The organism is Ideonella sp. P3_A4, assembly GCF_056403075.1.
This window is the reverse complement of record NZ_JBFUGE010000010.1, coordinates 1-47,923: the sequence shown is the minus strand read 5'-3', so window position 1 is coordinate 47,923 and position 47,923 is coordinate 1. Positions and strand designations below refer to the sequence as shown.

44 protein-coding genes are annotated in these 47,923 nt (G+C 67.7%); 22 read left to right on the top strand and 22 right to left on the bottom strand.

All coding sequences use genetic code 11. From position 1 onward, the window contains the following. Positions 1-262: 262 nt before the first annotated feature. Positions 263-469 carry a hypothetical protein gene (locus AC1DYI_RS03070; protein ID WP_477202595.1) on the bottom strand — a complete coding sequence of 69 codons (207 nt, stop codon included), beginning with the start codon at positions 467-469 and terminating at the stop codon, positions 263-265. Positions 470-505: 36 nt separating this feature from the next. Between AC1DYI_RS03070 and AC1DYI_RS03065 the strand changes: the two genes are divergently transcribed. The 7 genes from AC1DYI_RS03065 (at position 506) to AC1DYI_RS03035 (ending at position 6,744) form a co-directional block, all read left to right on the top strand. Next, positions 506-814, top strand: a complete 309-nt coding sequence (locus tag AC1DYI_RS03065; protein WP_477202594.1) for a hypothetical protein — start codon at positions 506-508, stop codon at positions 812-814. A 141-nt stretch (positions 815-955) separates the two neighbouring features. Further along, positions 956-1,405: a DUF2846 domain-containing protein gene (locus AC1DYI_RS03060; protein WP_477202593.1), complete on the top strand. Its 450-nt coding sequence runs from the start codon at positions 956-958 to the stop codon at positions 1,403-1,405. Between the two features lie 132 nt (positions 1,406-1,537). Further along, on the top strand, positions 1,538-1,978 hold the full coding sequence (locus AC1DYI_RS03055; RefSeq protein WP_477202592.1) for a DUF3224 domain-containing protein: 441 nt from the start codon (positions 1,538-1,540) through the stop codon (positions 1,976-1,978). Positions 1,979-2,056: 78 nt separating this feature from the next. Further along, on the top strand, positions 2,057-2,899 hold the full coding sequence (locus AC1DYI_RS03050) for a helix-turn-helix transcriptional regulator (RefSeq protein ID WP_477202591.1): 843 nt from the start codon (positions 2,057-2,059) through the stop codon (positions 2,897-2,899). Between the two features lie 100 nt (positions 2,900-2,999). After that, complete coding sequence (locus AC1DYI_RS03045) at positions 3,000-4,844, top strand: aspartyl protease family protein (RefSeq protein ID WP_477202590.1); 1,845 nt, start codon at positions 3,000-3,002, stop codon at positions 4,842-4,844. A 168-nt stretch (positions 4,845-5,012) separates the two neighbouring features. Beyond that, complete coding sequence (locus tag AC1DYI_RS03040) at positions 5,013-5,654, top strand: hypothetical protein (protein WP_477202589.1); 642 nt, start codon at positions 5,013-5,015, stop codon at positions 5,652-5,654. A 313-nt stretch (positions 5,655-5,967) separates the two neighbouring features. Continuing rightward, positions 5,968-6,744, top strand: a complete 777-nt coding sequence (locus AC1DYI_RS03035) for a putative signal transducing protein (protein ID WP_477202588.1) — start codon at positions 5,968-5,970, stop codon at positions 6,742-6,744. 65 nt (positions 6,745-6,809) lie between these two features. On the opposite strand, the gene AC1DYI_RS03030 is transcribed toward AC1DYI_RS03035, so the two are convergent. The 16 genes from AC1DYI_RS03030 to AC1DYI_RS02955 all read right to left on the bottom strand — a co-directional run bounded on the left by AC1DYI_RS03030 (position 6,810) and on the right by AC1DYI_RS02955 (position 24,116). Next, a complete protein-coding gene (locus AC1DYI_RS03030) occupies positions 6,810-7,901 on the bottom strand; it encodes a TonB family protein (RefSeq protein WP_477202587.1) in 1,092 nt (363 codons plus the stop codon). 61 nt (positions 7,902-7,962) lie between these two features. After that, complete coding sequence (locus AC1DYI_RS03025; protein ID WP_477202586.1) at positions 7,963-8,457, bottom strand: ExbD/TolR family protein; 495 nt, start codon at positions 8,455-8,457, stop codon at positions 7,963-7,965. A gap of 28 nt (positions 8,458-8,485) precedes the next feature. Then, positions 8,486-8,989 carry a biopolymer transporter ExbD gene (locus tag AC1DYI_RS03020; RefSeq protein ID WP_477202585.1) on the bottom strand — a complete coding sequence of 168 codons (504 nt, stop codon included), beginning with the start codon at positions 8,987-8,989 and terminating at the stop codon, positions 8,486-8,488. Between the two features lie 29 nt (positions 8,990-9,018). Further along, a complete protein-coding gene (locus AC1DYI_RS03015) occupies positions 9,019-9,669 on the bottom strand; it encodes a MotA/TolQ/ExbB proton channel family protein (protein ID WP_477202584.1) in 651 nt (216 codons plus the stop codon). Between the two features lie 55 nt (positions 9,670-9,724). Further along, a complete protein-coding gene (locus tag AC1DYI_RS03010; RefSeq protein WP_477202583.1) occupies positions 9,725-10,018 on the bottom strand; it encodes a hypothetical protein in 294 nt (97 codons plus the stop codon). Beyond that, the gene (locus AC1DYI_RS03005) at positions 10,015-13,257 is read right to left on the bottom strand and encodes a tetratricopeptide repeat protein (protein ID WP_477202582.1); all 3,243 of its coding nucleotides are present in this window, start codon (positions 13,255-13,257) and stop codon (positions 10,015-10,017) included. The genes AC1DYI_RS03010 and AC1DYI_RS03005 overlap by 4 nt, the downstream gene beginning before the upstream one ends. Before the next feature lies 1 nt (position 13,258). Further along, a complete protein-coding gene (locus AC1DYI_RS03000; RefSeq protein WP_477202581.1) occupies positions 13,259-15,310 on the bottom strand; it encodes a tetratricopeptide repeat protein in 2,052 nt (683 codons plus the stop codon). 89 nt (positions 15,311-15,399) lie between these two features. Beyond that, the gene (locus AC1DYI_RS02995) at positions 15,400-16,011 is read right to left on the bottom strand and encodes an AraC family transcriptional regulator (RefSeq protein ID WP_477202580.1); all 612 of its coding nucleotides are present in this window, start codon (positions 16,009-16,011) and stop codon (positions 15,400-15,402) included. Positions 16,012-16,026: 15 nt separating this feature from the next. After that, a complete protein-coding gene (locus tag AC1DYI_RS02990) occupies positions 16,027-17,262 on the bottom strand; it encodes a DUF3570 domain-containing protein (protein ID WP_477202579.1) in 1,236 nt (411 codons plus the stop codon). Then, positions 17,249-17,506, bottom strand: a complete 258-nt coding sequence (locus tag AC1DYI_RS02985) for a DUF4266 domain-containing protein (protein ID WP_477202578.1) — start codon at positions 17,504-17,506, stop codon at positions 17,249-17,251. The genes AC1DYI_RS02990 and AC1DYI_RS02985 overlap by 14 nt, the downstream gene beginning before the upstream one ends. Further along, on the bottom strand, positions 17,503-18,036 hold the full coding sequence (locus tag AC1DYI_RS02980; RefSeq protein WP_477202577.1) for a TlpA family protein disulfide reductase: 534 nt from the start codon (positions 18,034-18,036) through the stop codon (positions 17,503-17,505). The genes AC1DYI_RS02985 and AC1DYI_RS02980 overlap by 4 nt, the downstream gene beginning before the upstream one ends. 11 nt (positions 18,037-18,047) lie before the next feature. Then, a complete protein-coding gene (locus tag AC1DYI_RS02975) occupies positions 18,048-18,683 on the bottom strand; it encodes an outer membrane beta-barrel domain-containing protein (protein ID WP_477202576.1) in 636 nt (211 codons plus the stop codon). A gap of 19 nt (positions 18,684-18,702) precedes the next feature. Next, complete coding sequence (locus AC1DYI_RS02970; protein WP_477202575.1) at positions 18,703-19,488, bottom strand: SH3 domain-containing protein; 786 nt, start codon at positions 19,486-19,488, stop codon at positions 18,703-18,705. A 47-nt stretch (positions 19,489-19,535) separates the two neighbouring features. Beyond that, positions 19,536-20,150, bottom strand: coding sequence for a hypothetical protein (locus AC1DYI_RS02965; protein ID WP_477202574.1), 615 nt, complete (start codon positions 20,148-20,150; stop codon positions 19,536-19,538). 2 nt (positions 20,151-20,152) lie between these two features. Continuing rightward, complete coding sequence (locus AC1DYI_RS02960) at positions 20,153-23,134, bottom strand: HzsA-related protein (RefSeq protein ID WP_477202573.1); 2,982 nt, start codon at positions 23,132-23,134, stop codon at positions 20,153-20,155. A 31-nt stretch (positions 23,135-23,165) separates the two neighbouring features. Next, positions 23,166-24,116, bottom strand: a complete 951-nt coding sequence (locus AC1DYI_RS02955; protein WP_477202572.1) for an FAD:protein FMN transferase — start codon at positions 24,114-24,116, stop codon at positions 23,166-23,168. Positions 24,117-24,521: 405 nt separating this feature from the next. On the opposite strand from AC1DYI_RS02955, the gene AC1DYI_RS02950 reads away from it, so the two are divergent. Both AC1DYI_RS02950 and AC1DYI_RS02945 read left to right on the top strand, forming a co-directional pair. Next, positions 24,522-24,890: a VOC family protein gene (locus AC1DYI_RS02950; protein WP_477202571.1), complete on the top strand. Its 369-nt coding sequence runs from the start codon at positions 24,522-24,524 to the stop codon at positions 24,888-24,890. Positions 24,891-25,079: 189 nt separating this feature from the next. Further along, positions 25,080-26,075, top strand: coding sequence for an AAA family ATPase (locus tag AC1DYI_RS02945; RefSeq protein ID WP_477202570.1), 996 nt, complete (start codon positions 25,080-25,082; stop codon positions 26,073-26,075). Between the two features lie 25 nt (positions 26,076-26,100). Here AC1DYI_RS02945 and AC1DYI_RS02940 read toward each other — a convergent pair whose 3' ends face one another. Together AC1DYI_RS02940 and AC1DYI_RS02935 are read right to left on the bottom strand one after the other, a co-directional pair. Then, a complete protein-coding gene (locus tag AC1DYI_RS02940) occupies positions 26,101-26,793 on the bottom strand; it encodes a Crp/Fnr family transcriptional regulator (RefSeq protein WP_477202569.1) in 693 nt (230 codons plus the stop codon). 33 nt (positions 26,794-26,826) lie between these two features. Continuing rightward, positions 26,827-28,005, bottom strand: coding sequence for an ABC transporter substrate-binding protein (locus AC1DYI_RS02935; RefSeq protein WP_477202568.1), 1,179 nt, complete (start codon positions 28,003-28,005; stop codon positions 26,827-26,829). 161 nt (positions 28,006-28,166) lie between these two features. Between AC1DYI_RS02935 and AC1DYI_RS02930 the strand changes: the two genes are divergently transcribed. The 4 genes from AC1DYI_RS02930 to AC1DYI_RS02915 all read left to right on the top strand — a co-directional run bounded on the left by AC1DYI_RS02930 (position 28,167) and on the right by AC1DYI_RS02915 (position 32,682). Next, complete coding sequence (locus AC1DYI_RS02930; protein WP_477202567.1) at positions 28,167-29,102, top strand: 5'-nucleotidase; 936 nt, start codon at positions 28,167-28,169, stop codon at positions 29,100-29,102. Further along, positions 29,099-30,586, top strand: a complete 1,488-nt coding sequence (locus AC1DYI_RS02925) for a peptide MFS transporter (protein WP_477202566.1) — start codon at positions 29,099-29,101, stop codon at positions 30,584-30,586. The genes AC1DYI_RS02930 and AC1DYI_RS02925 overlap by 4 nt, the downstream gene beginning before the upstream one ends. Before the next feature lie 13 nt (positions 30,587-30,599). Continuing rightward, positions 30,600-31,640 (top strand): NAD(P)H-dependent flavin oxidoreductase, encoded by a 1,041-nt coding sequence (locus AC1DYI_RS02920; protein ID WP_477202565.1) that lies wholly within the window; start codon positions 30,600-30,602, stop codon positions 31,638-31,640. 181 nt (positions 31,641-31,821) lie between these two features. Beyond that, positions 31,822-32,682 carry a sensor histidine kinase gene (locus AC1DYI_RS02915; protein WP_477202564.1) on the top strand — a complete coding sequence of 287 codons (861 nt, stop codon included), beginning with the start codon at positions 31,822-31,824 and terminating at the stop codon, positions 32,680-32,682. Between the two features lie 40 nt (positions 32,683-32,722). Here AC1DYI_RS02915 and AC1DYI_RS02910 read toward each other — a convergent pair whose 3' ends face one another. From AC1DYI_RS02910 to AC1DYI_RS02900, 3 genes are all read right to left on the bottom strand, one after another. Beyond that, positions 32,723-34,057 carry an outer membrane protein assembly factor BamB family protein gene (locus AC1DYI_RS02910; protein ID WP_477202563.1) on the bottom strand — a complete coding sequence of 445 codons (1,335 nt, stop codon included), beginning with the start codon at positions 34,055-34,057 and terminating at the stop codon, positions 32,723-32,725. Positions 34,058-34,127: 70 nt separating this feature from the next. Next, positions 34,128-35,837, bottom strand: coding sequence for a cation:proton antiporter domain-containing protein (locus AC1DYI_RS02905; protein ID WP_477202562.1), 1,710 nt, complete (start codon positions 35,835-35,837; stop codon positions 34,128-34,130). Between the two features lie 230 nt (positions 35,838-36,067). Next, positions 36,068-36,790 (bottom strand): Crp/Fnr family transcriptional regulator, encoded by a 723-nt coding sequence (locus AC1DYI_RS02900; protein ID WP_477202561.1) that lies wholly within the window; start codon positions 36,788-36,790, stop codon positions 36,068-36,070. A 144-nt stretch (positions 36,791-36,934) separates the two neighbouring features. On the opposite strand from AC1DYI_RS02900, the gene AC1DYI_RS02895 reads away from it, so the two are divergent. From AC1DYI_RS02895 to AC1DYI_RS02855, 9 genes are all read left to right on the top strand, one after another. Continuing rightward, complete coding sequence (locus AC1DYI_RS02895) at positions 36,935-39,091, top strand: diguanylate cyclase domain-containing protein (RefSeq protein ID WP_477202560.1); 2,157 nt, start codon at positions 36,935-36,937, stop codon at positions 39,089-39,091. Between the two features lie 221 nt (positions 39,092-39,312). Next, entirely contained in the window at positions 39,313-41,259 is a 1,947-nt protein-coding gene (locus AC1DYI_RS02890; RefSeq protein ID WP_477202559.1) for an AMP-dependent synthetase/ligase, read from the top strand. Next, positions 41,259-42,047 carry an ABC transporter ATP-binding protein gene (locus AC1DYI_RS02885; protein WP_477202558.1) on the top strand — a complete coding sequence of 263 codons (789 nt, stop codon included), beginning with the start codon at positions 41,259-41,261 and terminating at the stop codon, positions 42,045-42,047. The genes AC1DYI_RS02890 and AC1DYI_RS02885 overlap by 1 nt, the downstream gene beginning before the upstream one ends. Before the next feature lie 13 nt (positions 42,048-42,060). After that, a complete protein-coding gene (locus tag AC1DYI_RS02880) occupies positions 42,061-42,990 on the top strand; it encodes a branched-chain amino acid ABC transporter permease (RefSeq protein ID WP_477202557.1) in 930 nt (309 codons plus the stop codon). A gap of 108 nt (positions 42,991-43,098) precedes the next feature. Continuing rightward, positions 43,099-44,163: a branched-chain amino acid ABC transporter permease gene (locus tag AC1DYI_RS02875; protein ID WP_477202556.1), complete on the top strand. Its 1,065-nt coding sequence runs from the start codon at positions 43,099-43,101 to the stop codon at positions 44,161-44,163. 76 nt (positions 44,164-44,239) lie between these two features. Next, complete coding sequence (locus AC1DYI_RS02870; protein ID WP_477202596.1) at positions 44,240-45,568, top strand: ABC transporter substrate-binding protein; 1,329 nt, start codon at positions 44,240-44,242, stop codon at positions 45,566-45,568. Between the two features lie 181 nt (positions 45,569-45,749). Continuing rightward, on the top strand, positions 45,750-46,556 hold the full coding sequence (locus AC1DYI_RS02865) for an ABC transporter ATP-binding protein (protein WP_477202555.1): 807 nt from the start codon (positions 45,750-45,752) through the stop codon (positions 46,554-46,556). A 23-nt stretch (positions 46,557-46,579) separates the two neighbouring features. Beyond that, a complete protein-coding gene (locus AC1DYI_RS02860; protein WP_477202554.1) occupies positions 46,580-46,885 on the top strand; it encodes a hypothetical protein in 306 nt (101 codons plus the stop codon). Next, positions 46,882-47,923: phenylacetate--CoA ligase family protein (locus tag AC1DYI_RS02855; RefSeq protein WP_477202553.1), on the top strand; the 1,042-nt coding region annotated here is incomplete at its 3' end. The genes AC1DYI_RS02860 and AC1DYI_RS02855, both read left to right, overlap by 4 nt.

Sequence of the window (47,923 nt, the reverse complement as noted above, 5' to 3'; positions counted from 1 at the left end):
CACGAACAGTCCTCAGGACTGTTCATGTCCGAGCGAAGCCCCCCCGAGGGGGCTCGCGCAGCGGACCGGCCAAGCCGGATCCGCACACGCCACTTGAAGATGGGCGGCGCTTCGCGCGCCCATGGAAGACAAGGCCAAGAGGCGCGCAGTGGGGCACGCGCGCCTGAAATCCGCTTTACGGTCGGGTGAAGTAAGTCACGTAGGCAGTGGCCAGTCCCCTCCTCGATCTGGGTGGCGTCCATCTATCCTCCGGGGTCACACATCAGGGCGCGATCAGACGCCCTTCTTTTTTCGGAGGGAAATACCCATGGCCGCTTGCGCCTTTTGCAACACGACCATCTTGTTCGGAGGACGCCGGCAAGGCAATCAACGCTTCTGCAACGCCGAGTGCGAACAGCGCGGTGTGGTCGCACAGACCGCCAACCAACTGCCGGCAGCGGATGTTGCCCGCTACCTCGGCGAGGTGCATCGCGGCGCCTGCCCCCGCTGCCAAGGGCCCGGCCCGGTGGACGTGCACACGTCCTACCGTGTCTGGTCGGCGCTGCTGATGACTTCGTGGTCCAGCCGGCCCACCGTGTCGTGCCAACCTTGCGGCACCAAGCGCAAGCTGGGCGATGCGTTGTTCTCGCTGGTGCTGGGCTGGTGGGGCTTCCCTTGGGGCTTGGTGATGACGCCGGTGCAGGTCGGGCGCAACCTGTTCGGGCTGACCCAGCGGCCCAATCCTGCGGTGCCATCGGCGACGCTCGAACGAATCCTGCGGCTGCAGTTGGCCGGCCGTCTGGCGCAGGCGCCATCGGCCTCACCACGCGGCTGAGCGCCGGCCGCGGGCTCGCCGCCTCGCCTTACCCACCCCCCGATGAGGGGGACCAAAACCGCCTCGGGTGCCCGCGGCTATCCTCCCCAGCGGCCGGCCTGACGGCCGGCTTTCCCCATCTTTCAGCCAAAGGAAAACACCATGAAATTCGCTGCCACCGTGGGTAAGGTCGCCGTCATCTGTGCCTTTGCGTTCCTCGCTGGCTGTGCCAGCGTCAACAAGGCACCGCCGGAAGCCGACAGTGCCGCCAAGACCTTCCAGCCGAAGGCCGGTGTCGCACAGGTCTATGTCTACCGCAATGAATCCCTCGGTGCCGCGCTGTCCATGCCCGTCGCGGTCGATGGCAAGCTGGCCGGCAGTACCGGCCCCAACTCCTACTTCAAGTTCGACTTGGCGCCGGGCAAGCATCACATCACCTCTCAAGGGGACGGATCCGTCCTGGATGTCGACACCGAAGCTGGCAAGCTGTACTTCGTCTGGCAAGAGGTGAAGATGGGCATGATGTCGGGTGGATCGAAGCTGCAACTGGTCGACGCGGAGAAGGGCAAGAAGGGTGTCTCCGAGTGCTCGTTGATACAAGCCAATCCTTGAGTTGAACGATTCGGCCCGGTGAGGGCCGCTGGTGCAGGGCTCGCTGAGGCGAGCCCTTTTTGCGTGTGATGGACAAGGCCAAGGGCTTGATGTCGAATGCGGGCCCGCCCCGTTTCTACCGCTCGACCGGAGATGCCCTTGCCACCGGACCAGACGCCTTCCTCGCAGGCTCGCATTGCCAGTGGCCGCTTCGAAGTCAAGATGGAGCCGCAGCCCGCCGGGCCGGAGACCGCTGCGGTCGAGGGCAGTGGCACGCAGCTGGGGCGGATGCTGCTGCACAAGCGCTTCAGCGGCGATCTCAACGGCACCGGCGAAGGTCAGATGCTGACCGCTGTCAGCGAAACGCCGGGCTCGGCGGGTTATGTCGCGATCGAGCGTTTTGTCGGCACGCTGCACGGTCGCGCTGGCAGCTTCGTGTTCCAGCACAGCGGTTCAATGGACCGCGGCGCGCAGCAGTTGTCGATCGGCGTCGTGCCCGGCTCGGGCAGCGGTGAGTTGGCGGGCATTGCAGGAAGCTTCTCACTGCGCATCGAGAGCGGCCAGCACTTCTACGAGTTCGCGTACACGCTCTGAACGCAGTGCTCGCGGCATCGACCGCTTCGATCACGGTCTGACGTGATGAGGCCATTCGACTCGGCCTAGACTTCGCCGATGCTTGCTGCACCCTCGCCTGCCACGCCTAAGCCGGCCGCTCCGCTCGACGCGGGGCAGAACTACGGCGCGATGACGCAGCGCGTGAGCAGCGGCGGCCTGCTGCTGAACGCGGCCGATCACGAGCCAGGTATGCGCGTGCCGCACCACGAACACGAGAACGCTTACCTGTGCGTGGTGTTGCAAGGCGGGTTCGAATTGCACGCCAGCGGCCGCGATCATCCCTGCGTCGCCGGCACAGTACTCGCCCACCCGGCCGGCCATCAGCACAGCAATCGGTTTCTGCCCGCGCCGGGCCGATGCGTGAACTTGCATCTGGGTGACGGCTGGGTCGAGGGCGACAAAGCGCTGCGCGACTGGCTCGCCGACTTCCGCCATGTTGTGCTGCCGTCCCACCACGCCGCGCTGCAGCGGCTTGCGCGCGAGATGGCTGCGCAGGACAGCGCCGCGCCGCTGGCCTGCGCCGCGGCAGCGATCGAGCTGCTGAGCACGGCGATGCGCAGCCCGGCGCCGCGTGTCGAGCCGGTGTGGCTGGCACGGGTCATCGATCGGCTCGAAGCCGACCTGGCTCAGGCACCGGGCTTGGGCGAGCTGGCACGCGATTGCGGCCTGCACCCGTCGCATCTGGCGCGCGCCTTTCGGCAAGCGCGTGGCGAAACCGTGGGCGACTATGTGCGGCGCCGGCGCGTCGAGCAGGCCGAGCAGGCGCTGGTCCACGGTGGGTTGCCGCTGGCCGAGATTGCAGCCAACGCAGGCTTTGCCGATCAGGCCCATTTCACGCGGGTCTTCCGCGCCCACTTCGGCGTCGCGCCCGGGGCGCGCCGGCGGTCGTTGCTGGCCTGACGCGCAACCCTCGTTCCAAGCCCGCAACCCGCGTTCAAGACGCCGAAGCTGGCGTTGCCTACGCTCGTGGCCATCGAAGTGTTGCTGCGGGAGATTTCCGATGATTCGACGCCACCATCTGCTGGGCGGGCTGGCCGTGCTGGGCTTGACCGGTTCCGCCCATGCCGCGTTGCCGAGCGCCACTCAAGTGCTGGTCGACGCACGCGCCGCCGCTGGCGGCGCTGCGTGGGACCACGCTGCCATGCTGGAGGGCAGCGGCCGAATCACCACTTCGGGCCTGAAGGGCCGCTGGCAACGCACCGAAGACCTGCGTGGCGGCCGCTTCGTGCTGCAGGCCGATCTGGGCGTGTTCCGCACCGCCGAGGGCCACGATGGCCGGCTGCGTTGGCGCCAAGATCCGTCGGGTGGCGTGCATGACCTGAACGGCGCCTTCGCGCGCCAAGCCACCACGACGCAAGCCTGGCTCGTGCAGCGTGGTTGGCTGCGTGCCGGCGCGGCCGGTGCGCAATTGGGGCCGGTGCAGGAGATCAACGAAGGCGACTGCCAGCCGTGTCTGGTGCTGGAGGCACAGCCGCGCGACGGCCAGCCGGTGCAGCTGTGGTTCGATGCGAAGACACACCTGCTGGTGCGCAGCATGCGGCAGATGCCAATCTCGACGCTGACCGAACGCTACAGCGACCACCGGCGCGAGGCCGGGCTGCTGTTGCCGCACAAGATCGAATCGATCGACAGTGGCAGCTCGGATGTCGAGACGATCGAAGTCGAGGCATGGCGCACGCAGGCTTCATTGGCAGCGACACGCTTTGCTCGCCCGACGCCACCTGACGACACGACGTTGGACGGCGAGACCACCGTGCCGATCGAGATCGACGGCGCGCCGGTCGTGCGTGCGACGCTGAACGGCCGCGACTACGACTTCATCCTCGACACCGGCGGCCACAGCATCATCACGCCGCAGGTGGCCAAGGAGCTGGGCCTGGCGCCCGAGGGCATGGGCGCCAGCGGTGGTGCCGGTGCCGGTACGACGGCGCAGCAGTACACCCGCATCGACAAGGTCCAGATCGGTGCCGCGACGATGCGCGACCAGCACTTCTACGTACTGCACTTTTCGTATGCCACCGTCGAGCGCGGGCCGCGGCCACCGTTGGCCGGCCTGTTGGGGCTGGAGTTGCTGGAACGATTCGGCGCCCGGCTCGACTACCGCGCGAAGACGCTGACACTGCGCAAGCTGGCCGGCTACCAGCACCGCGGCGGCGGAGTCGCAGTACCGATCACGTTCGACGACGACATGCCGCTGCTGATGGGCCGCATCGACGAGCTGCCGGCGCTGATCGCGCTGGACACCGGCAACGGCGGCAGCACCGTGATCCAGCCACGCTGGGCCCAGGCCCACGGCATGGCCGAGCGGATGAAGCGTGACGGCGTCGAGACGGTGTCGTATGGCGCCGGTGGCGCGTCGCGCAATTGGGGCACGCGGCTGCGCAGCTTCGAGGTCGGCGGGCTGACCGTCGAACGGCCGATCGTGCGCTATGCCGAAGACAGTGCCGGCGCCTTCAGCTCACGCACCGAGGCCGCCAACATCGGCACCCAGATGCTGGCGCACTTCGCGCTCGACATCGACTACGGCCGTGGCGTGATCTGGTTCGAGCCGCTGCCGGGCTATGTCGAGCCGCCGTTCAACCGTGCCGGCCTGCGCGCGATCAAGCAAGGGGCCGAGGCCTTCGACGTGGTGCTGGTCAGCCCCGATTCACCGGCCACCGCGGCCGGGCTGGCGCAGGGTGACCGCATCCTCGCGGTCGACGGCAAGCCGGCGCCTGAACTGAGCGGCAGCGACCTGCGTGCCAAGCTGCTGCAGCCGGTCGGCACCTCGGTGCGGCTGGAGATGCAACGCGGCAGCGAAGCCAAGCGCGAGGTCACGCTACGCTTGGCTGAAGCCCTGCCCTGAGCGCCGAGCCCCCACGAACGCAGGGGCTGCCACCCCCTGCGCCACCGGCGCCTTCCTTCATTCGAAGGATGTGCCGGCAGGTGGTCAGGGCGCTCAATCCTGCTGTGCGTGCATGAGGCTGTGTGCCCCCCGTGACAGCCCGTCGCGCCGACTTGCAGGGAGCACGTCATGGCCGACATTCTTCGCCCCGCGCCGGGCGCAAGCAGGCGCAAACCCACCCGACCCGAAGGCGGGCGTCCAGGTTGGTGGACACGCTTGGTCGACTGGGTAACTGAGCACCCGAAACAGGCTTCGGCCCTGGGCGGCCTGCTGGTGGCGGCGTTGCCGGCGCCGATGCAGCTGGCCGGCGCGATGCTGTTGGGCGTGCCCTACGCGGACTTTCTGCCGGCACTGCGCGAGAACAAGCTGTGGCAAGAGAACCTGGCCTGCGCCAGTGCGCCTTTCGATGGCCTGGCCACGTCGCGGAACCTGCAGGTCGATGCGGTGGTCTGCCAGTCCGGCAATGTGCTGGTACGGGTCAAGTCACCCAACGGCGACACGGCCTACCGCTGGGTGCCGCTGGACTCGGTCGTCACCCTCGCGGCCGGCGGCTTCAGCCTGATCAGCAGCGCCCATGCACAGCCTCTGCCGCTGTTGGCTCTGGCCAGCGGTGGGGGCAGCCTCGAAGTGGTCTGCCAGCAGTGGGTCGGCAACGGCCTGGTGAAGCGCCGCATGCGCGACAGCAGCACCGGCCGCTGCTTCGACGAGGTGGTCAATACCTTCACCGGCAAGGTCGTCAGCTCGACGCCGGCGCCCGACTGCCGCTGCTGAGGGTTCGAACGGTGAAGCCGCGTTGGCGACGGCTGGGCCGCCTCATCGCAGCGCTGTGGCTGATGGGCCTGGCCGTGACGCCACGCACATCGGTGTCAGCGCGCCCTGCCCGCCCCGCGGTGCCGGCTGTTGCCGCCAGTGCGCCGGCACCACAAGCCTCCGGCGCGTCCGCCCATCGCGCCGCGCACGAGCCGGCCCGGTCGGCATCTGCAGCGTTGCCCTTCAAGCGCGGCCACAAAGAGGAGGTCGCCGACCGGCCGAACCGTGGCGGGCGCTGAGCGCCCGGATCGGTGATGATGGCCGGATGAAGACGGTGTTCGAAGCATCCAACGGCGTCGAGGCCCACATGATGCTGCACCTGCTGCAACAGCAGGGCTTGCAAGGGCGTGTCGACGGCGAGTATCTGCAGGGCGGCGTTGGGGAACTGCCGGCGGTGGGCCTGGTGCGGGTGGTGGTGGACGAAGCGGACTACGAGGCCGCGCGGGCGGTGGTCGTCGCGTTCGAGACGGCTCAGCCGGCCGCCCCCACCACACCGCCCGCCACGCGCGCGCCCAGCCGCACGACCTGGGCCGGCGTCGGCATCGTGATCGGCGCACTGCTCACGTGGGCCGCGATGCGCGCACCGGTCAGCAGCGACGGCGTCGACCACGACCACGACGGCGTGCTCGACGAACGCTGGGTCTACAGCCCGAGTGGCCAGCCATTGCGGGTCGAGGCTGACCGCAACTTCGACCACAAGGTCGATTACATCGGCCACTACGAACACGGCTCGCTCGCCACCGGTGAGAGCGACGACGACTTCGACGGCCGCTTCGAGACACGGCTGTTCTTTCGCGCCGGCAACCTCGAACGCAGCGAGACCGATGCCGACGGCGACGGCTTCAACGAATGGACGTCGAGCTACCGAAACGGCGTGATCGAGAGCTCGACCACCCTGGAGCCTTCGACCGGCATGCCGCTGCGCATCGAGCATTTCAAGCTCGGCCAGCTGATCGAGGCCGAGCAGGACACCGACCGTGACGGCAAGCTCGACACGCGGTTGAGCTATGACTCGCTGGGCGAGATCATCGCCCGCGAGCCCATGCGCTGAGCCGACAAAGAAAAAGCGGTGACCGCGTCGCCGCCGTCACCGCCTGTCCATCGACCGTTGAGACGTCAGGACGGCAAGAAGTCCATCGGGTAGGTGACAACCATCTGGTCGACGTCCTTGGCCCCGAAGTCGAACTGCTGGATGCGGGCCAGCAGCTTCTGCTCCAGCTCCGGTGCCTTCAGCTCGCTGGACACGATGCGAAGGCCGACGACCTGACCCGCCGGGGCGATCTTCAGCTCCAGCACGACCTTGCCTTGCAGGCCCGGGTCTTCACGCAGCGCCCGGTTGTAGATCGCGTAGATCGCACCCTTGTTGCGTTCGAAGACGAGGCGGATCTCCTCGATCGAGCGCGAGGCCTTGCCGCTGTGGCCCTTCTGCAGCGTGCCGCCGGGTGAGCCCGCGCCGGTGCCCTTGCCACCCGTGCCGGTGCCACCACCGCCACCCGGGCCGCCGCCACCGCCGCCACCGGCCGTGCCTTCGACCAGCGTGGTCGAGCGGCCAGCCAGGCCGCCACCGCCGGTGTTGCGGCTGTAGCCGGCGGTGTTGATGCCGCCCGAGCCGCCAGCCGCGTTCGACGTGATCATCGAACGCACCGGAATGCCCGCCTCGTCGCCCGCGCCGACACCCGGGCCGACGCCGGTGCCAACACCGAGACCTGGCTTGATGGCTTCCTTGTTCAGTTGCACCGCGACCGGCGCACCATGCAGCTCGGCCAGTTGATCCTTCATCGCCAGCAGACCGACGCCGGTCGCCTTACGGCGTGCCGCGTCGAGCGCCTCGCCGGGTGGCTTGCCGGGGATCGGGTTGCGCGCCTCGGGCACCGGCGGCTGCTTCTTGTCGCGCTCGGGCTTCGGCGCCGGCTCGTCGGGCTTCTTGGCGTCCTTGACCGCCTGCTGCTGTGCCGCCTCAGTGGGCTTCGGCGTCGGGGGCGGCACGGGCTTCTTGTCTTCCAGCAACAGCTTGGCCAAGGGTGGCGGCAAGGGTTGCACCTCCTGCTCGCGCGTCAGCTCCCGCAGCGGAATCCAAGGCAGCACGAGCGCGAACAACAGGCACAGGCCCATCACCACGCTGGCGACTCTGCGGAAGCGCTGATCGTCCTCTTCAGGCACCGACCAGGCGAGCACCCCCGGGTGGAACGAAACGGACAGTGCGCTCATGACAGCACCTCGCCTGTCTCGACGGCAGCATCAAGTGGAAGGTGGATCGACAACGAGTGCGTCATGCGTCCGCCTTCTGCCTGAGCGCGAACGAGACGTCGCTGAAGTTGGCGCGGGCACAGGTCACCATGACCTTGCGCAGCAACTGGTACGGGATCTCCTTGTCGCCCATGATCGTGATGGCGTGCGCACCGCTCTGGTTCTCCTGCCGCACCACCTGGCGGGTGGACAGCAGTTCCAGTTCGGCTTGCAGCGGCGCGATCACGTCGTTCGCATTGGCCATCACGTCGGAGACCAGCGCAATGCGCCGGCCCTCGACCACGATGTCGGTGCCGCTGACCAGCACCACCAGCGTGACCTTGGGCGCCTTGTCGGCGTTCGATTCGGGCAGCATGACCGCCTTGGAAGCGGGCAGCACTTCAACCTCGGTCGAGTTCGACAGCAGGAAGAAGATCAGGATCGTGAACACATCGACCAGCGCGGTCAGGTTCAAGTCCAGTTGCTGCGTGTTGCGCTGCTTATGGGCAGCGCGTTTTTGCAGCGGAGTGAGTTTCATCGTCAGTTCCCTTTGGGGCCGTCAAGCCTCAAGGCTTCGCGCGGACAACCGGCGCGTCGCCGATCGCGATGTCGGGGAAGAGTTCGTTGCGCACGATCTGGTTGCCTTGCTTGTGGTGCGTCGAGCGCACGGCATCCATCACCTGCACCAGCTTGTCGTACGGCGTGTCGGGTTCGGCCAGCACACTTGCATCGCGCTGTTCCGGGAACTTCAGCTTGATTTGCGTGATGAGCGAATTCAGCGCGACCAGGTCCGGCACGTTGCTGCCCGTGTTGGCGATGCGCTGAATCAGGCCGCCGATGCGGTCACCGACCTCGATCGCATCGCGGCGAATCACCACTTCAAGCTTCAGTTGGTCGACCTGCAGTTGCTCGGCCGCGCCGGTGCTCTGCGCCGGCAGGCTCATGTCCACCACCGCGAGGCGGGTGAACACGGCCGTCGACAGCAGGAACGGCACCAGCACCACGATCAGGTTCAGGAAGGCCGAGATCTCCAGCGCCGCTGGATGTTTCTTGAGGCGTCGAACACGCATGACGCGAGCCCTTTATGTGGGTTGGCGGATCAGCGGTTCGTATGCTCGGGAGCGATGCGCTGCATCAGGTTCAGGAAGCTGATCTTGGCGGCTTCCAGACCGTCGACGATTTCGCTCGTGCGCGATTGCAGGAACGCGTGGATCAGCAGGAACGGGATCGCGACCATCAGCGCGAACGCGGTGTTGTTCATCGCGATCGAGATCGAGGCCGACAGCATCTCGGCCTTCTCGGCCGGGTTGACCTGCGCCACCGCCGTGAAGGCCTTGATCAGGCCCATGATCGTGCCCAACAAGCCGACCAGCGTGATCACGTTGGCGAAGGTGGCGATGTAGTGCGTGCGGCGCTCCAGGCGGGGCACGATTTCCATCATGCCTTCTTCCATCGCGGCGTCCAGGTCTTCGCGGCGGCGCGAGGTCTGCAGGCGAGTCAGGCCGTGGGTGACGATGTTGCCGATGGCCGACTCCGAACGCGAAGCGCTGCTCAGCACTTCTTTCAGCTGGCCGCCTTGCAGCATCGGCAGCATCTGCGCCCACTCGCGCTTGTTCTGGCTGCGCGCGCGGCGCAGGAAGACCCAGCGCTCGATCGCAATCGACAAGCCCATCGCCAGAATGATCAGGCTGGGGTAGATGAACAAGCCGCAGTCCCTGAAGAACTTAACGGCCATATCAAAAGTAATCATCTCAATCTTCTCCGAGAGGCCACGAGGGCGAGAGCAGGAACAAAAAGAAAACGAATCAGGGCTTGGCAGCCGTGGCGGGTGCTGCGGCCGGGTGCGCGGCAGCGTCGTACTGGATCTGGCGGCGGAACACTTCGCGGTCGACAGGCGCCAGCACCTCGTCGAGCACGCTGACCGTCGGGCGGCCCGCCAGCTCGCCGGGCAGCGGCTTCTTCCAAGGCACGATGTACAGCACCTTCGGCAGCTCGCGGTTGCCGATGATCTGCGTGCGCTCCAGGTCTGCCCGGTCTTCGGCACGCACGCCGAAAGCAGCAGTGCTGGCCAGTGCAAGCATCAGTAAAGCTCGTCTCATGGCTTGTCCTTCGGCGTGGAAGCCGTTGGGGCCGGCGCCGACGCAGCGGCGGCCGGGGCGGGTGCGGGTTTGGCACGGGTCTTGACGTCGGCCACCCACTTGCCAACGGCGGCGTCGCCCGCCGGCGTGAGGGCCAGGTAGCGGTTGTACAACTCCAGCGCCTGGTCCGGGTGGTTCAGGTACAGGTCGTGCAGCACGCCCAGGTTCAGGCTGGCCGGCGCGTAATTGGCATCGGCAGCAATCGCCGCTTCATAAGTTTCGCGGGCCTTGTCGAACTCGCCCTTCTGACGCAGCGCAATCGCTTGGCTGTTCAGCTTGGCCGCCGGCGAGACGCCGTTGTCGGCGCGCTCGGTCTTGCCCCAGCGGCCCGGGCGCAACTCACGCAGCGCGGTGAAGCTCTTCTTGACCCATTCGTCGTACAGGCCATCGGCCGAGCGCTTGGCATTGACCTCGTGCAGCTCGATCGCCTTCTCTTCGAACGGGAAGGCCTGCTCTTCCAGCAGCACGTTGTACTGCTCGAGCTCGATCTTGCTGAGCTTCTTCGGCCGCTGCGAACCGATCAAAGCCTTGCCGAAGTCCTGGTACAGCGCGCCGATCTGGTAGGTCGACGCGGTGACGACCTCAGCCACACCGTAGTCCGCCGCCACCGTGTAGGCCTTCAGCGTTTCTTCGAGCTTGGTCTTCTTCAGCTTCAGCTGCTTTTGCAGCGGCTCGATCAGCTGCACCTGCGCGTAGCTGGCGCGCACCGGTTCGGCCATGGCGAGCGCCGCCATCGCGCCGAGCGTCTTGGTGCGGCCGGTGCGGGCGCTGCCGCCGGCCTGGTCGGCCTGGAAGATTTCCTTCTGCAGCGCAAATGCACGCGACGCATTGCCCTCGCTCTCGGCCAGCTTGACCAGGCGATAGCGGGCCTCGACGGCCTGCTCCAGCGGCGCCGGGTACAGGCGCAGGTAGCGCTCGTAAGCCTTGGCCGATGCGCTGCGCGCCGACGCGGTGCCACCTTGGGCGGCCTTGTCGTACATCTCGGCGGCCTGCCATTGCGCGGAACGGGCCAGCTCGGGATCTTTCTGCACGGCGGCCAGGCGCTCGTACTCAGCCGCCGCCGGGGCCCACTGGCCCTGCTCGGTGTAGGCCAGCGCGAGCTTGGCGGTGACGTCGTCTGCCAGCTGGTGCTTCGGGAAACGCTGGCGGAAGTCTTCCAGCGTGCGGGTGGCACCGGCCCAGTCCTTCATCGCAATCTGCGCGGCTGCGGCGTCGTACTGCGCCGCGGTGCGAACAGTCGAGTTCGGCGCGGCCACTGCGACGCGGGCGAAGTGGCCCGCAGCGTCCTTGGTCTGGCCGGCGCTGCGCGCGGCCTCGCCTTGCTTGTAGATCGCGGCCGCCAGGCGTTCGGTCAACTCGGTGCGCGTGGCGTCCTTCTCGGGCGTCAGCGCCAGCACCTCGGTGTAGGCCTTCTCGGCCTGGTCGTAGGCGCCGGTTTCGAACGAGGTGTGAGCCACCACCGTCCAGGCGACCTTGCGCAGCGCCGGTGCGGCCGGCGGTTGCAGCGCCAGCACCTGCTGCGCGACAGTGGCTGCGCGCTCGCCTTCACCCAAGGTGTAGAGCTTGTCGGCGGCGTTGGTCAGCACCGGTGCGGCGCGGCTGTCGCTCGGGTTGGCCTGGGCAAAACGCAGCGCGCTTTCGACCGAGGTCTTCTGCAGTGCAGTCAGTGCCGCTGTGTTGCCTTCGGCGCGGGCGCGCTTGTCCTGCTCGGAATAGGCCAGCAGTGCGGCGTAGCCGGCGTCGGCGCTTTGCGGGTGCGCGGGGTACTTGTAAGCCGAGATCTCGTACTCGGCCGCGGCGGCGGCAAACTGCTTGTCTTCGTACAGCAGCTCGGCCAGCAGGAAGTGGTTGCGCGGCGCGGCGGCGTCGTCGGGGAAGCCGTCGAGCAGGTCGCGGTACCAGCGCACCGCCTCTTGCACATCGGCCGTTGCATGGGTCTTCTGCGCGCTCGCGTGGTAGCGCGTGGCCAGCTCGGTCAGGTGGGTCTTGACCAGCGGCTGCGCACGCTCCCAGCCGTCGGGGTTGGCCTTGCGGAATTCGCTGCCAACGCCGTAGCGGGCGACGTATTCCTTCTTCGACTCCAGCGCCAGCAGGTCAAAGCCCGACTGCTGCTGGATCTCGATCACGCGGGCCTGCATCAGCGGCGCCTGCGCGTGCAAGGGCTGACGTCGTGCGAACGCGTTCAGCGCGTCGGCTGCGTCCTTCGGCCGGTCCTGCTTCAGGTACAGCGCCGAAAGTTGCTGGTAGACGCGGAACTCGTAGGTCTTGCGCACGTCGCTGTCGACGTAGGCCGGGATCGACTCGGCCCCCTTCAGGTTTTCCAGCGACAGGCTGATGACGCGGAAGGTGTCTTCGACCAGCTCGCGGTCGGCGCGGGTCAGCGCTTCGACCTTCTCCAGTTCGTCGTCGCTTTCCAGCGGGCCCAGCTTCAGGTCGAGCACGCCAAAGAACGAGGTGAGCGACTCTTCCAGCCGGCCTTGCTTGAAGACCGACCAACCGTGCATGTAGAGCGCGCGGTCATAAAAGAGGCTGCCGTCGGTCGGTTCCTGCGACGGGCCGCCCCTAGCAGGAACGCTCCCCTCGGGGGACGGGCGCCGATCAGGCGACCTGGGGCCGCCTTTCAGCACGATCGCGTAGGCCTGCTCGGCTGCGGCGTAGTTGCGCGCAGTGAACAGCAGTTCGCCGCGGCGGAACTGGGCCTCGTCGAGGTAGCGGGTGTTCGGGTACTGCTTGACCAGCTGGTCCAGCGTCTTCAGCGCCACCTCCAGGTCGCCACCCTGCTCGTAGGCACGCGACAGCTGGTAGTAGACGCGGTCGTTGTCCGGGTCTTTCGGGTAGGCCTTCAGGTAGTCCTGGTAGCGCTGGATCGCGGCCTTGTAGTCGGGGTCGGCGGCACCGGCAGCATTGGCGCTGGCAGCAAAACGGCTGTCGGCCGAGTCCATCGCCAGGTCGCCCAGCCGGCGCATGGCCTGCGGGCGCTGCGGCGCATTCGGCGCGGCGGCGAGGAACTTGTTGTAGGCCTCGATCGCCTGCTCTTCGTTGCCGGCGATGCCGCTGTCGGGCTCGACCTTGTACTCGCGGCCGGCCAGCGTCTTCAGCGTCGGCGCGTCGTCGCCATTGGCGTTGCGGCCCTTGTGGGCGCAGGCCGACAGGCCCAGCGCGGCGGCGAGCAATGTCAGGCGGAACAGGGGGGCGCGCATCTCAGGGCTTCGCACGTTGGCCCCCTTGCGCGTCGTCGCTCGACTTCGACTCGCTCGGCTTCGCATCGCCAGGTTTCTGGGTCGCGAGGTCGTACAGCTGGGCCACGGCATAACGGGCCTGGTTGGTGTAGCCGACCAGGCGCTCTTGTTGGGCCTGCAGCGTCACCACGGCAGTGTCCTGCAGAGCCTGTTGTTGTTCGGTGGTCAAGGCGGCGACGCGCGGCTGCAAAGCCTTGATGCGCTCGGACAGCTCGTTCAGGCGCACGGCAAAGGCATCGAACTTGGCCGGCTCGGTGCGCTGCGCAGCATCGAGCTTGGCGTCGTGCTCGCGTGCTTCGGCCAGCTGCTTGTCGGTCTCGCGCAGGCCCTTCTCGGCGGTCCAGCGACGCTCGGGCAGCGACTGCGCCAGCCGCCAGGTCAAGGCGCCGGACAGGCGGCGCAGGCGCTCGCTCACAGCATCGGAGTCGACCTCGGTCTTGACCGTGTCGCCACCTTCGGCCAGCAGCTTCTGCGCGCTGTCAAGCCGCGCCTGCTGGGCTCGCTCGGCCGGGTTCGCGTAGGCCAGGCCATCGGCCGCGGCCTCGGCGGCCTCGAACTCGCCAGCCAGCGCGTCGCGCTGGCGCTGCAGGCCGTCGACGCGCAGCTCGGAAGCGCGCTGGCGCGCCTGCGGCAGGCGTTCAGTGAAGGCCTTGCGGCGGTGGTCCAGCATCTCGCCATAGATGCCCAGTTTGTCCTGCCACTCGGTCAGGTTGTGGCTGAGGAAGTTCAGGTCGCGGTAGTTCTTGAACGCTTCCTGGAAATCGTGGCCGGCCAGCACCGGCGCCAGGTGACCCTGGTGCGGCATGTCGGGCAGCTTGGTGATCGGCAGGAACCAGCCCATGTCCTCGGCCGGGTTGGCATCGGTCAGGCCCTGGACCAGCACGCCGGAGCGGATCGCCCCGATCGACTCGTCCAGCGCCTTGTGCTCGTTGTCATAGGCACCGATGGCCTCTTGATAGCGCGTCAGCGCCTGGCCGTAGGCACCCAGCTCAGCCAACGCGTAGGGCACGGCGATGCGGGCTTCGAGCACCGCAGCGTCGCTCGGGTCGCGGCTGGCCAACTCCATCCACGGCACCAAAGCCTGGGCTGGCTTCTTCTGCGCAGCAGCGGCCCAGCCGAAGCCGAGCAGCGCCTTGTTCGAATACAGACCTTGCAGGCGCACGCGCTCCAGCGCCTTGGCGGCACCGACGGGGTCGTCCTGCGTCAGCGCGGTGAAGCCTAACGCCACGTTGGCCTGGTCGCGCAACACGCGCAGCTCTTCGCTGTACATCGGCGTGCGACCCAGCTCGTCGAGCAGCGCCTTGCCGCCGTCGACGTCACCGCTGCGGATCAGCGCGACACCGAGGTTGAAGCGGGCATAGGCGGGCGCGGTGCTGACCGGCGCGTCGTTGCGGCCGAAGTTTAGCGTCACTGCGTCGACCAGCCAGCTGCCGATGCGGCTGAAAAAGCCGGGCTTGCGCGGCTCGGGCTGCCCCTTGGGCGTCGGCTTGATCTCGGGCGCCGGTGGCCGGGCCAGCAGCGCGCGGAACGAATCGGCAGCGCCAGGCGCGTCGCCCAGCGTCAGGCGGATCTGGCCGGCCAGCAGCGAGCGCTCATCTTCGAGCGCGCCGGGCAGCGGGCGTTCGATGTGCGACATGGCCTCGCTGGCTTCGTCCGGGCTGCCGCGCTGGTAGCGGATCTTGGCCAGGTAGTACCAGGCACGGTCGCGCACGGCCGGCTCGGCGCCACGCTCGATCAGGCGCGAGAAGATCTCGCCAGCCTCGCGGTGCAGGCCGTAACCCAGCAGCAAGCCCCCGCGCAGCACCTCGGCCTCGTCTTCATGGCGCGGCAGCCGTTCGAACTGCTGCGACACCATCAAGCTGGTCAGTGCCGGAAACGGCCGGTCCTGGAAGAAATAGAACAACGTGTCGCCGTAGTGCGGCGCCTTGATCGAATGGTCAACTTTGGGTGGCTCGGCAGCGTGCACGATCGCAGCGCCCACCGTCAGCGACGCGGCCGCCAGGCCGCGCGCCAACCAAGTGGCGTGCGCGGATCCGGCTCCGCCGGTCCGCTGCGCGAGCCCCCCCGGGGGGCAGCCCCGGGACGGGGCGTGGGGGCTCATATTCACTGCCAGACTTTGACGTCGAACTCGGGCTGGAGCTTGGCCAGCTTGTCCTTGATGCGCAGCTCGATGTACTTGGGCTCGGCGCCCTTGTCGAACTTCAGCGTCGTGGCGCGCTTGTAGTCGCGGGTGTGCGGACCCTGGCCGGTGAAGAAGGCTGTGATCTCGTGCGCGCCGGTCTTCAGGTTGCCGACGAAGACACGCTGCACACCACCGCGGTGCAACGCCGCCACTTCATTGGGCGTGTACAGGTACTCGGCGATCATCTTGTCGTCGAGCTTGATCTGCACCGATTCGAGCGAGAACAGCTTGCCCACGTCCATCGAGACGAACAGCGCGACTTGCGTGCTGGCAGGGAACAGCAGCTCCTCTTCCAGCACCAGCAGGTCGCGGTTGAGCTTGATCACGTCGGCTTTGACGTCCTGCACGCGGCTGTCCAGCCCCGCTTCGGGGGCGCTGGCCGCAGCGACCGGCGCGGGAGCCGCCACCACGGCGGCCGACGCCGCGGGTGCGGGTGCCACAGGCGCATCGGCAGCCTGGGCGGGGGTCACGAAAGCCAGCCAGGCCAGGCTGGCAACAGCGGCGGCGACGCGCAAGGGGTTCAGCGAATACATGCTGGAGGTCTCGATTCAGAAATTGGCCGTCAGGTACAGCTGCAGCAGCGCACCGTTGAAGGCATAAGGCTTGCCAGTGCGGAAGTCAGTGAAGTCCTGGTAGTCGAAACGGACGTACTCGAGCGAGCCGCTGAGCTTGATGTCGTAGCGGCCCGGCACTTTGGCGTAGTCATAGGTCGCGCGACCACCCAGGCTCCAGCTGTTGAAGGTGCCGAGCTGGCGATTGCGGGAGTGGTACAGGGTCTCGACCGGCGCGTTGTCGCTGTAGAACAGCGCCGCACTCTGGCGGTTGAAACGCAGCCAGCTGTCTGCCAGCCACTTGTCGCCGAAGTAGCGGCTGTAGCCGCCCTCGACCGTGTGTGCCTTGATGCCCCAGTTGTCCCAGTAGTAGCGGTACTCGGCGTGCATCGAGTGGCGCTGGCCGGCGCCCCAGCTGCCGCCGCGGAACCAGTCGCTGATGTCGCCAAGCGTGCGGAACTTGATCGCGCGGCCCGAGCGGGTGCGCGGCACCTCTTCCGGCACGAACGCACCGAACACCCGTGCGGCGCGGTAGGGGCTGCCGAGATAACCTTCGTCGGCGAGCGCTTCGACGTTCGCGCTGGCCAGCCAGCGTGGCGTCAGGATCTGCGTCACGCCGAGCCGGTACTGCCAATGCTCGGCATGGTCGAAGAAGCCTTCCTCGCCCTTGCGGCCGACCGCGTCGTGGCCTTCGGTGAAGCCCAGGTTGACGGTGGTCATGCCGCCGAAGACTTCCTGCGCCACGTCGACGCCGAAGGTCTGCGCGATGTAGTCGGGCTCTTTGCCGCTGCTGGCGTTGACGTGGATCAGCGAATCGCGCACCGCGTAGTCGATGCCCAGGTCCAGCTGCTGGCGGGTTTCGCTGTACTTGCTGGCCGTCGAGACGACGTCGATCGACGCGTTGCTGACCGCGTCGACGTAGTAGGTGGCCGACAACGAGACCTTGTCGAACAGGCTCTTGCGGATCAGCACCGCCGGACCGGCGGCACGCACACCGCCACCGTCGTAAACGTGCAGCATCGCTTCGGCGTGGTCGGGCGGCAGGTCCACCGCCTGTGCGGTGCCGGCCATGCCGCCGAACAATCCGCCGCCCAGGCCGAGCACCCGGCCCACTGCCTCGACGACGGACTTGACCCAGTGGCGTGCGCGGATCCGGCTCTGCCGGTCCGCAGCGCGAGCCCCCTCGGGGGGCAGCCCGCCGGAGCGGGCGCGGGGGCCCTTAATTACAACCACAGCCGCCTCCCTGTACGCCAGTGGCGCCTCGTGCACCTTCGCGCACGGTGAAGACGTGGTCACGGTGGCGCTCGGCCAGCGTGTCGCGGGCCAATTGCATGATCGGGTCGGCCAGGCGCTCGCGCTCGTAGGGCTTGACCCACGGTTCGATCGGCGCGCAGCCTTGCAGCAACGCGGCGCCGGCGACCAGAGCCAGCACCGCGACGGTGCGGCCAGCTTGAAATGGGTGCATCACGGCGCTCATTCCTTCAGCAGCGCGCGGATCTGCTGGTCGTACTCGAGCTCGGTGCCGCTCTTGTAGCCACGGTTCATGAAGCGCACGCGGCCATCGCGGTCGATCACCACGGTCGACGGCATCGCGCTGAGTTCGTACAGCTTGCTGACGCGCTTGTCGCTGTCCAGCAGCACCGGGAACTTGACGCCCAGCTGGCTGGCGATGCCGGCGGCGTTGCGGCTGTCTTCGTCGACGTTGACGCCCAGCAGCGTGAAGCCTGACGGGCGGTACTTCTCGTACAGCTTGTTCAGCTGCGGCATCTCTTCGCGGCAAGGGCCGCACCAGGTGGCCCAGAAGTTCAGCAGCACGACCTTGCCGCGCTGCTCTTGCAGGCGCAGGTTCGGGCCGTCGAGGCTCTTCAGCGTGAAATCAGGTGCCGGCGACTTGGGCGCGATGCTGGCCTGGGCCGGCGTCGACAGCCCGAGGGCCAACACCGAAGCGCCACCGGCGCCGAGGGCGAGCACCTGGCGGCGCGAGAGGTCAAGAGAACGGGTGCTCATGGCGGCGGTGCTCAGAACAGAAAGGACAGGCCGGCGTTCAACTCGATGTTGTGGGTGCTGTCACGCTTGCCCAGCAGGTCGAGGGTGTAGACGTTGTCGCGCATGTCGACGCGCACAGCGAGCCAGTCGAAGACGTAGACCTTGACGCCGACGCCGAAGTCGATCGTCTTCATGCGCTGGCCGTTGAAGCGGGTGGTGCCGCCACCGGCCACGATAAAGACCTGCGATGGCATGGCGATGTCACGCCAGAGGAAAACTTCACCCGGCAGCACGTTCATGCCGACGTTGAAGTTCGAGTAGATCAGCGTCTCTTGGTTGTCGGTGAAGATGCCGCCCGGCAGGATGCGGCGGAAGGCCTCGTCGCTGACCTTGGTGCGGCCGGCGCTGCCTTCGACGAAGAAGTCTTCGGTGATGTGGTACGTCGCCCGGAAGCCGCCGGCCACGCTGGAGCCGAAGTTCTGTGCCGAGTACATGCCGCCAAATAAGCCGACCTCGAAGTCGTTGGACGGGAACTTCGGCAACTTGATGTCGCGCCGGTCGACCTGCGGCACCACCACCGATTCGGCATTGGCCTGGGCAGCGGCCAGCGACGGCAGCGCGAGGGCAGCCACCAGGGCCGCGGTGAGGGTCACAAAGCTTTTGCGCATGGGGTGGCGGACGTCGCGGTCAGAAGTGCAGCGACAGGCCGATCGTGCCGGCCTGGAAGTTGCGGTAGTTGGTGTCGGAGACGAAGGCAGCGTAGCGCGAGTAGTCGATCCGCAGCGCCACCCGGCTCGCCAGGTAGTAGCGGGCACCGAGCGTGAACACGCCGAGGTTGCCGTCGACCACATGGCGGTTGATGCGGTTCTTGTCCGGCACGTAGTGGTAGTGGCCCATGCCGACACCAAAGAACGGCGACAGCCGCTTGTCGGACCAGGGCTCGGTCAGGAAGCTGGCGGTCCAGATCGTGGTCGTGTAGCTCTGGCCCTGAACGTCGGCGCCGTTGATGTCCAGGCTCAGCGTGTCGGAGAAGCGCCAGCCCACCCAGCCACGGGTGAACGAGGTCTTGGCCGTCGCGCCATAGCCCATGCCGACATCGAAGCGGCGGTTCAGGAAGTTCTGCAGCGTCGGGTCGGCCAGCTCGAACGGCACGCCGTCTTCGGTGACCGTTTGCCGCATCTGCTCGCGCGAGACCCAGCCGGCCGCACCGCGCGCGGTGCGGACCTTGAACCAGTCGGTGTGGCGCAGCTCGATGACGACCCACTCTTCGCGCTCAGCGGCATAGAAGATCGGGTAGCCCCGGCCAGGCCCGCTGCGCATGTCGAGATAGGGCCCGATCACGCGCACCCGCGCCAGCGGCTTGCCCGGCTGGTCGCTCGGGGCCACATTGGCAACAGGGGGCGCCGAGGGTTCGGCAATGGGCGGGACCGCAGGGGTGGCCGGTTCGTCGGCCCGGGCAGACAACGGCAGCAAGACGGTCAGTCCGGCCAGCCCGGCGGCGAGTCGGTGGCGCAGACGCATTATTGGGTTCGACAGGTGCCGGTGTTGGGATCGGGCGGGTTGAACATGCCGTAGGTCGAGGGGCTGAATTCGTCCTGATCTCGGGGCGCGGGGTGGTCGATCCAGAACTGGATCAGCTTGGCGTTGGCATCGTCTTCGTTTGCGAAGATCTGGCCACCGCCGTGCAGCATGTTGAGTAGCAAGGGCTTTGCCAGCAAGCGGCTTTGCGCCGATTCACCCGGAATCGTCACACCTTGCGCCGAGTAGTAGTTCTTGTACATGTCGCTGGCACGGATGACGTCCGGCGTGTTGGCCGCGTCCGTCACGTCCAGCGGCGTGGCGCTTCGGATCACCCGCAGCGCACCGCCGGTGCCGGTCGTATTGTCATGACAACCACCACCCGCACAGGTGTTGGTTCCACCACCGCCGCCTTGCACCGGCAGCTGGGCCAGGAAGATCGGGAAGATGCAGCGCTGAAAGTACGGGTAGGCCAGCTTGCGGCCGCTGCTGCCCGGCGGGTTCTGCACGTCGTCCGGATTGTCCAGCGGGTTGCCGCCGCCGCCGCAGGCGCCCAGCAGCGCCGCGGCGACGAGGCCGGCGGCGCCGGCCCCTGCCCAGAAATGTCTTCGTCGCAAGGTCATGGAGTGGGGCAGCCCGTGGCGATCCAGTCGGAAATCGTCTTGTAGTTCGCGCTGCCCACGGGCAATACCGCTGTCGACTGGCCGGTGGCGGCCGCCGGATGCGGGATCGTCGAGGGGCGTTGCAGCAGGTAATTGGCCGAAGGTGAGCAGGTGTTGGAGATCATCGTCAGCGTCACACCGAAGTCGCCTTCGACGTCGCCCGTCAGCACAAAGCGGTTGTTTCGGAATGTTAGCCCACCGTTGCTGCCCACAGGCTGGTGGCAAGCCACGCATTGTGAGCGAAGGATGGGCAGGATCTTCGCTTCGAAGGTCTCCTCGCTCAGCGTCGGCACGCTGCGCACGTTGGCTCCGTCGAACGGGTTGTTGTAGTACTGGCCGCCGAGGTCGATCCACTCGGCCACCAGGCGCTTCTCGGCCGCATTCAGCATCGCGCTGTGGTCGGGTGCGGTGTTGGGCGGGTTCGGGTGCGCGGTGCGCGCATCGGTGCCCGCCAGCAGCGACTGGCCGGACAGGATCTCGATCAACCGGCTCTGGCGCGCCAGACCCAGGGCCCCGCCTTCGCTGGCCATGTTGAACACCAGCGCCGGCAGGCGGTCGAGCATCGGCACGCCTTCTTCCAGGTGCGTGACCGGCTGGCCGTTGGCGTCCAGCTTCGGCTCGCCGATCAGCAGCCTGTCGTACGAGACCAGGCGGCCGGTGCCCGAGTAGGTGCCCGACAGGTCGAGCTTGGTGTCGCCCGCGTTGTGGCAGTTGGTGCAGGTGTTGGCACCGCGGTCACGCGTCCACAGCGGCTGGATCTGGTCCGGGTAGTTGATGATGCCGTTGACCGGCGCCTTGGTGGCCAGGCCGCTGTAGCTGATCGAGATCGAGTTGCGCGCGGTCACGCCCTTGCTGGTATCGGCCCACTCGTCGTTGTAGAACAGGTCGGTGGCCAGCTTCAGCGCGGTCGGGTCGAGGCGGGTGCGGGTCGACGCCATCGTCTCGCCCGATTGGTGCTGGCCAGCCAGCGCGGCGCGCAGCGTGGCGGGCATCGTGTCGGCGATGGTGCCGGAGTTCAGCGCACCGCCGCGGCGCGGGCTGTGGCAGCCGTCGCAGGTGCGGCGCTCGCCCGGGCGGACCTGGATCCAGTTGGTGTGGGTCTGGAACGCACGGCCTTGCTCATCGATCACCGCCAGCGCGACAGGCGTGTCGGCCGGCACATGCAGCTTGAACGAACCATCGGGCTCGATCGGCGCGTAGCCGAGGATCTGCTGCGGCTCGAACTCGGTCTCGCCGATCGCCTCGCGCAGGCCCATCATCGAAGCCGGCGGCGCCACCGCGCGCACCGCGCGGATGAAGCGCGCCGGGCCGCAACGGTAGGACGGGTCGGCCGGGTCCTTCAGCTTCAGGATGTCGGCCACCTGGGCCCGCGTGTCCTGGTCGTCGGTCGGTGCCGTCTTCGGGATCGCGTTGGTGCAGCCGGCCGGCAGGTCGACGCCGGTCAGCACGCCATCGCTCATGCGGCCCAGGCCGTCGGTGTCGTAGACGCTGCGCACTTCGAGCAGGCCCAGGCCTTGGGCGGCCAGCGCGGCATCGACCGAGGTCGGGTCGACCACGTTCGGACCCGGACGCTGGACGACGGGCACCGGGTCGGTGTACATGAAGCCGGCTGGCGGCGCGGCCACGTTCAACCAGGTCTGCTTGGCCGGGTCGAACATGTAGATCGCGTACGGCGGCGGCACGTCGTCCTTCAGGTCGTCGGCCGCGACGTCGACTTCGCTGCGGTTCTCGTCCGCCAGGCGCGCCATCTCTTCATCGGTCAGCGTGGCGCAGGCAACAACGCGGTCACCGCGGTGCACTTCGCAGGGCCGGTAAGCCACCAGCAACCGGTTGGTGCCGTCCCACAGGGGGAACGGCGTCGTCACGCGGCCATAACGCGACAGGCCGCCGCCCAGGTTCAGCGCCTGAGTGGTGGCATGTACCTGGCCGCCTTCGGCCGGCACATCGGGGCGGGCCGGCGTGTTTTGTTCAGAGTAGTTGGCGACGTCGATGAACATCAGCCCACCGCCCTCGTTGGTGCGCGACAGCGGCATCAGGTCCGAGGCGACGAAGCCGGCGTACGGGCCCGTCGGGTCCATGTCGCGCGGGTGCAGGAAGCTGTTGCCTTCGCTGTGCGAACCGTACAGCACGAACATGTCGGTGCCGTCCGGCTTGACGCGGAAGATCTTGAAGTGGTTGCGACCGGCCACGTGGTCCCAGCGCGAGAACATGATGTCGCCGTTCGGCCGCACGACCGGGTTGCGGTCATGGCTCTGGTTGAACGAGATCTGCTGGATGTTGGTGCCGGTGGCACTCATCGTGTGCAGGTTGAACACGCGCTCGCGCTCGTACTCGTCGAGCGCGTAGTAGCTGTGGCCCACCGCCTGGTTGTTCTTGCTCTTGGTCTGGCGGTTGGACGAGAAGACGAAGCCGCGGCCATCGGGCAGGTAGGCCGGGTCGACGTCATCGTCGGTGGGCGAACTGGTCAGCCGGTGCAGCTTGCCGGTCGTCAGCGACGCACCGGTCATGTCGTATTCCCAGATGTTCCAGGCACCGGTGCAGGCCTTGACGCCGTCGACCTGCGAGGTGTTGGACGCCGGGCACTTCATCGAGAAGATGATCTTCTTGCCGTTGTACGAGACCTCGGGATCGGACGCATCGCCCTTGCCCTGGGTGATCGATTCGGTCAGGTTGTGTTCGACCGCGCCGGGCGCCGACATCTCCTTGACCATCAGGTCGCCCCCCGGTGCGCTGGGCGCGCCGTTGGTCGGGTTCATGCCGATCGTGTTGACCCGCTTCACATAGGCGATGGGCACCGCGCCTTCAAGGCTCTGGCTGTCGTCGTCGGACTTGCTGCCCGAGCCCGAACAACCCGGCAGCACCAGGGCAGCGGTCAGGCCCAGGGCAGCGGCGGCGGCCCAGGCGACGCGGCGCGGGGCCGGCAGTTTGGCGTATGACATGAGGTTCTCCTCGTGCAGGGAATCGGTCGCGTCAGGCATTGCGCAGCAAGCCCGACGAATAGTGCAACTGGCCGGCGGCATCGACAACAACCGCGTCGATGTCCGGCAATGAATTGATCAGGGCCAGGCCGCGCTGGCAGCCGAGCATGAACACGGTCTTCGACAGCGCCTCGCTGGTCAGGCCATCATTGGCCAGGATCGTGACGCTGCGCACGCCGGACGGCGAGCGGCCGGTGCGCGGGTCGATCAGGTGGTGGTGGCGCACGCCGGCCTTCTCGAAAAAGCGCTCGTAATCGCCCGAGGTCGAGACGGCGGCGTCCTGCAATGGCAGCACCGCGACGACCTCGCCTTCGCGGCGCGGGTCGCGCACGGCGATCATCCAGGGCCGGCCGCGGCGGTCGCCCAGCACATGGCTGTCGCCGCCGGCACTGACCATCGCGTTGGTGATGCCGCGAGCCCGCAGGATCGCGATGCAGCGGTCCACCGCATGGCCCTTGGCGAAACCGCCCAGGTCGATGCGCATGCCGGGGCGGCCGAAACGCAGCGTGCGCGAAGCGTCGTCGAGCAGCAGCTGGTGCCAGCCGATCGCCTCGCGCGCCGGGGCCAGCGCGGCGTCGTCCGGCGCGACGCCGGCGCGGTAGTCATACAGGTGACCGGCGCTGGCGTAGCTGATGTCGAAAGCACCGTCGGACCAGCGCGAGAACTCGATCGCCCGCGCCAGCAGCATGCACATCTCGTCGGACACGCGCACCGGCATCTGGCCGGCGTCGCGGTTGATCAGCGACAGTTCCGACTCGGGCTTGTGCGGACTCATCGTGCGGTCGATGCGGCGCATCTCTTCCATCACCGCCGCCATCGCCGCCTCGCCGGCGCGCCGGTCGTCGGCCCACAGCTCGACGGCCACGGTCGTGCCCATGATGGCTTCGTCGCGCCGCATCCAGCCGGCGGGCGCCTCGGCGCCGACCGACGTGTGGCCAGCCATCGAGGCCGAAAAACGGGAGCGCAAAGAGGACAGGCTGGAGAACAACATTGGCAAAGACGGTGCCCGACGCGTCGGCCAACGGCCTACAAAACGTGGGATGGACAGAGAACCCGGCGGTGGCGCATGAACAACCACAACGCAGTCGGGGAAATGTAACTGCCCGCCCGCTTGGTTTCGCCATTGCTTTCGGCGAGGCGATGCTTCATGTGTATGCATTCGCAACATCACCGAAATGAGGCGTTCACCTCGCGGCGAGAACAATGTCACACTGAGTCATCGGCCTGGCGCGGGTCAATCTACGCGCCAGCCCGCCGCTGTGCGGCGTCGATGCTGGGCCCGGCCCCCTCGGCAAAGGCCGCACCACGCCGGGCCGCGGTCAGGTTGATGCCATTCTCGGAGGACTGTGTGGCCACTGTTCGTTACCTCGTGCACGATGTCGACACCTGCCTGCCCTTCTACGAAGCCCTAGGGTTCACCCTGAGTGAGCGCTGGGGCCCGCCGTTCGCGATGCTGGCCCGCGGCGACCTGACGCTGTGGCTGGCCGGCCCCGGCACCTCGGCCCAACGTCCGCTGGCCGACGGCCGCCAACCCGAGCCCGGCGGCTGGAACCGGCTGGTGATCGAGGTCGACGACCTCGACGCGGCGCTGAAAGCCTTAGGCCCCACCGGCGCGCGCTTTCGCAGCGACCCCATCGCCGGCCCCGGTGGCCGCCAGGTGCTGGCGGACGACCCGGCGGGCAACCCGATCGAGTTGTTCGAAGCAGGCGGCGGCTGAATGAGCGCCGCGCCGATGGCAGCAACAGCCACGCCTGCGGCGGAATTCACGGCCCCCATCAACTGCACCGCAATCGGGCAGCTGTTTGGGGTTTGGCCCGGGCGCTTCTTTTGCTTCAATGGATTTGCCGGGGATGGTTTTTCGATCCCGAAAGGCCACGGCCGGTGAACGATGTCGACGGAGGTTCGCATGTCCTCATCCGCCCAACGCCTGCCCGCTGTCAGCGGCCTGCTGCCGATAGCGCGCATGCGCAGCCTGTTCCGCGTCGACGAGGTCGAGAAGCGGCTGCAGAAGCTGCCCCCACGCGAACACGAAAGCCTGCGCAGCACCTATGAGCGGATGCTCGAACGCGGCCCCGAGCGCTTTCAGGTCAAGCCTTCGGGCCTGCCGGTGATGGACCGGCTCTACGACGAACTGCCGAACTTCCACGAAGTGCTGGACGATCTGAAGCGCCAGCTCGCGCTGTGCCAGGACAGCAAGGACGCGCTGGAGCTGACGCCGATGCTGCTGCTCGGCCCGCCGGGAGTCGGCAAGACCCACTTCGCCCGCGCGGTCGCCCACCTGCTGGGCACCGGCATGGGCTTCATCTCGATGAGCTCGCTGACCGCCGGCTGGGTGCTGTCGGGTGCCTCCAGCCAATGGAAGGGCGCACGGCCGGGCAAGGTCTTCGAGACCTTGATCGACGGCCCCTATGCCAACCCGGTGATGGTGGTCGACGAGATCGACAAGGCCCGCGGCGAGCACGCCTACGACCCGCTCGGGTCGCTGTACAGCCTGCTCGAACACGACACCGCCGGCAGCTTCACCGACGAGTTCGCTGAGGTGCCGATCGACGCCAGCCAGGTGATCTGGGTCGCGACCGCCAACGACGAGCGCGCGATCCCCGAGCCGATCCTGAACCGCGTCAACGTGTTCGAGATCCAGATGCCCGATGCCGATGCGGCCCGCACGATTGCGCTGCGCCTGTACCAGGGCATCCGCAACGAACACGACTGGGGCCGGCGTTTCGACCCGGCGCCGAGCGAAGACACGCTGGCCTGCCTGGCCGACATGCCGCCGCGCGAAATGCGCCGCGCCTGGATGACCGGCTTCGGCAACGCCCGGCTGGACGGCCGCGAGCAGGTCGAACCCCGCGACCTGCCCTCGGCCTCGACCAAGCGCGGCAGCATCGGCTTCGTGCACTGAAAGCGGCGCGGCGCCGCGCGCCGCGTCAATCGGCGGCGGCGAAGCTGCGCAGCCCGTCCAGGTTCAGCACGGTCAGGCCACAAGGCTCGATCCGGATCAGCCCTTCGTCGTTCAGCCGGCGCAGGCTGACGTTGACCCGCTGGCGCGAGAGCCCGCACAACAAGCCGATCTCGGCCTGCCGCAGATCGACGAAATCGCGCGTGGCGGGGTACAGGTCGCGGTTGAACAACGACGCCAGGCAGCGCGCGACACGGGCGTCGGTGCCCAGCAGGCGGTCGTACTCGAGCAGCCCGATGAACAGGCCCAGCCTTGCGTTCAGCAGGTGCTGCAGGTAGTGGTTGAACGACAGGTTGGTCTGGCGCAGGCGCTCGAAGGTCGCCAAAGGCATCAGCACCAGGCGCGACGGGCGCAGCGCCACCACGTCGTAGCGCCGCGATTCGCGCTTGAGCAACGAGCCCTCGCCGAACCAGCCGCCGCCGATCAGCCCGGCCAGCGTGCTGACCTTGCCGGCGGGCGAGGTGACCGACATCTTCAGCACGCCCTCGGCCACGCCGCACCAGTGGACGACGGGCTCGCCCATCGCCGCCACATAGCCACCAGCCGGCACCTGGCGCTCGCTGCATTCTTCGGCCACGCGGTCGCGCTCGGCCGGATCGAGCGCCGCGCCCCAGACGGACGCGGCCAACATCTGCTCAATGCGCTGGTGACTGCTTGCCATGGCGCGCCGAGCATACGCCGGCGCGCGGGTGGTTCAATGGATGAACCGACCGTCGCGGGCGATCAGCGTCAGGTCGACAAAGCGCGACGCGCCACGGCCGGGGGTGTCGAAGCCCAGCGAAAAGCCACCGACGTCGAACGAGCGCAGGCCCCAGGCGGCTTGCAGAAAGCCGGCGCGCGTGAACGGGGTCGAGCAACGGCGCAGCACCTCGGCCAGGACCTGCACATTGATGTAGCCCTCCAGCGCGATGTGCGAAGGCGCCAGCGGCGTGTTCGCGGCTGCCCAAGCCTGCATGAACTCGCGTGACACCTTGACCAGCGCGCTGCCCGGCAGGGGCACGACCTGCGCCACCGCGATGCCTGCCGCGTCTTCACCCAACGCCGTCAGCGTGGCCGCAGAGCCCATCACCGACAGCGCGTACAAAGGTGTGCCGCGCCGCATCATGCGAAAGGCCTTGACGAAGCCAATCGTCGGCTTGCCGGCCAGCCCGACCAGCATGGCCTCGGGCGCTGCGTCGGCCAGTTGCTTCGCGGCCTCGGCCGCGTTGCTGGCATCGCTGCGCACGGTGGCGCGCCCGATCAGCCCCAGCTTGTGCTGGGCGGCCGCCGCCTCGGCGGCTTGCGCCACTTCATTGCCGAACGCGTTCTCCTGCGTGACCAGGCCAACGCGCTGGAGACCGAGTGTCGCGAGGTGCTGGACCAGCCGCTCGACCTCTTCGGGGTAGCTCGCCCGAATCGGCAGCACGTTGCGCAAGTCACGCGGCCGCGTCGACACGGCACCTGTCAACGGCGCAAAGCACGGCACATCCGTGCCGCGCAGCATCGGCAACATCGCCTCGACCATCGGCGTGCCCATGCAGCCGAACAGACCCAGGCAGCCCTCTTCGCCCAGCATGCGGCGCGCATTGGCCACCGCACGGGTGGCGTCGTAACCATCGTCCTGGGTCACCAGCTCCAGCGGGCGCCCATGGATACCGCCACGGGCGTTGACCACCCCCGCGCCGACCTTGGCACCGGCGTGCAGCGCCTGACCCAGCTCAGACAAAGGGCCGGTCAGCGCGACCGATTGGCCGAAGCGGATCGGGTCACCGCTGGGCCCCGGTCCGGCCCAACCGAGGCCACTGGCCAGCAGGCCCGCCGCGCCGATCAGGCGGCGGCGGTAGCTGTCCGTCGGGCCCGTGGGTGGAGCCCCTAACTTCACGTCTGACTGCATCTGCATCTCCGTGCGCCACGCGCCATTGCGAGCGTCGGGCATGCTAGGCCAGCGATGGGCGAAACACGGTCGTTGCGACGACAACGCAACACCGGTGGCGCCTCGGGCTTTCCCCGGTACAACAAGCCGGCGGTTCATGCGCGGCTCGTATGATCCGCCGCATGCCCGCCTCTCTCGATGGCCGCCTCGTGGTGGCCCTGTCCTCGCGTGCGCTGTTCGACTTCGAAGAAGAGAACCAGGTCTTCGAGGCGAACAACGACCGCGCCTACATGCAGTTGCAATTGCAGCGGCTGGACCAGCCCGCGCGCCCCGGCGTGGCGTTCTCGCTCGCGCGCAAGCTGCTGGCCTTCAATGCCAACGCCAGCGCCCCTGCGGTCGACGTGGTGATCCTGTCGCGCAACGACCCGGTGTCGGGCATGCGCGTGTTCCGCTCCGCACAGCACTACGGCCTGCCGATCGAGCGCGGCGCGTTCACGCGCGGCCAGAGCCCCTGGCGCTACCTGCGGCCGTTGGGCGCACAGCTGTTCCTGTCCGCCAATCTCGCGGACGTGCGGCAGGCGCTGGAAGCCGGCGTGCCCGCCGCGCAGGTCTACCCGCACTCGGCGCGCGCGTCCGAAGCGCACCCGAACGAACTGCGCATCGCCTTCGACGGCGATGCGGTGCTGTTCTCCGACGAGGCCGAGCTGGTGTATCAGCGCGAAGGGCTCGATGCCTTTCAGCGCCACGAAGTCAGCCGCGCCGGCACGCCGCTGCCGCCAGGGCCCTTCAAGCCGTTGCTCGAAGCGCTGCAGCGGCTGCAACGCAGCACCGCCGCCGGCGGCACGCAGATCCGCACCGCGCTGGTCACTGCGCGCAGCGCACCGGCGCACGAGCGCGCGATCCGCACGCTGATGGACTGGCAGATCGAGATCGACGAAGCGATCTTTCTCGGTGGCCTGCCCAAGGGCCCGTTCCTGCGCGAGTTCGAGCCCGATTTCTTCTTCGACGACCAGACCGGCCACGTGGCCAACGCCGCACCGCATGTGCCCTCGGGGCATGTCGCCTCGGGGGTGCGCAACCTTGACGCCGAGCCCGCACGAGCGCCAGCCGCCGAATGAACACCACCACCGTGCCGCTGCCCGCCAGCGCGACCAGCGCCGCGAGCCACCGCCACCCGCCGGGTCTGAAGATCATCTTCCTGACCGAGATGTGGGAGCGTTTCAGCTACTACGGCATGCGGGCGCTGCTGGTGCTGTACCTGGTCAATGCGATGGGCTATGCACGCGCCGACGCATTGCAGATCTACGGTCTGTACACCGGCCTGGTCTACATCACGCCGCTGATCGGCGGCGCGATGGCCGACCGCTGGCTCGGCTCGCGCCTGGCCGCGGTGATCGGCGCAGCCATCATGATGCTCGGCCACTTCGCGATGGCGATGCCCTCGCTGCTGCCGCTGGCCTTGGGCCTGTTGATCGTCGGCAATGGTTTCTTCAAGGCCAACACGACCGCGATGGTCGGCATGCTGTACCCGGACGAGAACGACCCGCGGCGCGCGGCCGGCTACACCTACTTCTACATGGGCGTGAACCTGGGCGGCTTCATCTCGCCGATCGCCGTCGGCACGCTGGGCCAGGTGGTCGGCTGGCACTGGGGCTTTGCCAGCGCCGGCATCGGCATGGCGATCGGCATGGCGGTGCTGTGCTGGGGCCAGCGCTGGTTGGGCAACGCAGGCCTGCGCGACCAGCAGGCGCCGGTGAGCTGGAAGAACGCGCCGCTGGTCATTGCTTTCTGCGTGGCGAGCATCGCGTTCGTGCTCGCCGTGTTGGCGGTGGCGCCATCGTTCGGTGCACTGTGGCGGCCGCTGCCGACCGCCGTGAAGACCATCGCCTGGCTGGTGCTGCTGGGGCTGTGCGCCTGGGCTGCCTTGCGTGGGCCCGATGGCCGGCTGATGCGCTTCACCCGGCCCGAGATCGGCCGCGTCGCGGCGATCGGCATCGTCGCGGTCTTCGTGGTCTTCTTCTGGATGGGCTTCGAGCAGACCGGCGGCACGATGACGCTGTTCGCCGACAAGCAGACCGACCGCCACATCGGCGGCTGGGAGGTCCCGGCCTCTTGGTTCCTCAGCATCAACCCGCTCGGCATCTTGCTGCTGGCGCCGGTGTTCGCGTGGCTGTGGACGTCGCTCGACAGCTCTCGCTTCAAGTTGCCCGACACCGCCAAGCAAGGCCTGGGCATGATCGTGCTGGGCCTGGGCTTCGTGATGATGGCGGCGGCGCAGACCCGTGCCGAGCAGTTGGGCACGGTGGGCCCGCAATGGCTGGCCGGGGTCTACCTGTTGCACACCATCGGCGAGCTGATGCTGTCGCCGGTCGGGCTGTCGCTGGTCTCGCGCGCCGCGCCGCGGCGGCTGGTGGGCCTGTTGATGGGCGTGTGGCTGATGGCGATCGGTGTGGCCAACTACCTGGCCGGTGCGCTGGAAGGGCTGCTGGCCGGCAGTGGCATTCCACTCTATGTATTCTTGTTCGGCACGTCGATCGGCGCGGGCGTGTTGCTGCTGGCGCTGACGCCTTGGCTGCAGAGACTGCTCAGCAGCCGCGACTGAAGAGAGGCTCTTGATGATGGATTTGGCACGCTGGCTTGGAGTCTCCCACCCGGTCCTGCAGGCGCCGATGGCCGGCGCACAGACGCACGCCATGGCCGCCGCCGTCAGCAACGCCGGCGGCCTGGGTGCGCTGCCGGCAGCGATGCTGAGCCTGCAGGCGCTGGGCGAAGAGCTGACCGCGCTGGCCACCGCCACCTCGGCGCCCTTCAACGTCAATTTCTTCTGCCACACGCCGCCACGGCCCGACACCGAACGCGAGGCCCGCTGGCGCGAGGCGCTCTCGCCGGCCTACCGCGAAGCCGGCATCGACCCGGCGACGATCCCCGCTGGCCCGGGCCGAGCGCCTTTCAGCCACGAGGTGGCCGACGTCGTCGAGCCATTCCGCCCGGCGGTCATCAGCTTCCACTTCGGACTGCCCGCGCCGGACCTGCTGGCGCGCGTCAAAGGCTGGGGCTCGAAGGTGCTGGCCTCGGCGACGACGGTGGATGAAGCGCGCTGGCTCGAGGCGCACGGCGCCGACGCCGTCATCGCGCAAGGGGTCGAAGCCGGCGGCCACCGCGGCATCTTCCTCAGCGACGACCTGAGCACCCAGCTCGGCAGCTTCGCGCTGTGGCCGCAGGTGGTCCAGGCGGTGAAGCTGCCGGTGATCGCCGCCGGCGGCATTGCCGACGCGGCCGGCGTGCGCGCCGCGCACGAGCTCGGCGTGGCCGGGGTGCAGATCGGCACGGCCTACCTGCTGTGCGACGAGGCGCTGATCAGCCCGCTGCACCGCGCGGCGCTGAAGACCGACGCTCCGACCGTGCTGACCAACGTCTTCACCGGCCGCCCGGCGCGCGGCATCGTCAACCGCGTGGTGCGCGACTGGGGGCCCGTCAACCCGCTGGTGCCGGCCTTTCCGCTCGGCACCGCCGCGATCGCGCCACTGCGCGCGTGGGCTGAAGGCCGTGGCCACGCCGACTTCACACCACTGTGGTCGGGCCAGAACCGCAGCGGCTGCCGCGAAGGCGCCGCCGCCGACCTCACGCGGGAGTTTGCCGCGGCCTGGCCGGTCTGATCTGCCGGCGCAGCCGCGCCGCCTTGCCCTCTCGCGCCGCGCGGCGTGCGCGCCACTGCGCACCGAGTGCGTAGTTCCTCGTACGCAACCTTCCTCATGCGCAGCGCGGCCGGAGTGCAACACTGGCTTCGCTGCGCCGGCTTTTCGGGCGCACATGCCGCGCAGGCAAAGGAGCCAAGCGATGCAAGCGCTCATCAGCCGCATCACCGACCCGTTCAGGGCGCTGGTCCCCTGGTCGTGGTCGAACCGCCATGCCGAAATGGTGCAGTTGCGCGCGGAACTCGCCCAAGCGCGCGCCGCAGCTGCCGAGGCCAAGAGCGCGCGGCACGCCTGCATCACCCGCACGACCCACGAGTTGCGCACGCCGCTGAATGCGGTGCTCGGCTACGCGCAGCTGATGCACCTCGAGGCCGGTCTGACGGACAAGCAGTCCCACAGCCTGCGGACCATCGAACAGGCCGGCCACCACATGCTGGCGCTGGTCGACGAGATCCTCACGCTGTCATGCCAGGAGGCGGGCACGTTCCTGCTGCACGACGCGCCACTGCGGCTGTCGTCCTTTCTCGACAACGTGATGGACCTGGTGCGCCCGCAGGCGGCACAGAAGCGGCTGGTGCTGCGGCTCGATGCGCAGTCGCTGCCGTATGGCGTGAAGGCCGATGCGCAGCGCCTGTGCCAGGTGCTGCTGAACCTTCTCGCCAACGCAGTGCGCTTCACCGACGAGGGCGAGGTCGTGCTGCGCGTGCGGCCCACCGTCGGCCCCGTGGGCATGGCTCGGCTGCAATTCGAGGTGGCTGACACCGGCGTCGGCATCGCGCCGCAGGAGCTGCCCAAGCTGTTCCGGCCGTTCCACCAGGTCGGCGACGCCGCGCGGCACGCCGGCGGCACCGGCCTCGGTCTCGCCATCAGCCGCCAGTTGGTGCGCGCCATGGGTGCCGAGATCGAAGTGCGCAGCGCACCCGGTCACGGCGCCAGCTTCACCTTCACGCTGGACCTGCCGCTGGTGGCGCCTGCCGCCATGCAGGCGACGAACAGCGCTTGATCCACGCCGGCCACGTTTTGAGCGCCTTGACGGCAGCGGCTCAGGGCAACTCGAACACGTAGAGCCGACCCTGGCTGTCTTCGGGCGCCAGGTTGTCGGCACTGCCGATGTAGACGCGGCCGTTGACCACCGTCGGCGATGAGTTGACGATCGACTCGCGCACCATGGCGCTCCAGATCGTGCTGCACTGGACCTGCCCGCAGGGCGCCGCCTTCCAGGCCAACAGTTCGCCAGTGTTGCGGCCGGCATAGACGACACCATGGGCCACTGTTGGCGACGAACCGATCGCAGCCTGGAAGCCGGGCCCGAACAGCAGCCACAGCGGCGGGCAGCGCTCCTTGCCGCAGCCCGCCGCGTCGTAGGCCGCGAGCCCGCTGCCGAGCCCGATGTAGACCCGGCCGTCGGCCACCGCCGGTGAGCCGCCGAAGAACTGGTTTTGATCGACTGCTTGCCACAAGGCCGCGCAGGTGCTGACGCCGCAGCCGGCCGCATCGAAAGCGGCCAGACCATGGGCGGCGCCGATGTAGACCACCCCGTCGACGATCGCCGGGCTCGACTCGAAGGCCGGCCCCGGCAGCTTGCCGGTCCACAACGGCTCGCACGACGACGCACCGCAGCCCGCCGCATCGAACGCGTAGAGCTTGCCGTCATCGGCACCGACATAGACCACACCACCGGCCACCAGCGGTGTCGATTCGATCGTGCCGTGGGTGCGGCCGGTCCACAGCGGGTCGCACAGCTTGGCGCCGCCGCAACCTTGCGCATCGAAGGCATACAGCCGTCCGTCGTAGGCGCCGACGTAGACCACCCCGTCGGCCACGACCGGCGACGATTCGAGGATCGACTCCTTGCCGGCCCTGCCCTGCCACAGCGGCGCACAGACGTCTTGCCCGCAACCGGCCGCGGCAAACGCGTTCAGGCGGCCGTTGTTGTTGTCGAACGAGGTCTGCGAGCCAACGTAGACGATGCCGTTGCTCACTGTCGGCGAGTCGACGATCTGCGCCAGCGAGGTCGAGCGCCACAGCGGCTGCGTGCACAGCGACTGGCCGCAGCCCTTGGCCGGGTAGGCCCACAGCGTGCCGTCGATGGAGCCGATGTAGACCACGCCATCGACCACCGCCGGTGACGACGAGAACACCAGCTGGCCCAGCTGCGCCCCCCAGGCCTGCTGCAACTGCGGCACCTTGGCTGGGCCGAGCTTGCGCTCCAGCGGATTGAACCCGGTGTGGCCCTCGTCGAAACGGAAGTGCGGCCAGTCGGTCGGCGCGGCCAGGGCGCCGAACGCCAACAGCACCAGGCTCCCAGCGCCGACCCGGGCCACTGCCCGAACCAACCCGCGCGCGAATCGGCGTGTGCAACGCATTGAGATCGTCATCTCGGCCTCCTGCGCGCGGTCATCTGGCCGCTGCAGTGGGTGCGCGTCACCGGCCCAAAGGTTGCCGGTGCTAGCCGCGACCGGCCACCGGCGGCGCGAAACGCTTCAGTGCCTGGCTGGCCATGCCATGGGCGAGTTCCTCCTCGCCGAAGAACACCTGGCCGATGCCCTCGTGGCGCAGCAGCTCGGACTCTTCCTCGTTGTGGGTCCGCAGCAGGATCTCGATGTCCGGGTTCAACGCGCGCGCGGTCTCGGCCATCTGGCGCACGTTGATCGTGTCGGGCGTGGCCACCACCAGCATCGCCGCGTCGGCAATGTGCGCCTGGATCAGAACCGCCGGGTCGGCCGCATTGCCCGACACCGCGGCAATCCCGTTCTTGCGCAGGGCTTCCACCAACTCGCGGTTCTCTTCAGCCACCACGTAGGGGATGCCGCGCTCGTCCAAGGCTTTGGCGATGCGGCGCCCCACGCGCCCGTAGCCGACCAGCACCACCTGGCCTTCCAGGTACTTGCGTTCGGTGCTCATCGGCAGCTCGGCGTAGGGGTCTTCGCGACGCTCCAGTTCGCGCGCCCGCGCCGAATGTTTCAGCACCCAGCGGCGGATCGGCTCGCTGGCGCTGAACAGGAAGGAGTTGAGCGCGATCGAGATCAACACACCCGCCAGGATCAGGCTCATGCCTTCGGCCGGCAGCAGGCCCAGCGACAAACCCAGTCCGGCCAGGATGATCGAGAACTCGCCGACCTGGCCCAGGCCGGCCGCCACCGACAGCGCAGTGTTCAGCGGGTAACGCAGCGCGATGACCAGCGTCATCGAGACCAAGGAGTTGCCCAGGATGATGATGGCGAGCACGCCCACCACGCGCGCGGGTTGATCGACCAGGATCGCCGGGTTGAACACCATGCCCACCGAGACGAAGAACAGCACCGAGAAGGCATCGCGCAGCGGCAGGGATTCTTCGGCCGCCCGGTGGCTGAACTCGGACTCGCGCATCACCGTGCCGGCGAAGAACGCGCCGAGCGCGAACGACACGCTGAACAGCGCCGACGCGCCGTAGGCGATACCGATGGCCGTCGCGATCACCGCGAGCGTGAACAGCTCGCGCGAGCCGGTACGCGCCACCTGCCACAGCAACCAAGGCAGTACCCGGCGCCCCACCACCAGCATCAGCACGATGAAGGCCGACACCTGCAGCAAGGTCTGCCCGATCGACAGCCACAGCGACTCGGTGTCGGCCACCACCGCCGTCGTGCTGCCCAGCGCACCGGCCAGCGGCGGCAACAACACCAGCACCAGCACGGTGACGAGATCCTGCACGACCAGCCAGCCTACGGCGATGCGGCCGTTCAAGGTCTGGAGCATGTTGCGGGACTCCAGCGACTTCAGCAGCACCACGGTGCTGGCGCAAGCCAGGGCCAGGCCGAGTATCAGACCACCGCCGACGCTCCAACCCCACCAACGCGCGAAGCCAAAGCCCAGCGCAGTGGTCACGCCCATCTGCACGATGGCTCCGGGTATCGCCACGCGCCGCACCGCGAGCAGGTCGTTGGGCGAGAAGTGCAACCCGACGCCGAACATCAGCAGCATCACGCCAATTTCTGACAGCTGCGAGGCGATCTGCGCATCGGCGACGAAACCAGGCGTCGTGGGTCCGATCAGGATGCCGGCGAGCAGGTAGCCCACCAGCGCCGGCATCTTCACCAGTTCGGCCAGGAAGCCCAGCAGCAAGGCCGCGCCGAATGCGGCTGCAACAGTGGTGATGAGGGAAACGCTGTGATCCATCGGGTTCCGGTGGGGGGCCGCCTGCAGCAAGGCGGCATGGTGAGACTTGGCGGCTCTGAAGTGGCAGCCGGCACCAGGCCCACCCACTCGCTCCAACAATGCCAACCCGATCGATGATATGCGGCCATCTCGGCGCGGACACCGACGGCGGCCGCGATGCCGCAAGGCAGCCATCGGCCGCATGAACCGTGCCGGCCGCCAAGCTCGACCTATTCCGACCCAAGCTCAGGTTATGCCGTTCCCGTGGGTTCGTATTGCCGCAAGCCCTGCAGATCGAGCACCCGCACACCGCCGTACTCGATCGCGATCAGCCGCTGCACCTGCAGCGCTTGCAGCGCCTCGTTGACTCGCTGGCGCGACAGGCCGACCAGGTAGCCCAGTTCCTGCTGCGTGATGCGCAGCAGCTGGCCGACGCCGGGGTAGAGCACTGGATGGAATAGCGCCGCCAGATTGCGCGCCACGCGCGTGTCGGGGTCGTTGAGGCGGTCGGTCTCGCGTGCGGCGATGAATTGGCCCAGCCGTTCGTTGAGCTGGTTCAGCACGAAGCGGTTGAACGGGATGCTGCGCTCCAGGAGGTCATGGAACGTATCGACCGGCAGACCAGCCACCGTGCTCTTGCGCAGCGTCTCGATGTTGTAGCGGTAAGGCTCGCGCTTGAGCAGCGTGCCCTCGCCGAACCAGGCACCCGGCGGCACGCCGGTGAAGGTGACCGGCGCGCCGGCGCCCGGCTCGTTGCTCATCTTCAGCAAGCCTTCGAGCACCCCGAACCAGTAAGTGGCCGGGCGGCCGAGGCGGCAGATCTGTTCGCCCGGCTCGGCGTGGGCCAGCATGATGCTGGTACGCGCCATGCGCTGGTCTTCGGGCTCCAGCACGGCCAGCCACGGGATGCTCGCCAGCTCGGCATCGCTGGGTGCCCGCGCGCGTTCGCGCAAGGGTCGGGCTTCGGAGGCCATGGGAGGGGGTTGCCGCGGCAAGGCTGTCTCGAAGATTGTCAGCCAAGTGGCCAAACGGCGTCAAACCACCGGCACCGATGAGCAGTAACACCGATCAAGAAGCAGCGCGGACGGCCGATACCCCGTGTTGCTGTCTAGTCCGCCATGCTGTTGCTCGCCCGTCGCTCGCTCGCCCACCGTCCTGTTGTCGCCCCCCTGTCGCAGGCCGCCGCCGGCTGGGTCGCCGCAACACTAGTGGCAGTTCTGGCGCTCGCCACGCACCCGGCGCAGGCGGCCAATTCGGCCAGCGCACCGAATGTGGCGCGAGCAGCCGAATCGACGGACGCCGTGCTCACCGACCTGCGGCTGCACGGTTACCCGTCGCCGCTGATCGCACTGGAGCGCTTGCAACAGGCGCCGCCCGAGACGAACGCGGACACCCAGTCGTCCCTCGATCTGCGCTGGCGCTATGAATCGGCGCTGGCAGACATGGCCATGCGCGCCCGCGAAAACAAAACGGCCCAGGCGGCGATGGATCGCCTGCAGGCCATGGCCGAAAGCGAACGCTGCGCCCCCTGTGCCACCACCCTGCTGCTGCGCCAGGCCCAACAGGCCGAATCGGCCGATCCGGCCACGCTGCGTCAACGCCTGACGGCGCTGCTGGCGCTGCCCGAGCCGGCCGATGCGCAACTGCAGTCGGAGTGGTACATGGCCCGCGCCGCGGCGCAGCTCGCCCTGGACGAATACGAGGGCGCGATCACCGATGCGCTGAAGACAGTGGACCTCACTGCGCAGCAAGAACGCCCGGCCGACCGCGTGGTGGCGCTGAGCCTGTTGTCCGTCGCCAATGCCAGCCGCCGCGACCTGCCGCGTGCGATCGAATTGACCCACGAGGGCATCGCGCTGGCGCGCGAGATCGGCTTCGGCTTCGGGCTGGTGCGTCTGCTGGTCAACCACAGCTACACACTGGCCTCGCAGAAGGAAAACACCGAACGCAAGCGGGTGCTGGAAGAGGTGCTACCGCTCACTGAGGCGACCCGCGGCCTGCAGCGCATTCGCCTGAACACCTTGATCAACCTCGCCGCGCTGAGCAATGACCTGCACGACTACAAGAAGGCCGTGGCCTACGCCGAGCGCGCTGAGCAGGTCTCGGACCGGAAGGTCGACCCCAACAGCTACGCCTTCACGCTGGTGAACCGCGGCGTGGCCTGGGTGCACCTCGGGCGCGTCGACGAAGGCTTGGCGCTGGTCAAGACCTCGATCGACATCGCCGAACAGACCGGCGACAAGCGCGAGCTGGCCGACCTGGTCGAGCAGCAGGTCGATGCGTTCGAGACCGCCGGGCGCCCACAGGCGGCGCTGCAGGCCCTGCGCCGCTGGGTCGTCATGAACAACGAGCTGACCACGTCGCAGCGCGAAGCGGCGATCACGCAGCTGCAGGAAAGGTTCGTGGCCCAGCAGCGAGTGCGCGAGATCGACAACCTCAAGCTCGACAACGCCCGCCGCGAAGCCGAGTTGCAACTGCGTGCGTGGCGCGAACGGGCCTGGGCCGCGGCGGCGGTGGTGGTCGCGCTGCTGGCCTTCTTCATCTGGCACCGGCTGACACGCTCGCGACGGATCAACAAGGGGTTGCGGCAAGACGTGGCTCGTCTCAGCGACGAGTCACACCACGACCCGATGACCGGCGCCTTCAACCGCCGCTACGGCGAAGCGCTGCTGCAGCGGCTGCACAACGACAACGCCGGCCTGCCGGCAGGCCTGCAGCGCACGGTGTCCTTCCTGCTGCTGGATGTTGACCACTTCAAGCGGGTCAACGACACGCACGGCCACGCTGCGGGCGATGCGGTGCTGATCCAGATGACGCAGCGCCTGCAAGCGATGCTGCGCGACGGCGATGCGGTCGTGCGCTGGGGTGGCGAAGAGTTCTTGCTGGTCCTGCCGGGCACCGACGACAGCGGTTTGCAGGTGGTGGCCGACCGGGCGCTGATGGCGATCGGCCAGATGCCGATCGAGTTGTCTGCGGGCAAGCCCCTGGCCATCCGCGCTTCGGCGGGTGGTGTGGCGTGGCGCGCGGGCGGTGATGTCCCGTGGGCCGACCGGCTGGCGCTGGCCGATGCGGCGCTCTACCAGGCCAAAGCCGAAGGTCGCAACCGGGCGGTCTGCGCCTTGGCGGACGAGGCCTTCACCGAGGCCGAACTGCAGCAGTTGCCCGGCTTGGTGGCGCATGGCCGCCTGCAACTCCACACGGTGCCCGGGGTGCCGCAACCCGAACCGGCGAACCAGCCGACACCTCTGCCGGCGGAAGCACCCGCGGTAGCCTGAGGGCGCGCATTCGACCGGCGCAGCGGGCCCGGCCCGCCTATCGGGCTGTCGCCCGAGCGAGGCCATCGCCGACGGTCGCCACTCGGGAAAATCCGTAGCGGAATCGCCCGAAGATTGTCGTCCAACCGACAACACGGCGTCAAACTTCGGCCTAGGATGCGTCCCATCAACGCTGCCGGCCGGAGGGCTCGAGCGGCGGGCCGACCGGAGACTGACGCGCCGTGCAAACGACTTTTGTGCGATTGATGCTGGACCACGCCGCCAAGCGGCCGGACGCGCCGGCGTTGCGGGAAAAGGAATACGGCATCTGGCAGACCACCAGCTGGGCTCAGCTTGCCGAGCGGGTTCGCTACCTGGCATGTGGCCTCGCGGCCGCCGGCCTGACGCGGGGCCAGCATGTCGTCGTGATCGGCGACAACCGGCCGCGTTTGACCGCCGCGATGCTCGCAGCTCAGGCGTTAGGGGCCGTCCCGGTCCCGCTGTACCAGGACGCCGCGGCCACCGAGTTCACCTTCCCGATCAACAACGCCGAAGTCCGCTTCGCGATCGTCGAAGACCAGGAGCAGGTCGACAAGCTGCTCGAGGTGCGCGAACAGTGCCCGCAGCTGGCGCACATCTGGTACGACGACCCGCGCGGCCTGCGCCACTACGCCGAGCCGGGTCTGGCGTCGCTGGACACGCTGCTCGAAGCAGGCAAGCTGCACGACAAGTCGCACCCAACGCTGTTCACGCACGAGGTGGCCCTGGGTCAACCGGGCGACGTGGCGGCGATGTTCTTCACCTCGGGCACCACCGGCCACCCGAAGGGCGTGGTGCACACCCACTTCTCGCTGCTGGACCGCGCGGCAGCCGGCAAGACCTTCGACAAGCTGACCGAAGACGAAGAGGTGCTGGCCTACCTGCCGCCGGCCTGGATCGGCCAGAACATCTTCAGCTTCGCTCAGTGGCTGGCCTGCGGCTACATCGTCAACTGCCCCGAGTCGGCGGCCACGGTGTCGATCGACATGAAGGAGATTGGCCCCAGCTACTACTTCGCGCCGCCGCGCATCTTCGAAGGCATGCTGACGACGGTGATGATCCGGATGGAGGACGCGAGTGCGATCAAGCGCGCGCTGTTCCACCACTTCATGGCGCTGGCCAAGCGGGTGGGCCCGGCACTGATGGATGGCAAGCCGGTCGGTGTGATCGACAGGCTGCGCTACGCGATCGGCAACGTGCTGATCTACGGCCCGTTGCGCAACACGCTGGGCCTGTCGCGCGTGCGCGTGGCCTACACCGCGGGCGAAGCGATCGGGCCGGATCTGTTCAGCTTCTACCGATCGATCGGCGTCAATCTGAAGCAGCTCTACGGCTCGACGGAGACCGCGGTCTTCGTCTGCCTGCAGCCCGACAACGAGGCCAAGTCGGACACGGTCGGCGTGCCTGTCGAAGGCGTGCAACTCAAGCTGTCGGACTCGGGCGAGCTGCTGGTCAAGTCTCCGGGTTTGCTGAAGGAGTACTACAAGAACCCGGCTGCCACCGCCGAGGTGCTGACCAGCGACGGCTGGTACCACACCGGTGACGCCGGCTTCCTGGACGCCGGCGGCCACCTGAAGATCATCGACCGCGCGAAAGACGTCGGCCGCCTGCTCGGTGGCGCCAACGATGGTGCGATGTTCGCGCCCAAGTACGTCGAGAACAAGCTGAAGTTCTTCCCGCACATCAAGGAGGCAGTGGCCTTCGGCGACCAGCGCGAGAAGGTCTGCGCCTTCATCAACATCGATTTCGAGGCGGTTGGCAACTGGGCCGAGCGGCGCAACCTGCCCTATGCCGGCTACACCGACTTGGCGCAGAAGCCCGAGGTGTATGCGCTGATCCGCGACTGCGTCGAACAGGTCAACGCCGACCTGGCGCGCGACGAACTGCTGGCCGGCAGCCAGATCCACCGCTTCCTGGTGCTGCACAAGGAACTCGACGCCGACGACGGCGAGATGACCCGCACCCGCAAGGTCAAGCGCGGCTTCATCAACGACAAGTACCAGGTGCTGGTGGAGGCGATGTACGAAGGGCGACCGGAGCAGTTCATCGAGACCGCAGTGAAATTCGAGGACGGGCGCAGCGGCAGCGTCAGCGCGACCTTGAAGATCCAAGACGTTAAGACGTTCGCCCCGACGCGGAGGGCCGCCTGATGAGCGTTCATCGCCCCATCGGCGAGGTCATCCTCGACGTGCAGAACATCAGCCTGCGCTTCGGCGGCGTGAAGGCGCTGACCGACATCAGCTTCAACGTCCGTGAGCACGAGGTGCGCGCGATCATCGGCCCGAACGGCGCCGGCAAGAGCTCGATGCTGAACTGCATCAACGGCGTCTATGTGCCGCAGGACGGCAAGATCAGCTTCCGTGGCCAGACCTTCAGCCACATGAACTCGCGCCAGGTGGCCGAGATGGGTGTCGCGCGCACCTTCCAGAACCTGGCCTTGTTCAAGGGCATGAGCGTGGTCGACAACCTGATGACCGGGCGCAACCTGAAGATGAAGACCAACATCTTCCAGCAGGCGATCCGCTGGGGGGCGGCCGAGCGCGAAGAGACGGCGCACCGCGCTTTCGTCGAACACATCATCGACTTCCTCGAGATCCAGGCCCACCGCAAGACGCCGGTCGGCCGCCTGCCTTATGGCCTGCAAAAGCGTGTCGACCTGGGCCGCGCGCTGGCGATGGAGCCGAGCGTGCTGCTGCTCGACGAGCCGATGGCCGGCATGAACGTCGAAGAGAAGCAGGACATGTGCCGCTTCATCCTCGACGTCAACGACGAGTTCGGCACCACCATCGTGCTGATCGAGCACGACATGGGCGTGGTGATGGACATCTCCGACCGCGTCGTGGTGCTCGACTACGGCAAGAAGATCGGCGACGGCACGCCCGACGAGGTGCGCGCCAACCCCGACGTCATCAGTGCCTACCTCGGCACCAGCCACTGAAGGCGGACAAGCGATGGGATTCTTCCTCGAAACCTTCTTCGGCGGCCTGATGGCGGGCATGCTGTATTCGCTGATCGCGCTCGGCTTCGTGCTGATCTTCAAGGCCAGCGGCGTCTTCAACTTCGCGCAGGGCGCGATGGTGCTGTTCGCCGCGCTGGCGATGGCGCGTTTTGCCGAGTGGGTGCCGCGCTGGCTGGGCACCGACAGCAAGCTGCTCGCCAATGGCATCGCCTTCGTGCTGGCGATGGCCTGCATGGTCGCGGTGGCCTGGCTGATCGAGCGGTTGTGCCTGTCCAAGCTCGTCAACCAGGAGCCGATTGCGCTGCTGATGGCCACGCTCGGCATCACCTACTTTCTGGACGGCTTCGGCCAGATGCTGTTCGGCTCGGACATCTACAAGATCGACGTCGGCCTGCCGAAGGACCCGATGTTCCTGTTCGAGCAGACCTTCCAGGGCGGCGTGCTGATCAGCCAGGAAGACCTGGCCGCTGCGGTGATCGCCGCCGCACTGGTCGCAGTGTTGGCTCTGTTCTTCCAGAAGACGGCCACCGGCCGAGCACTGCGTGCGGTGGCCGACGATCACCAGGCGGCGCAGTCGATCGGCATCCCGCTGTCGCGCATCTGGGTCATCGTCTGGTCGGTCGCCGGCTTTGCCGCACTGGTCGCCGGGATCATCTGGGGCAGCAAGCTCGGCGTGCAGTTCTCGCTGTCGCAGGTCGCGCTGAAGGCGCTGCCGGTGGTGATCCTCGGTGGCCTGACCTCGGTGCCCGGCGCCATCATCGGCGGGCTGATCATCGGCGTCGGCGAGAAGCTGTCCGAGGTCTATCTCGGGCCCTCAATGGGCGGCGGGATCGAGATCTGGTTTGCGTATGTGATGGCGTTGTTGTTCTTGCTCTTCAGGCCCCAAGGGCTCTTTGGAGAGAAGATCATCGATCGCGTCTGAGATGCCCGTGAAAGTACATCTTCAACCAAGTGGCGTGCGCGGATCCGGCTCTGCCGGTCCGCTGCGCGAGCCCCCTCGGGGGGCAGCGACCAGAGGGAGCGTGGGGGCATGATTTACCGTGAGAACGGCCAGTTCAAGACCAGCTACCGGGCGGACCAGCAGATCTTCCCGATCCGCCAGGACCGCATCGTCATCGTCGCGTTCCTCGCGCTGGCCTTCGTCGTCGTCCCGGGCTTGGCCAGCGAGTACATGCTGCGCGCGATCCTGGTCCCGTTCCTGATCCTGTCGCTGGCCGCGATCGGGCTGAACATCCTGGTCGGCTACTGCGGCCAGATCTCGCTCGGCACCGGCGCGTTCATGGCGATCGGCGCCTACGCGGCCTACAACTTCAATGTCCGCATCGAAGGCATGCCGCTGCTGCTGTCGCTGGTGCTCGGCGGCGTCTGCTCGACGGCGGTGGGTGTGCTGTTCGGCATCCCCAGCTTGCGCATCAAGGGCCTGTACCTGGCGGTCGCAACACTGGCGGCGCAGTTCTTCACCGACTGGGCGTTCCTGCGCATCAAGTGGTTCACCAACGACTCGTCGTCGGGTTCGGTCAACGTCTCGGGGCTGCAGATCCTGGGCTGGCACATCGACACCCCGGCCGACAAGTACCTGTTCTGCCTCGGCCTGGTCTGCGTCTGCGCGTTGATGGCCAAGAACCTGGTGCGCGGCCACATCGGGCGTGAATGGATGGCGATGCGCGACATGGACGTGGCCGCCGCGGTGATCGGCATCCGCCCTGTCTACGCCAAGCTGTCGGCCTTCGCGGTGAGCTCCTTCTTCGTCGGCATCGCCGGTGCGTTGTGGGGCTTCGTGCACCTGGGTTCGTGGGAGCCAGCGGCGTTCTCGATCGACCGTTCGTTCCAGCTGCTGTTCATGGTCATCATCGGCGGCCTCGGGTCGATCATGGGCAGCTTCTTTGGCGCCGCCTTCATCATCGTGTTGCCGATCGTGCTGGACAACCTGCCTTACTGGTTCGGCATCCCGGTCGACACCGCCTTGGCCTCGCACTTGACCAACATGGTGTTCGGCGCACTGATCGTGTTCTTCCTGGTCGTCGAGCCGCATGGCCTGGCCCGCCTGTGGTCGACCGCGAAAGAAAAGTTGCGCCTGTGGCCCTTCCCTCATTGAATCAACGACAACGGGCCCACGAGGCTCGCCCACCGCACTGACGAGTGCTTTTCCACCTCCGGAGGTAGACACGATGTTGAAGTTCAAACCCCTCGCATCCGCGGCACTGCTGGCGGCCTCAGGGCTGACGGCGTTGGCCACTGCGCCGGCGGCATTCGCGCAGGCCAAGGAGCAGTTCTTCCCGGTGCTGGTCTACCGCACAGGGGCCTATGCGCCGAACGGCGTGCCGTTTGCCAACGGCTATGTGGACTATCTGAAGCTCGTCAACGCCAAGGGCGGCATCAACGGCGTCAAGATCAGTTTCGAAGAGTGCGAGACCGGCTACGCGACAGACAAGGGCGTCGAGTGTTACGAGCGACTGAAAGGCAAGGGCGCAACGGTGTTCCAGCCGCTGTCCACCGGCATCACCTTCGCGCTGACCGAGAAGGCGCCGATCGACAAGATCCCGCTGATCACCGCCGGCTACGGCCGCAGTGAATCGGCTGACGGCGGTGTCTTCAAGTGGAACTTCCCGCTCGCCGGCACCTACTGGGTTGCGGCCGACGTGCTGATTCAGAACATCGGCCAGAAGGAAGGCGGGCTCGACAAGCTCAAGGGCAAGAAGATCGCGCTGGTCTACCACGACAGCCCGTACGGCAAAGAGCCGATTCCGCTGCTGACGGAGCGCAGCAAGCAGCTGGGCTTCGAACTGCAGTTGCTGCCGGTCACCGCGCCGGGTGTCGAGCAGAAGTCGACCTGGCTGCAGGTGCGCCAGAACCACCCCGACTACGTGCTGCTGTGGGGCTGGGGCGTGATGAATTCGACCGCACTGAAAGAAGCGCAGGCCACCGGCTACCCGCGCGAGAAGATGTACGGCGTGTGGTGGAGCGGCGCCGAGCCGGACGTGAAGGACGTGGGCGAAGGCGCGAAAGGCTACAACGCGCTCGCGATGCAGCACGGCGCCGGCCGCAGCAAGGTGCACACCGAGGTGCTGAAGCTGGTGCACGAGAAGGGCCAGGGCACCGGCCCGGCCGACGAGGTGGGCACGGTGCTGTACACGCGCGGTCTGATGTCAGCGATGCTGGGCGTCGAAGGCGTCAAGCGTGCGCAGGAGCGCTACGGCAAGGGCAAGGTGATGACTGGCGAGCAGGTGCGCTGGGGCCTGGAGAACCTGGCACTCGACCAGCCCAAACTCGACGCGCTAGGTTTTGCCGGCGTGATGCGCCCGATCAGCACCAGCTGCGCCGACCACATGGGCGCCAACTGGGCCCGCGTCCACACCTGGAGCGGCAAGGCCTGGCAGTTCAGCTCGGACTGGATCGAGGCTGATGCGCAGATCTTGAAGCCGATGGTGAAAGCTGCCGCGGACAAGTACGCGGCGGAGAAGAAGCTCACACGACGCACGCCCGAGGACTGCCAGTCGTGATGGCCGCTTTCCAACCCTTGTCCGCCGCGTGCGGCTGAACGTTTCTGCACTCTCCCCTTCCCCTCTCGCCAGGCGAGAGGGGTTCGATGCACCCCCATCCCCCGCCCCGCGGGGGTGGCCCCCTGGTGGGGCCTTCATTCAAGTGCCGCGTGCGGCACTTGAATGAGTCAAAGGCGAAGCGATGAGCAATATTCTGTTGAACGTCAACGGCATCGAGGTCATCTACAACCACGTGATCCTGGTGCTGAAGGGCGTGTCGCTGCAGGTGCCCGAAGGCCAGGTGGTGGCGCTGCTGGGCGGCAATGGGGCAGGCAAGACGACGATGCTGCGTGCGGTGTCGAACCTGCTCGCGGGTGAGCGCGGCGAGGTGACCAAGGGCAGCATCGACCTGCGGGGTGAGCGCATCGAGAAGCTCAGCACCTCGGCGATGGTCGAGCGCGGCGTGATCCAGGTGATGGAAGGCCGGCACTGCTTTGCCCACCTGACGATCGAGGAGAACCTGCTGACGGGAGGCTACACGCGGCGTGACGGCAAGGCCGCGGTGGCCGAGACGCTGGAGAAGGTCTACACCTACTTTCCGCGCCTGAAGACGCGGCGCGGCTCGCAGGCCGCCTACACCTCGGGCGGCGAACAGCAGATGTGCGCGATCGGCCGCGCGCTGATGGCCAACCCGAAGATGGTGCTGCTGGACGAGCCGTCGATGGGGCTGGCGCCGCAGATCGTCGAAGAGGTGTTCGAGATCGTGCGAGACCTGAACCAGCGCGAGAAGGTCACCTTCCTGCTGGCCGAGCAGAACACCAACATCGCGCTGCGTTACGCCGACTACGGCTACATCCTCGAGAACGGCCGCATCGTGATGGACGGCGAGGCCAAGGCCTTGCGCGAGAACGAGGACGTCAAGGAGTTCTACCTCGGCATGGGCGGCGGAGATCGCAAGAGTTTTCGAGACGTCAAGAGCTACAAGCGCCGCAAGCGTTGGCTGGCGTGATCACCGGGCAACAGGGAATCATCATGAGCACGGACGATTTCGGTTTTGCACCGCCGGCGTTCAAGCCGGCGGAGGCGTTGGTGCAGCTGAAGCGCTCGCTGCGTGACCTGCGCACACTGACTGAGCGCGGCGATGGCTTCGACCTGAAGGGCGCGCGAGTCATGGAGCTGGTGGCCGGTGAGACGGCGATCGACGCGAAGCTGGCCAAGCGCCCATCGCGCCAGGTGCCCGAATGGGACCGCTTCACGCTCGACGGCAGCGCCGCGGTACGCAAGTTCGGCGACGAGGTGAAGAAACGCCTCGCGCGCTGGACCGAGGAGGAGCGATGAGCGACGCCTTCTACGACCCGCTCGAGACTCGGCCGGCGGCGCAGCGCGAAGCGGCGTTGATGGCGGCGCTGCCTGGCAGGGTGGCCCACGCGCAGGCCCGCACAGACGCATTCGCCGAATTGCTGCGGGGCGTGGTCGCCAGCGATGTGACGGGCCGCGCTGCGCTGGCCAAGCTGCCGGTGATCCGCAAGGGCGAGCTGCTGGAGCGCCAGCAGCGCGACCGTGCCGACTCGACCAAGCACGATCCGTTCGGTGGCTTCTCGGCCATCGGCTGGCGCGGGCTGCTGCGTGCGCAAGGTGCGAAGCGCGTGTTTCAGTCGCCCGGCCCGATCTATGAGCCCGAGGGAGAAGCGGCCGACTACTGGCGCATGGCGCGCGCGATCCACGCCGCCGGCTTTCGTGCCGGCGACTTGGTGCACTGCAGCTTCAGCTACCACCTGACCCCGGCCGGCTCGATGATGGAATCTGGCGCGCATGCGGTCGGCTGCACAGTGTTCGCCGGCGGCATCGGCAACACCGAGCTGCAGTTGCAGGCGGTGGCCGAGCTGAAGCCGCACGGCTATATCGGCACGCCCAGCTTCCTGCGGATCCTGCTCGAGAAGGCCGCCGAGACCGGTGTCTCGACCGCGTCGATCACCAAGGCGATGCTGGGCGGCGAGGCCTTTCCGCCGTCGTTGCGAACCTGGTTCCAGCAGCGTGGCATCGAGGCCTACCAGAGCTACGCGACAGCCGACCTCGGGCTGATCGCCTACGAGACCACCGCCCGCGAAGGCTTGGTGCTCGACGAAAGCGTGATCGTCGAGATCGTGCGGCCCGGCACCGGCGATCCGGTGCCCGATGGTGAGGTCGGCGAAGTCGTCGTGACCACGCTGAACCCCGACTACCCGTTGGTGCGCTTCGGCACCGGCGACCTGTCGGCGATCCTGCCGGGGTCCTGCCCCACCGGCCGCAGCAACACTCGCATCCGCGGCTGGCTCGGCCGCGCCGACCAAACGGCCAAAGTCCGCGGCATGTTCGTCCACCCGGGCCAGGTGGCCG

Excerpts from the sequence above, each read along its gene's own strand:
- AC1DYI_RS02905 (WP_477202562.1), bottom strand. The coding sequence starts at position 35,837 with ATGGATCACAGCGTTTCCCTCATCACCACTGTTGCAGCCGCATTCGGC.
- AC1DYI_RS02940 (WP_477202569.1), bottom strand. The coding sequence starts at position 26,793 with ATGGCAAGCAGTCACCAGCGCATTGAGCAGATGTTGGCCGCGTCCGTC.
- AC1DYI_RS02880 (WP_477202557.1), top strand. The coding sequence starts at position 42,061 with ATGGGATTCTTCCTCGAAACCTTCTTCGGCGGCCTGATGGCGGGCATG.
- AC1DYI_RS03040 (WP_477202589.1), top strand. The coding sequence starts at position 5,013 with ATGGCCGACATTCTTCGCCCCGCGCCGGGCGCAAGCAGGCGCAAACCC.
- AC1DYI_RS03055 (WP_477202592.1), top strand. The coding sequence starts at position 1,538 with ATGCCCTTGCCACCGGACCAGACGCCTTCCTCGCAGGCTCGCATTGCC.
- AC1DYI_RS02875 (WP_477202556.1), top strand. The coding sequence starts at position 43,099 with ATGATTTACCGTGAGAACGGCCAGTTCAAGACCAGCTACCGGGCGGAC.
- AC1DYI_RS03005 (WP_477202582.1), bottom strand. The coding sequence starts at position 13,257 with ATGCGCGCCCCCCTGTTCCGCCTGACATTGCTCGCCGCCGCGCTGGGC.
- AC1DYI_RS03060 (WP_477202593.1), top strand. The coding sequence starts at position 956 with ATGAAATTCGCTGCCACCGTGGGTAAGGTCGCCGTCATCTGTGCCTTT.
- AC1DYI_RS02960 (WP_477202573.1), bottom strand. The coding sequence starts at position 23,134 with ATGTCATACGCCAAACTGCCGGCCCCGCGCCGCGTCGCCTGGGCCGCC.
- AC1DYI_RS03030 (WP_477202587.1), bottom strand. The coding sequence starts at position 7,901 with ATGAGCGCACTGTCCGTTTCGTTCCACCCGGGGGTGCTCGCCTGGTCG.
- AC1DYI_RS02975 (WP_477202576.1), bottom strand. The coding sequence starts at position 18,683 with ATGCGCAAAAGCTTTGTGACCCTCACCGCGGCCCTGGTGGCTGCCCTC.
- AC1DYI_RS02885 (WP_477202558.1), top strand. The coding sequence starts at position 41,259 with ATGAGCGTTCATCGCCCCATCGGCGAGGTCATCCTCGACGTGCAGAAC.
- AC1DYI_RS02930 (WP_477202567.1), top strand. The coding sequence starts at position 28,167 with ATGCCCGCCTCTCTCGATGGCCGCCTCGTGGTGGCCCTGTCCTCGCGT.
- AC1DYI_RS02920 (WP_477202565.1), top strand. The coding sequence starts at position 30,600 with ATGATGGATTTGGCACGCTGGCTTGGAGTCTCCCACCCGGTCCTGCAG.
- AC1DYI_RS02945 (WP_477202570.1), top strand. The coding sequence starts at position 25,080 with ATGTCCTCATCCGCCCAACGCCTGCCCGCTGTCAGCGGCCTGCTGCCG.
- AC1DYI_RS02910 (WP_477202563.1), bottom strand. The coding sequence starts at position 34,057 with ATGACGATCTCAATGCGTTGCACACGCCGATTCGCGCGCGGGTTGGTT.
- AC1DYI_RS03015 (WP_477202584.1), bottom strand. The coding sequence starts at position 9,669 with ATGATTACTTTTGATATGGCCGTTAAGTTCTTCAGGGACTGCGGCTTG.
- AC1DYI_RS02865 (WP_477202555.1), top strand. The coding sequence starts at position 45,750 with ATGAGCAATATTCTGTTGAACGTCAACGGCATCGAGGTCATCTACAAC.
- AC1DYI_RS02985 (WP_477202578.1), bottom strand. The coding sequence starts at position 17,506 with ATGAGCGCCGTGATGCACCCATTTCAAGCTGGCCGCACCGTCGCGGTG.
- AC1DYI_RS02995 (WP_477202580.1), bottom strand. The coding sequence starts at position 16,011 with ATGTATTCGCTGAACCCCTTGCGCGTCGCCGCCGCTGTTGCCAGCCTG.
- AC1DYI_RS03070 (WP_477202595.1), bottom strand. The coding sequence starts at position 469 with ATGCACCTCGCCGAGGTAGCGGGCAACATCCGCTGCCGGCAGTTGGTT.
- AC1DYI_RS03010 (WP_477202583.1), bottom strand. The coding sequence starts at position 10,018 with ATGAGACGAGCTTTACTGATGCTTGCACTGGCCAGCACTGCTGCTTTC.
- AC1DYI_RS03020 (WP_477202585.1), bottom strand. The coding sequence starts at position 8,989 with ATGCGTGTTCGACGCCTCAAGAAACATCCAGCGGCGCTGGAGATCTCG.
- AC1DYI_RS02895 (WP_477202560.1), top strand. The coding sequence starts at position 36,935 with ATGCTGTTGCTCGCCCGTCGCTCGCTCGCCCACCGTCCTGTTGTCGCC.
- AC1DYI_RS02900 (WP_477202561.1), bottom strand. The coding sequence starts at position 36,790 with ATGGCCTCCGAAGCCCGACCCTTGCGCGAACGCGCGCGGGCACCCAGC.
- AC1DYI_RS02915 (WP_477202564.1), top strand. The coding sequence starts at position 31,822 with ATGCAAGCGCTCATCAGCCGCATCACCGACCCGTTCAGGGCGCTGGTC.
- AC1DYI_RS03025 (WP_477202586.1), bottom strand. The coding sequence starts at position 8,457 with ATGAAACTCACTCCGCTGCAAAAACGCGCTGCCCATAAGCAGCGCAAC.
- AC1DYI_RS03045 (WP_477202590.1), top strand. The coding sequence starts at position 3,000 with ATGATTCGACGCCACCATCTGCTGGGCGGGCTGGCCGTGCTGGGCTTG.
- AC1DYI_RS02935 (WP_477202568.1), bottom strand. The coding sequence starts at position 28,005 with ATGCAGTCAGACGTGAAGTTAGGGGCTCCACCCACGGGCCCGACGGAC.
- AC1DYI_RS03050 (WP_477202591.1), top strand. The coding sequence starts at position 2,057 with ATGCTTGCTGCACCCTCGCCTGCCACGCCTAAGCCGGCCGCTCCGCTC.
- AC1DYI_RS02925 (WP_477202566.1), top strand. The coding sequence starts at position 29,099 with ATGAACACCACCACCGTGCCGCTGCCCGCCAGCGCGACCAGCGCCGCG.
- AC1DYI_RS02980 (WP_477202577.1), bottom strand. The coding sequence starts at position 18,036 with ATGAGCACCCGTTCTCTTGACCTCTCGCGCCGCCAGGTGCTCGCCCTC.
- AC1DYI_RS02860 (WP_477202554.1), top strand. The coding sequence starts at position 46,580 with ATGAGCACGGACGATTTCGGTTTTGCACCGCCGGCGTTCAAGCCGGCG.
- AC1DYI_RS02955 (WP_477202572.1), bottom strand. The coding sequence starts at position 24,116 with ATGGCTGGCCACACGTCGGTCGGCGCCGAGGCGCCCGCCGGCTGGATG.